Source organism: Ferrimonas balearica, from assembly GCF_019802055.1.
GTDB classification, from domain to species: Bacteria; Pseudomonadota; Gammaproteobacteria; order Enterobacterales; family Shewanellaceae; genus Ferrimonas; species Ferrimonas balearica_A.
The window spans coordinates 114,733-172,403 of sequence record NZ_JAHVHW010000004.1 but is presented as its reverse complement, the minus strand read 5'-3'; the positions used below and the strand labels follow the sequence as shown (position 1 = coordinate 172,403).

Genomic DNA, 57,671 nt, shown 5'->3' with positions numbered 1-57,671 from the left:
ACAGGCGGTATCGATCAGTTGATCCCGGGTGCGGGTGCCGCGCTGGCCATGGTCGAGGGCGATGGCGGCCTGAATGGTGAGGCTTTTGGCATCGCACAACACAAAATCGAAGGTGACCTCCTTCAACTCCGCATACTGGGCCAGCCAGTGCTGGCGCTGACGGCCCCGGCCGGGCGCCAGCACATCGGCGATCTTCACCTTGGCAAAGGGGCGCAACGGCAGCGACAGAGTATCCAGGGCGGTTTGCAGTGCAGCCTGAAAGGTGCGCTCCTGATGGGTCAGCCCCGCCTGAGGGTGGGCTGACTGCCGCTGGCGCCACCAGAGTGCAGCGCCCAGCGCCAGGCAGAGAAACAGCAGAATCAACAGGTAGCTGGTCATATCGTTGTTGCGAGCAGGGCCAAAGGGGTCAATGGATTAACCATAGACCCCCTTTGGGGCAGCGGGGGTTACTGAAGTACACTGTCCGCCACAATTCATGACACAACGCGTTGAGTGGTATGGAATTACGCAAGATTGAGGCGAGTCATTACCGTCGCCAGGTGAACCAGGTTACGTTGGGGTTTGTGATGGCGCTGGCGGTGCTGTCGGTGGCGTTCGGCTCATTGCTGATCGCTTTGTTTGGCCAGGGGGCGGTGACGCCTGGCGAGAGCACCGGCAACTTTCATCTGAACCTGATGGGGGTGGTGTTGGCACTGGCGCTCTGCTCGGCGCTGCTGGCGGGCCTGAAGGATAAGCCCTTTATGGCGGATGTGGTGTACGTCTGGCAGTTGAAGCAGATGCACAATCGCATCTACCGAAAGCTCAAGGCGGTGGAAGCGGCGGCAGAGCAGGGCGACGTGAACGCCATGAGCGTGCTGGACTTCTACCATCGCAGCCGGGAGTTGGTTTATCGGCTGGACAACAACACTCTGACGCTCTCCGCTGTGGCGCGCGATCAGGAGAAGCTGGCCGCGTTGGTGGCACAGCATCAGGCGACCCTGCCGCCTTTCGATGCGGCGATGCTGGATCGCTTCTGACGTTGGCTTAACTCTGTTTGGCGGGGGTTTCGTTAAGGGACTGAATCGCCTCAAACAGGCTGTCACGCTCATCATCGGTCAGGTGACCGTGGGGCGTGACACTGGCTTGCTGGCTGGGGGGCAACAGGGTGCTGAGCAGCGCAGTATCGATGCCCTGGCGGGCGTTCAACAGCGGCAGTTTGGCTTCCCGACAGAGGCGCTTCAATCTGGAGCTGTCCTGCAGGGTCACGGCCACCAGAGGCTGATGGGTCGCGCTGTGGCTGATAAGAAAGTCGAGAGTGCGGGTGCGGGCACAGTGGCGGTGAGGCAACAGACAGGCCAGATGCACTTTACTGTGGAGCGTGACTCCGTCCCCCATCAGGGTGCGGAGGTCCTGTTCGCACTGGCGTTCCTCGGGCGTCATCAGGGGCCGGGCAACGTGGCGAGCGTTACTTCGTTGCCAACACCAGATTGCTACTGCTACCGCGATTGCCAGAATCAGCCACTCCACCATCATCACTCCACTCAAACCATTGCTGTCTCACTCTACCCTCTGATCTCTCCCGAGAAAACCGGCTTCATCGCAAATGCGACATGATCCGGTTCACAGCCTGACGTTGTCCCCAAGCATTTTCTCTTCGAGGCGGCATTCTAATGCGCCGTTGTCCTCCAGATAGTGAGCGTATGAGATGGAACGGCTTTTTGGTTTGGCCGCCCTGATGGGGTTCTGGTTGGTGGGGGAGGGGATCAGTCACGCCTTTGCCCTGCCGGTACCGGGCTCGGTGATCGGTTTATTGATGTTGTTCGGCCTGCTCTGTGTATTGGGGCGGGTGCCCGAGAGTCTGGCCCAGGCCAGCGATGGCCTGCTTGGCTACCTGGCGCTGCTGTTTGTGCCCGCCGGTGTGGGTGTGATGGTGTACGGAGACCAGCTGTTGGCTTCCTGGCTGCCGGTCACCATTGCGGTGTTGGTGGCCACCTTGCTGACGCTGGCGGTTAGCGCCGGGGTGATGGCCGCCATGATGCGCTTGAAGGAGCGACGCGGATGATGGCCTACATTCTTGCTCAACCCGCATTCTGTCTGATGCTGACCCTGCTGGTGTTTGCCTGTGGCCAATGGCTGTTTGAGCGCAGTGGGCAGAACCCTCTGCTGAACCCGGTGGCGTTTGCCATTCTGACGCTGATCGCCCTGCTGGGGTTTCTCGATATTTCCTACACCCAATACTTCGAAGGGGCACAGGTGATCCACCTTCTGCTCGGGCCGGCGACGGTGGCTCTGGCGGTGCCGCTGTATCGTCAACGGGCGCACGTGAAACGGCTGTGGTGGCCCATCGGTCTGGCGATTCTCGCTTCGGTGCTGATCAGCTATCTGTCGGCGGTGCAGATCGCCCGGGTGTTGTCGATGCCTGGTGAAGTGGGGCAGTCGCTGGCGTTGAAGTCGGTCACTGTGCCAGTTGCGATGGGGATCAGCGAGCGGATCGAAGCGGTGGTGTCTCTGACCATCGTGTTTGTGGTGATCACCGGTAATTTGGGCAGCATCATCGGCAGCGGCCTATTGAGCCGACTGGGAGTACGAGACCCCAAAGTGATGGGGCTGGCGCTGGGGGCGACCTCTCACGGTCAGGGAGCGGCAAGAGCATTCCAGCTGCACCCGGAATCCGGGGCCTTTGCAGGGCTGGCGATGGCCCTGACCGCGATCACCGCATCGCTGGTCATGCCATTGATCCACGCGTGGTCAAGCCATTAATCCGAGTTGACCAATTTGTTTGAAATGCACTCGGTGTAATTTCCGTGGTACAGAACAAATATTTCCGAAATGGCCCATAAATACTCTAAAAAACAATGAATTGAGTTAAATGTGAACGAAATGAAACGAGCGGGCAACATTGGTGAGACCTTTTGATCTCGCTCAACTGAGGGCCATTCATGCGAGCATGTATTACAGTCCGGGTGATCTGCATCACAGAAATACATGGGGGTGACTGGAAGAATCCTCTCGCCCAGGCCCGTGTATGGAGCTCCTGCCTGCCGATCGCGTCTTTTTGAAACGATCTCGCTCCATTCTGCTATCGGGAATGGGAAACGAACATAAAATAAACACGCGAGTGACTATAAAGAGGACAAGGTTGTGACCCTCATTCAAACTCTGGCGACGCTGACGCCGGTAATCTCGGTGCTGGTGTTCCTGGTGCTGATGCGGATGCCCGCATCCCGTGCCATGCCCATCTCCGCCGTGCTGACCGGCCTGGTGGCCTTCTTCGTATGGAAGATGGACAGCACCATGCTGATGGCTTCTGTCGTGGAAGGCTTTCTCTCCGCGCTGACGCCCCTCTCCATCATCTTCGGCGCGATTTTCCTGCTGAACACCCTGAAGAATTCCGGAGCGATGGACACCATCCGCGCCGGTTTCACCAACATCAGTGCGGACGCGCGGGTTCAGGTGATCATCATCTGCTGGCTGTTCGGCTCCTTCATTGAAGGTTCCGCTGGCTTCGGCACCCCGGCCGCCATTGGCGCTCCCCTGCTGGTGCTGCTGGGTGTTCCGCCGGTAGCCGCAGCCGTTGTTGCGCTGATCGCCGACTCCACTTCCGTATCCTTCGGTGCCATCGGTCTGCCGGTGCTGTTCGGTATGGAGCAGGGCCTGATGGAGGGTGGGGTTTCCATGGCAGCGGCTCAGATCGCCGAGCACGGTGGCAGCTTCGCTGACTACGCTCGCTTTATCGCCATGCACATGATCACCATCGATCTGGTGACCGGTACCCTGATCCCTCTGGTACTGGTAGCGGTATTGACCGGCTTCTTCGGTCGCAACAAGTCCTTCGCCGAAGGTCTGGCCATCTGGAAATTTGCGCTGTTCGCCGGTCTGGCGTTCACCATCCCGGCCTGGACCATCAACTTCATCGCGGGTCCGGAATTCCCCTCTGTGATCGGTGCGCTGATTGGCATGGCCATTGTGATTCCGGCTGCCAAGAAAGGCTTCCTGCTGCCGAGCCAGCCCTGGCATGACTTTGCTGACAACGACGCCAAGAGCGACGACAAGCCTGTGGGTGAGCCCCAGTCTGTTGGCGCGGCGGCCACCAAGAACGAGATCTCCCAGATCGCGGCCTGGACCCCCTACCTGGTGATGGCGGCTCTGCTGGTGCTGTCCCGTACTGTGGCTCCGCTGAAATCCTTCCTGCTGAGCTTCAACATCGGCTGGACCGAACTGCTGGGCACCAATCTCAAGGCGGGCTTCCAGACGCTGTACGCGCCGGGCGCCTTCTTCGTGACCGTGTGTATCCTGGGCTACTTCATCTTCAAGATGAAACCCCACGCCTTTAAGCACAGCTTCACCAGTTCCTGCAAATCCATGGTCCCCACCATCATCTCCCTGGGTGCGTCTGTTCCCATGGTGAAGATCTTCCTGAACTCCGGCACCAACGCCGCAGGTCTGGAATCCATGCCGAACCAGCTGGCGGAACTGCTGGCGGGTTCCATGGGCGCAGTATGGGCCTGGATGGCGCCGGTTGTGGGCATCTTCGGTGCCTTCCTGTCCGGCTCTGCCACCTTCTCCAACATGATGTTCTCCGGCCTGCAGTATGGTGTGGCGGACAACATCGGCATGAACCACGCGCTGGTACTGGCCCTGCAGGGCATTGGTGCCAACGCCGGTAACATGATGTGTGTGATGAATGTTGTGGCGGCAGCGACCGTTGTGGGCATGGCCGGACGTGAGTCCGAGATCATCCGTAAGACCCTGCCGGTTGCGCTGGGCTACGCCATGGTCGCCGGTACCATCGCCTTCATTTGGGGTGGCTTCTGAGGAATCAGTAAGCCAAACAATAGCCGGGTTCGCGCCCGGCTTTGTTGTCTTTTGTGAGCAGAAAAACAAAGGAAGATCACATGTTGCAGTCAAACATGAGTGTCCTGGCCGACAAATTGTCGCAGATCCTTGAGCAAGATCGCATCTACACCGATAACCTGCGCCGCGTGGCGTGGGGAACGGACGCCTCCTTCTATCAGAAGCGCCCCCAGATGGTTCTCCATCCCAAAACCGAAGCGGAAGTGGCTGCGGCCCTGGCGGAGTGCCATCTGGCCAAAACGCCGGTGACCTTCCGCGCCGCCGGTACCGCCCTGTGCGGTCAGGCCCTGTCCGATTCCGTGCTGATGGTGGCCGGTGCCCACTGGACCCAGCATCAGGTGCTGGACGACGGTGCCCGCATCAAGCTTCAGCCGGGCGTGATTGGCGCCAAGGTGAACCAGATCCTGGCCCCCCTGGGCTGGAAGTTTGGTCCGGACCCGGCCACCATCGCCTCCGCCATGGTGGGTGGCATTGTGGCCAACAACGCCTCCGGCATGAACTGCGGTACCCACCAAAATGCCTATCGTCTGATCGACGCCGCCCGCATTGTGCTGGCGGATGGCACCGTGCTGGACACCGGCTGTGACAAGAGCCGCGCTGAGTTCTCCCTGAAGCACCCTGAGGTGCTGGAGGGGCTGGCGGAGATCCGTGACACCATCATGGCGGACGAAGCCCTGGTGGAGCGCATCAAGCGCAAGTACTCCATCAAGAACGTGACCGGCTACGGCATGAATGCCTTTGTCGATTACAGCGACCCGTTCGACATCCTGCTGCACCTGATGGTGGGCTCTGAAGGCACCCTGGGCTTTATGTCCGAAGTGACCATGAAGAGCGTGCCCAAAGCCACCCACTCCGCTTCCGCCATGGTCTACTTCGACTCCCTGAAGGGCGCCTGTGAAGCGATTGTGGAGCTGCGTCGCGATGCCTTTGATGAGACCAACGCCGCCGAGCTGCTGGACAACTTTGCACTGAAGGCCGTAGCGGCCTCCAAGTACCAGACGCCGGAGTTCCTGAACGAGATCCATAAGGACGTTACGGCGGTACTGTTCGAAACCTTCGGCATGAGCCAGGAGCAGATCGACGCCAACATTGCCAAGATGGGCGCCATCATGGCCAAGCATGGTCTCTATCGTCCGGTTGAGTTCACCCAGGATGCAGCTGAGATTGCCAACATGTGGGCGATCCGTAAGGCGGTCTTCCCGCTGGCGGGCTCCATGCGTCCGGCAGGCACCTCCTGTGTGATTGAGGACATCGCCTTCCCCATCGAGGTGCTGCCCCAGGCCACCCTGGACCTGCAGGCGCTCTCCTTCGAGCACGGCTACAACGATGCGGTGATCTACGGCCACGCGCTGGAAGGCAACTACCACGTCATCTTCTCTCAGGACTTCAGCACCCAGGCGGAGATCGACCGCTTCGACCGCTTTATGCAGGAGATGGTTGACCTGGTGGCGGTGAAGTACGATGGCTCTCTGAAAGCGGAGCACGGCACCGGCTTCGGCATGGCCTCCTTCGTTGAGAAGGAGTGGGGCAGCGAGATCTACGCCCTGATGGCCCGGGTCAAGCAAGTGATGGACCCGGCGGGCATTCTGAACCCCGGCGTGATCATCAACGACGACCCGGATTGCCACGCCAAGGGCTTTAAGCCGCTGCCGACCGTGCACGATATCGTGGATAAGTGCATCGAGTGTGGTTTCTGCGAGGCGCACTGTGTGGCTCACGGTCTGACTCTGTCGCCCCGTCAGCGCACTGCGGTAGCCCGTGTGATGAAGACGCTGGAAACCACCGGTGCTGAGCCGGAAGTGCTGGCAGACCTGAAGAAGCAGTATCCCTACTTTGCGCTGGATACCTGTGCGGCGGATGGTCTGTGTAAGACCGGCTGTCCGATGGGCATCGACACCGGCAAGTTCGTGAAAGTGCTGCGTGCAGAAGCGGCGACCGAAGGCGATAAGAAGATCTCTGACTTCACCGCCAACAAGTTCGGCTCACTGGAGTCGGTAGCCCGCTTTGCGCTGGGCGCCACCGATGTGACCCGTGCCGTCATTGGCGACAAGGCGATCAGCGGCATCACCAAGGGGCTGCGTAAGACCGGCCTGCCGATTCCGCAGTGGTCTGAAGGGATGCCCAAGCGCGGTAAGGCGCTGCCGGAGCTGAAGACCAAGGGTGACGTGAAGGCGGTGTACTTCCCGGCCTGTCTCAACCGCATGATGGGCACTTCGCCCAAACATGAGGACCAGCGCTCCATTCCGGAAACCATCAAGGGCCTGTTTGAAAAAGCCGGTCTGGAGATGGTGAGCGGTCACAAACCCAAGGGGCTGTGCTGTGGCCAGCCGTGGGAATCCTACGGCCACAATGAGCAGGCGGACCGCAAGTCCGACGAACTCTCCACCTGGCTGCTGGAGGTTTCCAACAACGGCGAATACCCGATTCTGGTGGAGACCACCGCCTGTCTGGAGCGGATGCGTCGCGCTTGCGACAAGCGTCTGAAGCTGTTGGGCCCGGAGGAGTTTGCCATGCAGTTCCTGGTGGAGCGTCTCGAAATCACCAAGATCGAAGAGAAGATCGCCGTGCACCCCACCTGCACCTGCCGCAAGCTGGGCATTGTGGGCGACCTGGTGGGTCTGGCGGAACTCTGCGCCACCGAAGTGGTGGTGCCTGAGAAGGTGGGCTGCTGTGGTATGGCGGGCAACCGGGGCATGAACTTCCCCGAGTTGAACGAGCACGGCCTGCGTCACCTGAAAGAGGAAACCAAGGACAAGGGTTGCACCAGCGGTTACTCCGTTTCTGCCACCTGTGAAGTGGGTTTGACCACCCACTCCGGCATTCCCTACAAAAACATCCTCACTCTGCTGGACCGTGCCTCCAAACCGAAAGCGCGCCATTAAGGCAGATTGAGCAGCAAAAAGGGGCCCAAGCGGGCCCCTTTTTTATTGGGGTTCGAACACCATTATCACCATGTTAACGACGGTTTCTCCGAATCGGCCGGGACAATCTGACTCGATCAAAAGTCACCGCCACGTTCAACAAAAGCGTGTCTTATCGAAACCTTCCGAAAAAGCGTGATGCGCCCCGCACAAATGAACAAAAATCGCACGGCCCATGTTAACGATGGGTTATCGCGCTACATACATCCTAGAAACATCTGGGCCCGAATTGGTCTGACCGGATTGCGCTAGTGTTAATGGGTGGATCTCCGGCGGTTATCCGGGAGGTTGCACGGATGTTGCGAGTGGGCTGCGCATAGGCGGGTTTTACAAATTGGTAACCCGCGCTAAGGCTGGGGGAAAGGGGTAAATTATCCCTCGTGCGCGGGCAAGGATCGAGGCTTCTCGCGCGAATGATGCATTAGCGGAGATGATGATGAAAATCGCCCTGTTTGTACCCTGCCTGGTGAACCATATGGTTCCGCAAGTGGGCATTGCCACCGTGGAGCTGCTGGAGAAGCTGGGACACGAGGTGATCCTGCCGAAAGGGCAAACCTGCTGTGGTCAGCCGATGACCAACTCAGGTTGCTACGAAGACGCCAAGAAGACCACCCTGAAGCTGCTGAACGCCTTTAAAGGCGTGGACTGTGACTACATCGTTTGTCCGGCAGCCTCCTGTCTGGTGGCGGCCAAGGAGAACTTCCACGAGTTCGATTGCAGCCCGGAAGCCACTGCGGTGATCGGCAAGCTCAAGGAGCTGACCGAATTCCTGCATGACATCCACGGCCTGGAGCGTTTCAACAAGCCCTTCAACCACAAGATCAGCCTGCAGATGTCCTGCCACGGCATTCGCATGCTGGACCTGGCCACCCCGTCCGAAACCAAGGGCAAGAGCTACAACAAGGTGGAAGCCCTGCTGTCCCGCATTGAGGGCATCGACATCGTCTATCCCGACCGCAAAGACGAGTGCTGCGGCTTTGGCGGCACCTTCGCCCTGGATGAGGGCGCGGTCTCCGGCAAGATGGGCAAAGACAAGGCGCAGGCGCACGCGGATACCGGCGCCACCTACGTGGTGGGTTTTGACCCCTCCTGTCTGATGCATCTGGACGGCGTGATCCGCAAGCAGCTGCATCCCATCAAGACTCTGCACATCGCAGAGCTCATTAACCTGGCGCTGTAAGGAGGCTATCCCATGGCACTGATTGGTGAGATTGAGAGCCACGCCAGCGCGGCGGAGAAGTTCAACCGTGATGAAGACCGGGTGAACTGGCACGACAAAGCACTGTGGACCTTGCGCCACAAGCGTGACCTGGCCGCCGACAGCATCGGTGGTGATGAGTGGGAGCGCGTTAAGCAGCTCGGTTCCGAAATCAAATACCACACTCTGGCAAACCTGGCGGACTACCTGCAGGAGTTTGAAGCCAACTGTCGGAACAACGGCATCGTGGTGCACTGGGCGAAAGACGCGCGGGAGCACAACGAGATCGTTCATGGCCTGCTGGCCAAGCACCAGGTGAAGAAACTGGTGAAGTCCAAATCGATGCTGACCGAGGAGTGTCACCTCAACCCCTACCTGATTGAGCGGGGCATTGAGGTGATCGACACCGACCTGGGTGAGCGCATCATTCAGCTGAACGAGCAGCCGCCGAGCCACATCGTAGTGCCGGCCATCCACCTCAAGAAAGAGGAGGTGGGGGAGCTGTTCCACCGCAAGATTGGGTCTGAGAAGGGCGCGTCCTGCCCCACCTACCTGACCAAGCAGGCCCGTTACCACCTGCGTGAGCACTTCCTGACAGCCGATGCCGCCCTGACCGGGGTGAACATGGCCATCGCCAGCGAAGGCGCAGTGGTGGTGTGCACCAACGAAGGCAACGCCGACATGGGTGTGAACCTGCCGAAACTGCAGATCCACTGCATGGGCATCGACAAGATCGTGCCGAACCTGGACGCGGTTGGCGTACTGACCCGCACCCTGGCCCGTAACGCCACCGGCCAGCCCAGCACCACCTACAACACCATCTACAAAGGCCCGAAAGCCGGCGGCGAGATGCACATTGTGATGGTGGACAACGGCCGTACCAAACTGTTCAAGGACAAGCTGCTGGCGGAAGCCTACAAGTGCATCCGTTGTGGCGGCTGCCTCAACACCTGCCCGGTATACCGTCGTTCCAGCGGTTACAGCTACAACGCTCTGATCCCCGGCCCCATCGGCATCGCTGTCTCTGCCGGCGACGATGAGACCCACTCCATGGCCTGGGCCTGCACCCTGTGTGGCTCCTGCACCAAGGTGTGCCCCACCAAGGTACCGCTGGACCAGATCATCCATCACTGGCGCAAGATCCACGCCAAGCAGGGCACTCTGCCCTATGGCAAGGGCAGCTACATGCCGTTTGTCGGCAAGTTTATGGGCAGTGAAACCATGCTGAATGCGGGGATGGGCATGGCCCGTGGTGCCCTGCGGATTCTGCCCGGTTCACTGATGAAGCCTTTTGGTGGTGCCTGGACCAAGCACCGTGAACTGCCTGAAGCCCCCACCACCGGCTCCTTTGAGCAGTGGTTCAAAAAGAACCGGGAGAACAAGTAATGTCCAGCCGTGAGCAAATTCTGGAAGCCCTGGGTCACATCACTCTGCCTAAGCAACCGCTGCCGGTGATCGACGTCGAGCCCAATACCGAGGATCTGGTCGGCCAATACGAAGCCAACCTGGCCAAAGTGGGTGGCACTCTGGTTAAGGTTGATAGCCTGGAGGCGATTCAGACCTACCTGAATGACCGCATCGAAGAGGGCAATGAGGTGATGAGTCTGGTTGAGGGGATCAGCGGCAACCGCGAGTTGAACGCCAATGCCCATGACCTGCGCGATGTGGACCACACCCTTGTCAGCGCTGAGTTCGCGGTGGCGGAGAATGGCGCCGTGTTCGTAAAGGACACCGTGACCGGTCACCGCGTGGCCCCCTACATCACCGAGCACCTGGCGGCGGTAGTGAAGGCGGACGCCATCTACCCGACCATGCATCAGGCGGTGCCGGCCATTGATCTGGCCCCCGGCAGCCATGGTGCCTTTATTGCCGGTCCGTCCAAAACCGCGGACATCGAACAGGCTTTGGTGATTGGCGCCCACGGTGCCAGCTCCATGACCGTTTTCCTGCTCAGTTAACAGCGATGCAGACCTTTTGCCCGTGCGGGGAGACCCCACGGGCTTTTTTGTGCCGGTTTTCCGTGCCCTAACGCCTTCTCTTTCCTCAATATTCCCTTCTGCTTATCACCCGGAACTGCGAGCGGGATCGCGCCTCTGCCATTCAGTTGCATCGATGACCGGGTCTACAATACGAGCCATTGCACTCAAAGGTCTGCGCTTGGGTTTGGGCTCGCTGTACCAGAACGAGGGTTATGCAAAGCCGTCGTGTGTATCAGCGACAAGCCCCACTCAAAGTGCGCGCCGCTATAAGGAAACCGTTCGATGGCAACACTCACCGTTTTGGGCAGCATCAATGTGGACCACGTGGCTCAGGTGGATCACTTCCCCCGGCCCGGCGAAACCCTGACGGCCAGGCAGTACGATATCGTGGCGGGCGGAAAGGGCGCCAACCAGGCGGTTGCGGCGGCTCGCCTTGGCGCGCGCACCACGCTGGTTGGCTGTGTGGGGGAGGACGCGATTGGGGCCGAGATGGTGGCGCAGTTCCAAGCGGATGGCATCGATACCACCGCCATCGATGAGGTGGTGGGCCACAACACCGGCCTGGCGATGATCTACGTGGACAGCCAGGGGGAGAACACCATTGGCATCTGGCCCGGCGCGAACGCCGCGCTGAGTCCGGAACGGGTGCTGGCGCACCACCACTGCATCACCGACGCGGACCTGCTACTGCTGCAACTGGAAACGCCGGTTGAAAGTCTGGAACGGGCCGCTGAACTGGCCCGGGAGGCGGGCACGACCGTGGTGCTGAACCCGGCCCCGGCGCGAGCGCTGCCCGACAGTCTGCTGCGGCATGTGGACATCCTGACCCCCAATGAAACCGAAGCGGAGCAGCTGAGCGGCATCGCCATCAACACCCTGGAGGACGCGGATCGTGCTGCACAGGCACTGCATGAGCGCTTCGGCATCAAGACGGTGATCATCACCCTGGGTAAGCGAGGCGTCTGGTTGAGCGAAAGTGGCACAGGGAAGTCGATCCCCGGTTTTGTGGTGGAAGCGGTGGATACCACGGGGGCCGGAGACACCTTTAACGGCGCCATGGTGACCGCGCTGCTGGAGGGGGAATCGATGGATAAGGCGATCCGTTTCGGCCAGGCTGCGGCGGCCCTTTCCGTGACCCGCATGGGCGCGCAAAGCTCCATCCCCATCCGGGATGAGGTGATGGCGCTGTTGGCCCGACAGCCCTGAACGGTGGCGCAACCCCACGATTTGGATTGATCAGGCAGCAGGTCAGATGACCCACAACTGACGGATTTCAAACAGAGACTCACACCCGAAAACCCCGGACTGGCCCCTGTAATACGGCATGTAACGACCGCCGTAAAACGGGAGGAGAGTCCGGGGTTTTCTTGATCCGGATCAGAGAAAAAGCAAAAGGGCATCTCTGATGCATGTTTTGTTTTGAGAGGAGGCGTATGATGGCTCCATAAAAGATGCATATGTATTGCAACAAATGGAGTGAGACCATGTTTTGTGTTCAGTGTGAGCAAACCATTCGTACCCCGGTAAGCAACGGCTGCAGCTACAGCCTGGGGATGTGCGGTAAGACCGCCGAGATTTCTGATCTGCAGGATGTACTGGTTTACCTGCTTCAGGGCGTCAGCGCCTATGCCCATCTGGGCCGTCAGGTTGGCGTGATTGACGCGGAAGTGGACGCTTACCTGCCTCAGGCGTTTTTCTCCACACTGACCAACGTGAACTTCGATGCCGAGCGCCTGGTGGCCTACACCGAGCAGGCGATGGCCGCACGTAACCGTCTCAAGGCCGCCTACGAGGCCGCCTGTGCTGAGCAGGGTGTTGAGGTTCAACAGCCTGTTGGTGCCGGCCAGTTTGAACTGACCGTCGACAAAGCCGCCATGCTGGCTGCCGCCCCCCAGACTATGGTCAACCGTGGCCAGGCAGAGGTGGGTGAAGACATCGTTGGCCTGCGCCTGCTCTGCCTGTATGGCCTGAAAGGGGTCGCGGCTTACCTGGAGCATGCGCGTGTACTGGGCCAGCAGGATGAAGAGCTGTACGGCGAACTGCACCGCATCATGGCCCGTCTGGGCGAAGACCCGTCCGAAATGGGTGAACTGCTTGAGCTGTCCATGGCCATTGGTCACCTGAACTTCGGTGTGATGGCGATGCTGGACAAGGGTGAAACCGACGCCTTCGGTCACCCGGTGCCGGTTAAAGTGAACATGAAGCCGGTGGCGGGCAAAGCGATTCTGGTGTCCGGCCACGACCTGATCGACCTGCTGCACATCCTGGAGCAGACCAAAGACAAAGGGATCAACGTCTACACCCACGGTGAGATGCTGCCCGCCCACGCCTACCCGGAGCTGGGCCACACCTTCCCGCACCTGGTGGGTAACTACGGTACCGCCTGGCAGAACCAGCAGAAGGAGTTCGCCAACTTCCCCGGTGCCATCGTGATGACCTCCAACTGCCTGATCGACCCCAACCCGGGCCGTGGCATTGAAGGTTATGGCGACCGCCTGTTTACCCGCTCCATCGTGGGCTGGCCGGGTGTGACTCACCTGGTGGGTGACGACTTCAGCGTGGTGATTGAGAAAGCGCTGGCCTGTGAAGGCTTCAAGTACGACGAGATCCCGCACTACACCACCACCGGTTTTGCCCGTAACGCCCTGATGGCGGCGGCACCGGCGGTGATTGACCAGGTGAAGGCTGGCAACATCAAGCACTTCTTCCTGCTGGGTGGCTGTGACGGCGACAAGGCCGAGCGCAACTACTACACCGAGTTTGCCAAGCAGGCACCGAAGGACACGTTGATCCTGACCCTGGCGTGCGGCAAGTTTAAGTTCAACGATCTGGAGTTCGGCGACATCAACGGTGTACCGCGCTTCCTGGATGTGGGTCAGTGCAACGACGCTTACTCCGCCATTCAGCTGGCTCTGGCCCTGTCCGAGGCGTTTGAGTGTGGCGTAAACGAACTGCCGCTCTCCCTGGTGATCTCCTGGTTCGAGCAGAAGGCGATCGCCATCCTGCTGACCCTGCTGGCGCTGGGCATCAAGGACATCCGCGTGGGTCCGACCGTACCGGGCTTCCTCACCGACAACCTGGTGGCCGCACTGAACGAACAGTTTGGTCTGCGTCTGATCACTACCGTCGAGCAGGACATCAGCGACATCCTGGCTGCCTGAGCCGACTGATAACGGGGGCGGGAAACCGCCCCCTTTTCCTTAGTTTCAACCGCTGGAATCACCATGCTTTTGACCTGTCATGAGGTGCGTCCGGAAACCGCAGACGTCACCAGCTTCCTATTCAACAGCGATCAGGCTGTGGACTTTATCCCCGGGCAGTTTCTGACTCTGTTGGTGCCCATTGAGGAGCGCACCAGTGCCCGGGCTTACAGCCTCAGCTCCATTCCCGGCGATGAGCGTCTTAAGCTCACCATCAAACGGGTGCCCGGAGGCCGGGTATCCAACCACCTGCTGGATGCCCTGAAACCGGGTGACCAGTTGGAAGCGATGGCCCCGGCGGGCGAGTTTCACCGGGACATCGCGGGCAGCGGTGCCTGGCTGCTGCTCTCTGCCGGTTGTGGCATCACTCCGGTGTTCTCCATGCTGCGGGAGCGTCTGCAGCGGGAGCCCGATGCGGACATCGTGTTTGTGCACAGCGCCCGCAGCGAAGCGGATAAGATCTTCCCGCAGGAGCTGGAAGCCCTGGCGGCAGAACACCCCAACCTGAAACTGCACTGGGTACTGGGTGACAACACGGATCCGGACCCGTTTAAAGGGCGCCTGGATCTGCCTCAGCTGCAGGCCCGGGTTCCGGATATGCGCCAACGCACCGCGATGATCTGTGGCCCCCAGGGGTATATGGATGCGGTGAAGGAGATGCTGCGTACCGAAGGGCTGGCGGAGGAGCGGATCCACAGCGAAGCCTTTGTGGCACCGGAACCTGCGTCCGTGGCCAGCAGCGATGCGGCGGGTCATAACCTGTCAGTGGACGGCATTGAGCTGCCCATTCTGCCGGGCCAGACGGTACTGGACAGCCTGGAAAAGGGGGGGCTGCCGATCTTTGCCGCCTGTCGCACCGGCGTCTGCGGCTCCTGCAAATGCAAGGGCGAAAAGGAGAAGCTGGAAAGCACGTCAGTGATGGGGTTGACCCCGGAAGAGATCGAGGAAGGCTACTTCCTGGCCTGCTCCAGCACCGTAACCGGTGATATGGCGCTGGAACTGAATGACTGAAAGCAACAGACCATAAAAAAACGCCGCTCGTTTGAGCGGCGTTTTTTTGCGCAATGTCCCTGGCCACCCGTAGCGTGCGCCTGTGGCGCACCAACCGTACTGGATTGGAGATGGCGCCGCGTATTTCGTGGGCGATAAGCCTACGCCACACCGATTTGTGCTTGGGGGGGCAACCGTAGCGTGCGCCTTTGGCGCACGAACCGCACTGGATTAGAAATGGCGTCGCGCATTCCGTGGGCTATGAGCCCACGCTACACCCTATTGTGGTCGTAACCGACGATAAGCAATCCAAAAAAAAGCCGCTCATTTGAGCGGCTTTTTTTGTTACTCGGTCACCAGTTCCGGCTCGGGCTCGGCGCGGCTGGCGGAGTTGGCCCAGTAGGCGCCGAACAGAACCACCATGGCGCTGGCGCCGATGGTCAGGCCGGTGACCGGCAGGGCGATGCTGGCGAAGGCGGCGACCAGAGCGCTGGCACCAAAGCTGATGGTGATCTGCAGGCTGTTCTGCAAACCCGCAGCGGTGGCGGCGCACTCCGGTGCGCTGGAGAGCGCGCGGTTTACCACGATGGGGTAGAGCGCCCCGTTGGTGACGGCCAGGAAGCAGAAGGGCGCCAGCAGCGGCCAGATGGTGGTGATGGTCATCTGACTGGCCACCACGATCACCGCGGAAGCCACAGTGAACAGCATCAGCAGGCCCTTCAGCACCGCGCCATCACCGTAACGGCTCACCATACGTTTGCCGAAGTAGCCACCGGCCATAAAGGCGATGGTTTGCGGCACAAAGGAGAGGCCGATCTGGCTGGCGTCGTAGCCCAGGCTCGCCATGATCTCCGGCATGCCGGTGAGGTAGGCGAAGAAGGCGGCGGAGGCGGAGCCGAAGATCACCACATTGCCCAGGTAAACCCGGGAGCGGAACAGACCGGCAATGTCACCACGAACGGAGCGTTGGCTTGCGGTCGGCTTCAGCTTGGGCAGACGCAGGGTCAGGCCCAGCCAGACGATGCCGATGGCGGTCAGCGCCAGGAAGATGCTTTGCCAGCCGAACATCAGGGTCAGACCCACACCCAACTGTGGCGCCAGCGCCGGGGAGAGGGCCACCAGCGGCATAATGGTGGCGAACACCTGCTGGGCGCGCTCACCGGGATAGCGGTCGATCACCAGGGCCTGCCAGATCACGGCAGGAGCACATACACCGATGGCCTGGATAAAGCGCAAGGACAGCAACTGCCAGATGGCGTCGCTGAAGGTCAGGCCCAGAGAGGCCAGGGTGTAGAGTGCCAGACCGGCCAGCAGGGTGTTGCGGCGGCCATAACGGTCTGAGGCCAGGCCCCACAGCAGCTGACCACCGGCCAGACCCGCCAGGAACACGGACAGGGAGAGGGCAATGGACTCCGGCCCGGTGCCGTAGTAGGTCTCCATCGCTTTGAATGCCGGCAGGTACATGTCGGTGGCGACGAACGCCAGCATGGAGAGACCCGCCAGGTAGAACAGCTCAATAAAGGGGATTTTCTGAGACATCGTATCAATCAATTTGTCGCCAATTCATTTTGAAACTGGCTGATTTCAGTCGGCCGCGCAGTCTACTGGGTGATCGAGTCGCTGTTAAACGGTATATTTTGCACTTTCCTATCAAAAAAATTGAAAGCACTATGTTTGCCCAAAGTACGCTGCAGATGCTCGACCTCGTCGCCCGCCACGGCAGCTTCAGTGCCGCAGCGGCCCAGTTGCATAAAGTGCCCTCTGCGGTCAGCTACGCGGTGCGTCAGGTGGAGGAGCAGCTGGGCGCCACCCTGTTTGAGCGTCAGCACCGCAAGGTGGTGCTGACCGCCGCCGGGGAGCACTTTCTGGTGCAGGTCCGGCAGTGGCTGCGGGAGATGGAGCAGGTTCGACTGCAGACTCAGCGGGTGGCCAACGGTTGGCAGCGCAGCCTGCGGGTGGCACTGGATAACGTGGTCAAAGCGGATCGGATCACCGCCTTGGTGCGGGACTTCTACGCCGATTTTGATGATGCGGAGTTGATCCTCAGTATGGAGGTGTTTAACGGGGTGTGGGACGCCCTCGCTGAGGGTCGGGCCGACATCGCCATTGGCGCCACCACGGCGGTGCCGGTGGGCGGGGACTTCGGTTACCGGGAGATGGGCATCCTCGACTGGGCGCTGGTGATGACGCCCGACCACCCCGCTGCGGCGATGCCCACCCTGACGCCGGACAACATCCGCCAGTTTCCCCTTATCTGCCTTGAGGACACCTCCCGGACTCTGCCCAAGCGCACCACCTGGCTGCAGGACAACCAGCGTCGCATCATGGTGCCGGACTGGCCCAATGCCGTGGCCTGTGTGCAGGCGGGACTGGGGCTGAACTACATGCCCCGGCACCTGGCCAGACCCTTGCTGGCGGGCGGCAGTCTGGTGGAGCGCACCATGTCTGCCGGCCAGCGCCCCAGCCCCTGCTGTCTGGCCTGGCGTAAAGAGAGTGACTCGACGCTGATGCAGTGGTTGCTGGATTACCTGGGCGATGAGCATCAACTCCATCGTGAGTGGTTGGCCTGAGCCGGGCGGCGGCAGCGGGGAATCGAGGTTAGGCTTAGCGTGAAATAGCGCTGTGCCGTTGAGTTGGGCGGACGACAGGGTAAAATGGCCGCCCCTTAAGAGGAGAGTGCGGTGGAACAACATCAGAAGTGGATGGCCTATGCCATGTCGCTGGCGGAAAAAGCGGAAGCCCTGGGCGAAGTGCCTGTAGGGGCGGTGCTGGTGCGCGACGGCGAAGTGCTGGCCGAAGGGTTCAACCAGTCGATCACTCTGAACGATCCCAGCGCGCACGCGGAGATGCTCTGTATGCGAGCCGCCGGAGAGGTGGTGGGCAACTACCGTCTGCTGGACACCACACTCTATGTCACGCTCGAACCTTGCCCCATGTGCGCTGGCGCCATGGTGCATGCCCGAATCGGCACTCTGGTGTATGGGGCGTCCGATCCGAAAACCGGCGCGGCGGGCAGCGTGATGGATCTGGTGCGTCATGACGCACTGAACCATCAGCTTGAGGTGGTTGCGGGGGTGCTTTCCGAGCCCTGCGCTAATCAGCTCAGTGCATTTTTTAAACGGCGCAGGGCGGAAAAGAAAGCCTTAAAACAGGCTCAGAGAGCGGAGTTGGACTCCAGTGACTCCGCCTGAGTGGCGGTGAAGAGTTTGACGCGATGGACAACGCGAAGGTGAGTGCGCTTGCGGCACTGACGACGACGCTCCATCAAACTGCTCAAGGCCTTGCGACGGCGGAGCTGTTTTCTCGCCATAACCGGTTCCTCCTATTGTTGCTTTAATACCCATCGTTGTCGCAACGATGACCTACCCGGATGACGGTGAGTTGTCACTTCAGTGACAGCCCCGTGACTGCGGGCTTTCCCCTTATTTCTAAGCGACATCCAGACTTTAATCCTTAACCCAGGGGTGAAGAACCGTCAAGTTTGCCACTCCCAAATAAGCATCTGATTGTGGTGCGGATCACGCTGGCGCCAAATCGGGCGTGATCACTGCTGGATTGTGGTGGGCAAGCGGGACTGACTGTCGAGCCAGACCAGGGTGTCGTAGTAGCGGCGGATGTTGTCGACGTAGTGCGCGGCTTCATCCCCTCGGGCAAAACCGTAGCGGGTGTTCTGGTAATACTTGCGCTGACGCAGCAGCGGCAGGTACTCCTTTACGTCTTTCCAGCTGTTGGGATCTTTGCCATGCCGCTCGGTGATCACCCGGGCGTCCTCTAGATGGCCCAAGCCGATGTTGTAAGCCGCCATGGCGAACCAGATCGCTTCCTCCTCCGGAATGCGGGGAGGAAGGCGGGTGAGCAGCTGTTGCAGGTACTCGCTGCCGCCCCGGATGCTCTGCTCCGCATCCAGTCGGTTGTGGATCCCCATCCGCTTGGCGGTGGGCAGGGTCAGCATCATCATGCCGCGCACCCCGGTGGGGGAGCGGGCATTGGGGTTCCAGTGGGACTCCTGGTAGCTGACGGCGGCGATCTTGCGCCAGTCCAGATCCCCCGAGTAGCGCTCAAACAGGGGTTGATAGCGAGGCAGTTTGGTTTTGGCCGCGCGGATAAAGGCGCGGGTATCGACATAATCAAACCCCTGCACATGGCCGAAGTAGCGCTCCTCCAATCGGGCCAACCGCTCACCCCGTACCTGACTGTCCCAGAAATCGAGCAGATCACTGAACAGTGGGTTGTCGGCGGAGCGGGGCAGGGCCCAGGCCACGGACATGGTATCTCCGACGTTAAAGGCCACCCGCAGTTCCGGGTAGAAACGCTGGGTCACCGAAACCGCTGAGGAGTCCGCCAGGGTGTAATCCAGCTCCCCTTCCGCCACCATTCCCAGCAGTTCCTGCGCATCGTAATCGCTGGTTTCCTCCCAGCTCAGGGTGGGGATGTCGGCCTGGGCGGCGTGCAGCAGCTCCACATGGCTGCTGCCCTTGGCCACCATCAGTGTGCCATCGAGATCGCCAAGGCCACGGGGCCGGGGAACGCCATTGCGGTAGACGAGCTGGTTGCTGATCTCATAGAGGGGCGGGCCAAAGCGCCAGAACATCTGGCGGGCCGGGGTGCTGGTCAGGGCAGCGGCCATTAGATCGACCCGACCGTCCTCCATCGCAGCAAACAGCGCCTGGTGGCTGTGGTAGGCGTGCACCTTGAGGGGCACATCCAGGAACTCGGCAAACTCGGTGGCCAGATCGTAGTCGAAGCCGCTCGCCCCCTGACCACCCACCACGTAGGTGGTCGGGCCATAGAGGGTTCCGACGTCCAGAGTGGTGCGCTCCACCGGTGGACGAGCCTGAGTTTTCTGTGGTGCCAGCTCCAGGCAGCCACTGAGAAAGAGGCTCAGCAGCAGCGGGAACAGCGTCGTGGCAAAAGGCCTTACAGTTTGGGTCATCTTCCTGATTGACTGAGGGTGTTTTAGGCAGGGCTTTTCTCTATAATACGCCCACCTCAACCATACCCTGCATCATAACAAAACTATAAGGTGAACCGACGTGATTGAGATCCTTCGCGGTGCTCCGGCATTATCCGCGTTTCGGGTCAACAAGCTAATGCAAGCTTGCCGAGACGCCAAACTGCCCGTCACAGACCTCTACGCTGAATACACGCACTTCGCCCATCTAACCGCTCCTCTGTCCGAGCAACACTCCCAGCAACTGGCCCAGATCCTGACCTATGGTCCCCGGATGGAGGAACACTCTCCTGAAGGAACGCTGTTGCTGGTGGTTCCCCGCCCGGGCACCATCTCTCCCTGGTCCTCAAAAGCCTCTGACATCGCCCACAACTGCGGGCTGTCGGAAGTGAAGCGCCTGGAGCGCGGTCTGGCCTGGTACATCAAGCTGGAACGCGACCTGACCGAGGTCGAGCAGAAAGCGCTGTTGGGCCTGATCCACGACCGCATGGTGGAAGCGGTACTGCCCAGCTTCGACGACGCCAAAGTGTTGTTCGAAGCGGCGGAACCCAAGCCGTTCACCAGTGTGGACATTCTCGGCGGTGGCCGGGATGCCCTGTCCCAGGCCAACGTAACCCTGGGTCTGGCGCTGGCGGAGGATGAGATCGACTACCTGGTGGAGAACTTCCAGAAGCTCGGTCGCAACCCCAACGACATTGAACTCTACATGTTTGCCCAGGCCAACTCTGAGCACTGTCGTCACAAGATCTTTAACGCCGACTGGACCATCGACGGCGTTGAGCAGCCCAAGTCGCTGTTCAAGATGATCAAGAACACCTTTGAAGTGACCCCGGAAGAGACGTTGTCCGCCTACAAGGACAACGCCGCAGTGATGACCGGCTCCAACGCTGGCCGCTTCTTCCCCGATGCCGATGGCACTTACCGCTACCATCAGGAGCCGGTCCACATCCTGATGAAGGTGGAAACCCACAACCACCCCACCGCCATCTCTCCCTACCCGGGCGCGGCCACCGGTTCCGGTGGTGAGATCCGCGACGAGGGCGCGACCGGCCGTGGCTCCAAGCCCAAGGCGGGTCTGACTGGCTTCACCGTTTCCAACCTGAAGATCCCTGGCTTTGAACAGCCCTGGGAGAAGGAGTACGGCAAGCCGGATCGCATCGTGACCGCGCTGGACATCATGATTGAAGGCCCGCTGGGTGGCGCGGCGTTCAACAACGAATTTGGCCGTCCGGCTCTGAACGGCTACTTCCGTACTTACGAGCAGGAAGTGCAGAGCTTCAACGGCACCGAGGTGCGTGGTTACCACAAGCCGATCATGCTGGCGGGTGGCTTCGGCAACATTCGCGAGGAGCACGTCCAGAAGGGCGAGATCCCGGTTGGCGCCAAGCTGATTGTGCTGGGTGGCCCGGCCATGAACATTGGCCTGGGTGGCGGCGCGGCCTCCTCCATGGCCTCCGGCCAATCCTCCGAAGACCTCGACTTTGCCTCCGTGCAGCGGGATAACCCGGAGATTGAGCGCCGCTGTCAGGAAGTGATCGACCGCTGCTGGCAGATGGGCGACGCCAACCCCATCGCCTTTATCCACGATGTGGGCGCGGGTGGTCTCTCCAACGCCATGCCTGAACTGGTGGATGACGGTGGCCGTGGTGGCCGCTTCCAGCTGCGCGATGTGCCCTGCGATGAGCCTGGCATGAGCCCGCTGGAGCTGTGGTGTAACGAATCCCAGGAGCGTTACGTGATGGCGGTTGCGGCAGAGGACCTCGAGGTGTTCGACGCCATCTGTCGCCGTGAGCGTGCGCCCTACGCGGTTATCGGTGAAGCCACCGAAGAGCTGCAACTGGTGGTGGAAGACAGCCACTTTGACAACAGCCCCATCGACATGCCGATGGAAGTGCTGCTGGGCAAAGCGCCGAAGATGCACCGCGATGTGGCTTCCAGCCAGTGCACCGCACCGGCCCTGGACACCTCCGGCATCGAACTGAAAGACGCCATCCGCCGGGTGCTGCGTCTGCCTGCCGTGGCGGAGAAAACCTTCCTGATCACCATCGGTGACCGCTCCGTAACCGGCCTGGTGGCCCGTGACCAGATGGTCGGCCCCTGGCAGATCCCGGTCGCCAACTGTGCGGTGACCACCGCCACTCTGGATACCTACCACGGTGAAGCGATGGCGATGGGTGAGCGCACCCCGCTGGCGTTGATCAACTACGGCGCGTCTGCCCGTATGGCCGTGGGTGAAGCGCTGACCAACCTGGCTTCTGCCCATGTCGGTGCCCTCAAGCACGTTAAACTGTCCGCCAACTGGATGGCCGCCGCTGGCCACCCGGGTGAGGACGCCGGTCTGTACGAAGCGGTGAAAGCCGTGGGTGAAGAGCTGTGTCCGGCCCTGGGCCTGACCATCCCGGTGGGCAAAGACTCCATGTCGATGAAGACCGCCTGGGAAGATCAGGGTGAAGCGAAGAGCGTGACCGCACCGCTGTCTCTGGTGATTACCGCCTTTGGCCGTGTCGAAGACGCCCGCAACACCGTGACCCCGCAGCTGCGCAGTGATCTGGGTGACAGCACCCTGATCTACCTGGATCTGGGCGCCGGTCAGCAACGTCTGGGCGGCTCTGCCCTGGCGCAGGTGTATAACCAGCTGGGCAACGAGGCTCCGGATGTGGATGACGCCATCCGCCTGAAAGGGTTCTGGCTGGCCGTACAGCAACTGATCGCCGAGCAGAAGCTGATCGCCTACCACGATAAGGGTGACGGTGGTCTGTTTGTGACTCTGGCCGAGATGGCGTTTGCCGGTAAGCTGGGTCTGAATGTGGACCTGGCCGGTCTGGGCGACGACGCGCTGGCCCTGCTGTTCAACGAAGAGCTGGGTGCAGTGGTTCAGGTTCGCAACGACGACCTGGCCGCCGTTGAAGCGATTCTGGCGCAGCATGGTCTGGCCGCGTGCAGCCACACCATCGGTGGCCTCTCCGGCGATGACCGCATCGTTATCCGTCAGGGCGAGCAGGTGTTGGTGGATGAAAGCCGCACCGAACTGCGCACCCTGTGGGGCGAAACCACCTTCCGCATGCAGTCTCTGCGTGACAACCCTGAGTGCGCGGAAGAGGAGTTCAAAGCCAAGCAGGATGCGGAAGATCCGGGTCTGTTTGCCAAGCTCAGCTTCGATCCCGCCGAGGACATTGCCGCGCCCTACATCGCCAAGGGCACCGCGCCCAAGGTGGCGGTACTGCGTGAGCAGGGCGTGAACTCCCACGTTGAGATGGCCGCCGCGTTTGACCGCGCCGGTTTCGAAGCGATTGACGTGCACATGAGCGACATCCTCGAAGGGCGTCTGACCCTGGAGCAGTTTCAGGCTCTGGTGGCCTGTGGTGGCTTCTCCTACGGTGACGTGCTGGGTGCCGGTGAGGGTTGGGCCAAGTCCATCCTGTTCAACGACCGTGCCCGCGAGCAGTTCCAGAACTTCTTCGAGCGTCCGGACACCCTCTCTCTGGGGGTCTGTAACGGCTGTCAGATGCTCTCCAACCTGAAGAGCATCATCCCGGGCTCCGAGCACTGGCCGCACTTTGTGCGCAACCGCTCCGAGCGCTTTGAGGCCCGCTTCTCTCTGGTTGAGGTGCAGAACAGCCCGTCCGCCTTCCTGGGTGGCATGGCTGGCTCCATCATGCCGATTGCGGTCTCTCACGGTGAAGGTCGTGCCGAGTTCGCCAACCTGGACGCGTTCCAGGCAGCGGACAACTCCGGCACCGTGGCACTGCGCTATCTGAACCATCGTGGTCAGATCGCCACTACCTACCCGGCCAACCCGAACGGTTCTCCGGCGGGCATCACCGGCCTGACCACCACTGACGGTCGCACCACCATCATGATGCCGCACCCTGAGCGTGTGTTCCGTTCCGTGGCCAACTCCTGGCACCCGGATGGCTGGGGCGAAGACAGCCCCTGGATGCGGATGTTCCGCAGCGCCCGGGTGACCCTGGGTTAAGCGCAAAGCACCGCCACAAAACACCGCCTTCGGGCGGTGTTTTTTTTGGGGGGGGAGGGAGTCTGTGACGCTCAGGCAGCTGCCGGTTAGGCGAAGCAGAGGGCAACAGTCGGAATTACAGCAGCGCCATCTGGGCGGTGCCCTGAGCCCAGAGTGGGCCTGTCGGGGCGCTGGGGCGGGTCAGCAGTTCAGTGATGCCGGGTAGGGCACTCAGTTGGTTGCGCAGGGCGGTGTGTTGCGCCTCTTCGCTACAGGCGCCGCAGAAGCGGCGTCCCTCCAGCAGGGCGGTTTCCGGGATCTGGCTGTCGGTGCAGAAGGGGTCGATCACCAACTGCCCACTCTGGCTGCTCTGAGTCATCAGCAGAGAGAGCAGCTCCCGTGGTTTGCTACTGCCGTTGGTCGGGAAGCTGAGCAGTTCACTCTGGCTGGGGTCGCTGAGCGGGCGCTGCCCCTTTTCAAACAGGCAGATCCAACCCACCTGGCTGCGGTAGGTTCGGCCAGCCCGGGTGCGCTGTTGATCCCATACCAGCACCGTCTGAAAGCGAAATCCCGCCGCTTCCGCCAACGGCTTCACCACAAACAGCGACTCCTGGCCGCAGAACAGGTAGAAGTGGGTGTTGGGTTTGAGCACCCGAAACAGCTGCTCAAACAGGCCGGGGTAGGGATCATTGGGGAAGATGGCGAACCACTGGTTTCGCGCCGAGCGGGCGTTCTTCAGCTGGGTGGCGATGGCGGGAGCCCGACGCGGGGTGGGCAGTTCCGTTACCACAAGATCGACCGAATGGCGGCCAAGGGTTTTTAGCCAGGCGACCGCCTGCGAGTTGCTCAGTTGAAAGGTGCTCATACCGATATCTGTATAAAATAACAGTGCTGGTTATATATACAGCCTTTTGCGGTGTTACGTCAAGATCGCTCTCATTTTGACCGCTACGTGAGTGAATCGGGGTGACACACCCGTTTGCTCGGGTGGCTGGTGACGGTGTGCTCTTAGGCTTGCCTTTCATGCATGGGTCCATTCACCGGATGGCTCATTGGAGATACTGACTTCTTTTGTGCTGATTAAGAGTTCAAAACGTCGTGTTGGCCGGAAAATAAGTGGAAACGACACGCTTATGCGGTCCGTCCGCCAACAGGTTTATGCAAGGAACTGCTATGAAACCGACGTTACTTTCCATTGCTCTGGGCGGCGCATTGATGGCCGCTTCCCCTGCCTGGGCGGTTGAGCGCCCGGCAGCGGCTCAGGCTCCGGCCCAGGGTGCAGCCCAATCCGGTCCGGCTACCCGTTTTATTGTTCATTATCAGGAGTCCGCCCTGGTCAGCAGCCCGGCTCAGTGGGGGCTGATGAGTGCCCAGCAGCGGGGCGAGGCGATGAAGGCGCGCACCGAAGCGCTGAGTCGAAACCTCGGCCAGTCGCTGCGCTATCTGCGTGCCATGGGACTGCCCCAGCGCCACGTAATGGCGGCGGGGCGGGCGCTCTCCGCTCAGGATGCCGAGGCGATGATGGACCAGATGCGGGCCAACGATCCCAACATCCTCTCCATCGAAGTGGACCAACTGTTGCGCCCGATGGCCACGCCCACCGATCCCCGTTACGGCGACCAGTGGCACTACTTCGAGTCCACGGCGGGCATGAATCTGCCTGCGGCCTGGGATAACGCCACCGGCGCGGGCACCGTGGTGGCGGTGCTGGACACCGGTTACCGGCCCCATGCGGACCTCACTGCTAACCTGCTGCCCGGCTATGACATGATCGACGACACCTTTGTCTCCGTTGATGGCGACGGGCGGGACAGCGATGCCCAGGATCCCGGCGATGCCATGACCCGGGGCGAGTGTGGTGGCGGCTACCCGCCCTCCGATTACGACAGCAGCTGGCACGGTACCCATGTGGCGGGCACCGTTGCGGCAACCGCCAATAACGGCCTGGGCGTGGTCGGTGTGGCCTACGATGCCAAAGTGGTACCGGTTCGGGTGCTGGGGAAATGCGGCGGTTACACCTCTGACATTGCCGACGGCATCGTTTGGGCCTCCGGCGGCAGTGTCTCCGGTGTGCCGGGCAACGCCAATCCGGCGGACGTGATCAATATGAGCCTCGGGGGCAGTGGCAGTTGCAGCAGCACCACCCAGGCGGCCATCGACACCGCCCGTGCCAACGGAACTGCGGTGGTTGTGGCGGCGGGCAACAGCGATGCGGATGCCAGTGGCTTCAACCCGGCCAACTGCAACGGCGTGATCACCGTGGCCGCACTGGGCCGGGATGGCGCGCGGGCCTACTACTCCAACTACGGCGCGACGGTGGACATCTCCGCTCCCGGCGGGGCCCAGAGCTTTGCCGGTGATCCCAACGGCGTGCTCTCTACCCATAACAGCGGCGTCACCACTCCCGGCAGCGACAGCTATGAGTTTATGCAGGGCACCTCCATGGCGGCGCCTCATGTGGCTGGTCTGGTGGCGATGATGTACGAGGCGGACCCCACCATGACCCCGGATCGCGCTGAAAGCCTGCTGAAGTCCACTTCCCGGGCGGACAACTGCAGCAACTGCGGAGCGGGCCTGGTGGATTCCGATGCCGCGGTGACGGCCGCCATCAATGGCGACACCGGTGGGGGTGGTGAGGGCACCACCGAGACCTATGAGAACCTGGATGGTGCCCGTCGCAGCTGGCAATACTTCAGCGTGGATGTGCCCGCTGGAGCGGGCAGCCTGACGGTCTCCCTGTCCGGTGGCAGTGGTGATGCGGATCTGTATGTGCGCTACGGCAGCAACCCGACCCGCAACAGCTACGATTGTCGCCCCTACCTCAACGGCAACAATGAGACCTGCAGTGGCGCCAACCCCACTGCCGGTACTTGGTACATCGGGATCTACGGCTACCGGGCGTACTCAGGTGCAACCCTGACCGTTACCGTAGACTGAGGTGTCGTGATACAGAAAAGCGCCCCGGAAGGGGCGCTTTTTTATGGCCTGACGATGGGCGCTTCACTTAGATCAGGTCGTGCTTCAGGCAGTGCAGCAACGCCTTCAGATTGGCGGGGGCGAAGGCGGCGGCCCGCTCGGGGCTCCATCCCACCACCGGATTCGGCAGCGCCGCATTGTCCTTAAACGGCATCTCCAGGGTCATGGAGAGGCAATCGAAGTGCTGGGCGATAAAGTTGCTGCCGATATCCAGGTTGGCCTCACCGGGCTTATCCACCTCATAGCCGAACTCGGTCTGGAACTCGGGACTGGCGGCGGTCAGCGCCAGTTTGAAGGTGTCCAACTGGGTCTGCTTCTGCAGGGACCAGCCGGGGATCCCTTCGGCACCGGCAATAAAGTTGTAGGGCAGGCCTTCGTCGCCATGAACGTCGAAGAAGAAGTCAACGCCGGTCTGCTCCATCATCTGGCGAACATGGTAGACCTCCGGGCTGGTCTCCAGGCTGGGCTGGCGCCAGGCCCGATTGAGATCGGTTCCGTTAGCGTTGTGGCGCAGATGGCCGCGACGGCTGCCGTCCGGATTCATATTGGGCACAAGGTAGAACACACACTGATCCAGCAGGGCGTGGCTGACCGCGTCGGTGTCGTCCAGCAGGGCAGCCAGACAGCCTTCCATCCACCATTCGGCCATGGTTTCGCCCGGGTGCTGGCGGGCGATGATCCAGCACGCTTTTTTGCCCTCATCCGCCGTGCCGATCTGGAGCATATCGAGGCTCTGGCCATCCGGTGTCAGCCCCAGACAGTGGTACTGAACTCGGTCATCATCCTGGCAGCTGGCGATCAGGTCGCGGTGGCGTTCGGCCGGGTAGGGGGCAAAGTAGGCAAAGTAGACCAGATCGCGCTCCGGGGTGTGGACCAGGGTCAGGGTCTCGCCATCAAACTCGGTCTCAACCCGGAACCAGGTGTCGCGGTCATAACTGGCCACCGCCTGATAGCCCTTCCAGCCATCCTGGTAGGCGGCCTTGCCAGCATTGGTCAGATTGAGACGGCAATCCTGTCCGGCTGCACCGTGCAGGGCAAAGTGGAACCACTGGAACTTTTCGGTGTTGTGGTCTGGGCGGATGGTCAGACGGATATCCTGAGCATCCTGGCAGGACACCACTTCAATGTTTCCGCTGTCAAAAGCGCTGGTGATATGCACGCTGGCTCTCCTTGTCCTTTGTTTGGGGGGAAAGCGTCATGGTGGCGAGGGGCTGGATTCAGATCAAGCGATAAAAAATATCCGGATAGAATGAGCGGTGAGTCGACACACAGCAGAGTGTTTTTTAGCACCCTCCAGTTCTTGTCAGACCCTATTCGACGGTGTTTTTTAAGCCTGAGGTCTTATCCGGACTTGGCATCGTACGATCACGGCGGAAGCCGTCCACCCAGGCCGACTCGCGGCGCCGAGCGGGAACGACTGAGAGTGAAGCCGAGGGCCAGGGAGGGCCCGAGTGGCCAGCCGAGCAAGGGTGAACGCCGATAGGCGTGAACGCGGAGCCATGGAGGGCGAAGCTGGCTTTTTAGAAAGGGCATGGATAGCCCTTTCCAAAAACGAGTCTGGCCAGAGCTGAAATGGGAAGGAGTGGTAGAGAGGGGATTTCGCCGCGCCGGAGGCATAGGGGAGTCCAGAGGGGCGATAGCCCTTCTGGCGGCCGCCGGGCCGACCCGGCAATGGTTCGGGAGTTAAGACAGTGCGGAGCAGCCAAAGGCTCACCGCCAACCTCAAATAAACAAACAAAAAAAAGCCCCCCCGAAACGGGAGGGCGATTGCCAAGACGATCCGGTTTGCAGGGAACCGCAATCGAGTGTGATGGAGACGGTGGATCGCGTCCGGCACGAATTCGGAAGAACAAGCAAGGGACGGAACCTTGGCTTATTTGGAGATCCGATATGGCTGTTAAATTACTGCCAGAGCGCAATGGCGAACATACCTCGAACGGGATAGATACGGGGGCGCGTTGACTTGGATCAATATCGACTGGACAAGAAAAGCCCCCTGGAGCGGGGGCTTGATTAAAGGTCAGCCGGTGAAGGCCGACTATTTGGACGCCGGTTGTGCTGACGAGGAGGAGAGGGCGCTCGACAGCGCATCGTTGCCCTGATAGTTGTCCGGCAGACGGTGGGCGATGCCCTTGTGGCAATCGATACAGGTTTTGCCTTCTGCACTGGCGCGGGCATGAAGCTGACCCGCCACCCCTTTCTGCTCGGTGAAGTCCATAAACTCGAAGTTGTGGCAGTTGCGGCACTCCTGAGAGTCGGTACGCTTCATCCGCGCCCACTCCCGCTCCGCCATCTGCAACCGGTGTTCATCAAACTTCATCGGTGTATCGACGATGCCGGTGATCTTGCCCAGCACCTCCTTGGACGCCTGGATCTTGCGAACCATCTTATGAGTCCAGTCCTTGGGCACATGACAATCCGGGCAGGTGGCACGAACGCCGCTGCGATTGTTGTAGTGCACCGTAGAGACATACTCCTCGTAGACGTTCTCCTGCATCTCATGACAGCCGATGCAGAACGCTTCCTGGTTGGTCATCTCCATTCCGGTGTTGAACGCTCCCCAGAACAGAATGCCACCGACAAAACCGATGATCAGCAGAGTGCCCAGAGCCATCCGACTGGGTTGGCGTAAGCCGCGCCAGAGGCGCTTCAGACCATTGTTGATAGACATGGTGCCTCCCTCAGTCGTTGGCAAACTGGCCCAGGCCACTGAACGTGTTCTCGACCGGCGGCTTCACATCCGCCTGGGTGACGTGGCACTGCAGGCAGAGATAACGTCGGGGGGCCACCTGGGGCTGAACCACACCGTCACGGTCAGTAAAGTGGGTGGGGCTGACCCGCGGGGCACCGGTGGTCAGGTAGTTGTCCACGTCATGGCACTGCAGGCAGCGGTTGGTGGATTGGGTGATCTGATACCCCTGCACCTTGTGGGGGATGAGAGGCGGCTGGTTAACATAGTTCAGCGCCTGACGTCCGGTTTCTTTCAGCACCGGCTTCAGGGCGGGGGCGGGGCTGGTCTGTTCCAGAGGAACGTCGGCGCGCAGCCCGAAGTGTTGGGTGTCCGCGGCGCCGGCAAACAGGGGCACCAATGCGGCGAGGGCAATCAGCGGTCGTAGAGTCATAACGTGCTCCAAAAAATTCGGTGGTCGGGGGCGGTCCTCCGCCCCCTTTGCGACATCAGGCCTTGCGCACCTTGACGGCACACTTCTTGTAATCGGTCTCCTTGGAGAGCGGGTCGGTGGCGTCCAGGGTGAGCTTGTTCACCAGGGTGCTGGCGTCGAAGAAGGGCATAAACACCAGCCCGCGCGGCGGCTTGTTACGGCCACGGGTCTCCACCACGGTTTCCACTTCGCCCCGACGGGAGGTGACCAGCACCTTGTCGCCACGGCGCATACCGCGCTCCTTGGCGTCCAGCGGATGCATAAAGACCACGGCATCCGGGAAGGCCCGGTACAACTCGGGAACCCGCTGAGTCATGGTGCCGGTGTGCCAGTGCTCCAGTACCCGCCCGGTGGAGAGCCACAGGTCGTATTCGGTATCTGGGGACTCCGCCGCCGGCTCGTAGGGCAGGGCGAAGATCACCGCTTTGCCGTCCGGCTTGCCGTAGAACTGGAAGTCACTGCCCGCTTTGACGTACGGGTCGGAGCCCTCTTTGAAGCGCCACAGGGTTTCCTGGCCATCCACCACCGGCCAGCGCAGGCCACGCACCTGGTGGTAGGTGTCGAAGGACGCCAGATCATGGGCTTTGCCACGGCCAAACCGGGCGTACTCCTCAAACAGCCCCTTCTGGACATAGAACCCCATGTCGCGGGCATCGTCGTTGAGGCGCTGCTCCGGGATCTCATCCAGGGAGTACTTGTTCACTTCACCGTTGGCAAAGAGGATGTCGAACAGGGTTTTGCCCTGGTATTCCGGCTTCTGGGCGATCAGCTCCTGGGGCCACACCTCCTCCACCTTGAAGCGCTTGGAGAACTCCATCAGCTGCCACAGATCGGACTTGGCCTGACCCGGCGCTTTCACCTGCTGGTACCAGAACTGGGTACGACGCTCGGCGTTACCGTACGCCCCCTCTTTCTCCACCCACATGGCGGTGGGGAGGATCAGGTCTGACGCCATGGCGGTGACCGTGGGGTAGGGGTCGGAGCAGACAATAAAGTTGGCCGGGTCACGGTAACCGGGCAGACGCTCGGTGTTGATGTTGGGGCCCGCCTGCATGTTGTTGTTGCACATCACCCAGTAGGCGTTGATCTTGCGGTCCTTCAGCATCCGATCCTGCAGCACCGCGTGGTAACCGGGCTTGGCGGGAATGGTGCCTTCCGGCAGTTGCCAGATCCCTTCGGAGAAGGCTCGATGCTTGGGGTTCTTAACCACCATGTCCGCAGGCAGACGGTGGGCAAAGGTGCCCACTTCCCGAGCGGTGCCACAGGCGGAGGGTTGACCGGTGAGGGAGAAGGGGCCGTTACCGGGCTGGGAGATCTTCCCGGTCAGCAGGTGGATGTTGTAGACCAGGTTGTTGGCCCAGACGCCACGGGTGTGCTGGTTGAAGCCCATGGTCCAGTAGGACACCACCTTGCGGTTGGGGTCAGCGTACAGCTCTGCCAGAGCCACCAGCTTGTCCGGTTCAACGCCGGAGAGCTTGGACACGGATTCCAGGTCATAGTCGGCCACGTAGGCTTTGAACTGCTCGAAGTCGATCGCTTCTGAGCTGCCGTTACCCGGGTTCTTGGCAGCCTTCTCCAGCGGGTGATCCGGACGCAGGCCGTAACCGATGTCGGTGGTGCCGCGGCGGAAGTTCACGTGCTTACCGACAAAGTCCTGATTCACCTTGTCGTTCTGGATGATGTAGTTGGCGATGAAGTTGAGGATCGCCAGGTCGGTCTGCGGCGTGAAAACGATGGGGTTGTCAGCCAGCTCAAAACTGCGGTGACGGAAGGTGGAGAGTACCGCCACCTTAACGTGGTCTGCCGACAATTTGCGGGCACTCAGGCGGGACCAGAGAATGGGGTGCATCTCCGCCATATTGGAGCCCCAGAGCACAAAGGCGTCCGCCTGCTCCAGGTCGTCGTAACAGCCCATCGGCTCATCGATGCCAAAGGTGCGCATAAAGCCGCCTACCGCAGAGGCCATGCAGTGACGGGCATTGGGATCGATGTTGTTGGAGCGGAAGCCCGCCTTGTAAAGCTTGGCGGCGGCGTAGCCTTCCCACACAGTCCATTGACCGGAACCGAACATGCCGACGGCGGTGGGGCCTTTCTCCTTGAGCGCGTCCTTAAACTTCTCCGCCATCACATCGAACGCTTCGTCCCAGGAGACCGGGGTGAACTCACCGTTCTTATCGTATTGGCCATTGAGCTTTCTCAGCATCGGCTGAGTGAGGCGATCCTGTCCGTACAGGATCTTCGGCAGGAAGTAGCCCTTGATGCAGGTCAGGCCGCGGTTTACCGGGGCTTGCGGGTCGCCTTGAACCGCGACGACTTTGCCCTGGTTGGTTCCAACCAGTACGGAACAGCCGGTGCCACAGAAGCGGCATGGGGCTTTGTCCCATTCGATTTTATCGGTATTGCTGGTAGCGATGATGCCCTGGGCGCTGGCTGGCACGGCCAACCCGGCAGCCACGGCACCGGCGGCGATGGCCTGGGCCTTAACGAATTCGCGACGGGTGAGTTTCATGGTGCATCCCTACGTTTTTTATTGGTCAGTGTTTCGGAAATCAGTGTTCGGAAAGTTGCTGGTGGTAGATCAGGGTGGTGGCGGCGACGCCGGGCAGCCCTTTGATCTGGTCGATGCAGTCCACCTGGACCTTCTGGTTGGGGTGCTCAAGCAGCACCACCATCTTGCCGCTGGGGTCGGACAGCGCGACGCTGGCACCCGCCAGTGCCTCGATGTTCGCTTCAACACCGAGCCGGGCGTTTGGCGCGGCGTTGACCACCAGAGAGCAGATCTGCTCGCTCATGCGATGTCTCCTTGTGGAGTTGGGGTAAGAGGGGTCAGAGAGAGTGCCTGGCCGGGACAGCGTGGCAGGCAGGCGCCGCAGCCGGTGCAGTCATCCGTGAGGGTCGGATAAGCCGCACCGGCAGCGGGCCTGAAACGGATGGCCATCTCGTCGCAGGCGTCAGCGCAGCTGCGACACTCCACACCTGAGAGCGGCAAGCAGCCTTTGCTCAGTGTTGCCCGATAGGGCCAGGGCGCGTCGGCAGGTGCCAGAAACAGGGGTTTGGGACAGGCGCGGGCACAGGCGCTGCAGAAAGTGCACTCGGCTCGTTGAAAATCCAGCTCGGGGAAGCCGCCGTCACCAACCACAATCACACCGGTTTCGCACGCGTCGACGCAGGCCTGGCAGCGGCTGCAGCGGTCGACAAAGTGAGATTCGTCCACCAGATGAGGCATGCGTATTGGTGCAGAGTCTGAACGGCGGATGCGACGCCAAAGGCGAGATGGATTCATTGCGATTCCCTGAATGCCCGAACCGTTATCTCAAAAAGAGCCAAAAGGTGATCCGGGAAATAAATTTAATTCAGGGGCAATGTAAATTTGTTGTTATTGGCTTGATATACCCCGATGGATATAGATGCAGGGGCGCATTGATATGGATCAAATTCCTGGATTCAGGGCAAAAAAACACCGCCCAGGTGGGCGGTGAAATAAGCACTAGCAGTAACGCAAGATAAAAAGCACTAACAAGTAACGCAAGAAGGGAACTGGTTTGGCGAAATCTTATTTCGCCTGCTGACGGTAAAGTTCAACGAAAGAACGCTGATACTTGGCCACCAGGGTATCTACAAACTTTTTCATCACAGCCTCCACACAGAAGTTCATACACAAACCGTGCGCAGAGACGGGGCAGATGCGGACTCACTTCGCCGCCTGAATGCCTGTCTCAATGTCGCAGCGCTAGTGTAGTGATGGGGGAGATGGGCAACAACCGAGAAAAATTGAATTTGAGATAAGAAAAACTAATTGAGCAAAAGGCGGTGCCATTTGAGCGCTGATTTTAATTCATTTAAAAACAGCATCTTATGACCACCCGTGAATGGTTATTCACATTTTGCGATAAAAATAAGTCTGGCAGAAATGTGACATAATCGAAATTATTGGGATTGGGTTGGCGATTCTGTCGGGAGGCAACTTGTACCACTGGTGATTGTAACAATCCGGAAACAAGGCAAACTTTTTCGCCTATAAAACGCGTTCTGAGGGGTGGGTCACAAAACAGGATCTCGCGCTCTGGCAGGGATTGAGAGCGTTCTGCTGCCGATGCTATAAACAGCAGGAAAAGTGTGGTCTCCATCATATTCGGTTTTCACGCTTTTTTCCCGTTTCATTGGTTGGGTGATTTTTCCATCTGATGTTAATTGGATGTAATTTGCGCGGAGCCGCGACATGGAAGAGTACTTTTCTGACCCAGGTTGGACTGTCCCCCCCCTTGACGCCCTTCAGTCGTGTCTTTGCGCGCCCCTTTTTCGAGCTGTGGATGGTAGCCAGGAGGCTGCCGTCCATAAGCTGTATTTGTTGAACTAGGCGTTGCCTTCGTGGCCTACCTTTAAGTGGGCGCGTTGGTGTTGAGGAGAACGCAATGATTATCGATGAAGTCGTCGATCTATCGAGGTTGCAGTTCGCGTTAACCGCGATGTACCACTTCCTGTTCGTGCCCCTGACCCTGGGTCTGGCTTTCCTGTTGGCCATCATGGAGTCGCTCTATGTGATGACCAACAAGCAGGTCTATAAGGACATGTGTAAGTTTTGGGGTAAGTTGTTTGCTATCAACTTCGCCCTGGGTGTTACCACCGGTATCACCATGGAGTTCCAGTTCGGTACCAACTGGGCTTACTACTCCCACTATGTGGGCGACATCTTCGGTGCCCCCCTCGCTATCGAGGGCCTGATGGCCTTCTTCCTTGAATCTACCCTGGTGGGTCTGATGTTCTTTGGTTGGGATCGCCTCTCCAAGCGTCAGCACTTGGCGGTAACCTGGCTGGTGGCCATCGGTTCCAACATGTCTGCCCTGTGGATTCTGATCGCCAACGGCTGGATGCAGCACCCGATCGGCGCCGAGTTCAACTACGAAACCATGCGAATGGAGATGGTCTCCTTTGCCGAAGTACTGTTTAACCCGGTAGCCCAGGTTAAGTTCGTACACACCGTAGCTGCTGGCTACGTGACCGGCTCCGTCTTTGTTCTGGCCATCAGCTCCTACTACCTGCTGAAGAAGCGCGACCTGCCGTTTGCCCGTCGCTCCTTCTCCGTTGCCGCCGCCTTCGGTATGGCTTCCATCCTGTCCGTACTGGTACTGGGTGACGAGTCCGGTTACGAGGTAGGTGACGTTCAGAAAGTGAAGCTGGCTGCCATTGAAGCCGAATGGGAAACCCACCCGGCTCCCGCTGCCTTTACCGCCTTCGGTATCCCGGACAGCGAGAACATGGAAACCCACTACGCCGTACGTATCCCGTACGTGATGGGCATCATCGCGACCCGTTCTCTGGATGAGCAGGTAACCGGCATCATCGACCTGAAAGCGGAGCACGAAGTGCGTATCCGTAACGGCATGATCGCTTTCGGTCTGTTGGAGAAACTGCGTGCTGGTGAACTGACCGCTGAAGAGCGTGAAGTGTACGAAGCCCACAAGAACGACATCGGTTACGGCATGCTGCTGAAGCGCTACACCGACGACATCCCGAACGCTTCTGAAGCGATGATCGCCAAAGCGGTGGACGACTCCATCCCGGCGGTTGGCCCGCTGTTCTGGAACTTCCGCGTTATGGTGGGTCTGGGCTTCCTGATGCTGGCCGGTATCGGTCTGGCGTTCTACCAGAGCTGCAAGCAGAAGGTGGATGAGAAGCCGTGGCTGCTGAAGGGTCTGATCGTGATGCTGCCAGCGCCCTGGATCGCCATTCTGTGTGGCTGGTTCGTGGCTGAGTATGGCCGTCAACCCTGGACCATTGCGGAAGTGCTGCCGACCTACATGTCTGCGTCCAGCCTCTCCGTCAGCGAACTGTGGTTCTCCATCATTCTGATCTGTGGCTTCTACACCGTGGCCCTGGTGGTGGAAATGTTCCTGATGTTCCGCTTTGCCCGTTTGGGTCCGAGCAGCCTGAAAACCGGCCGCTACCACTTCGAGCAAGGTGACAAGGAACAGAAAGAAGCGGCATTTGATGCAGCCGTGAATGCCCCGGCCAAGGAGACTCCGAGCAATGCTTGATTATGAAATGCTACGCCTGATTTGGTGGGTACTGGTTGTAGTCCTGCTGATTGGCTTTGCCGTCACCGACGGATTTGATATGGGTGTGGGCGCTCTGCTGCCCATCATCGGTAAAACCGACAACGAGCGTCGGGTGATGATTAACTCCATCGCCCCGCACTGGGACGGCAACCAGGTTTGGCTGCTGACCGCCGGTGGTGCACTGTTTGCCGCCTGGCCTCTGGTGTATGCCGCGTCGTTCTCCGGCTTCTACATCGCCATGGTGCTGACGCTGTTCGCCCTGTTCTTCCGTCCGATCGGTTTCGACTACCGCTCCAAGATTGAAGATCCGCGCTGGCGTAAGAGCTGGGACTGGGGTCTGTTCATCGGTGGCTTCGTTCCGCCGGTCGTATTCGGTGTGGCCTTCGGTAACCTGTTCCAGGGCGTACCCTTCTACTACGACGAGTGGATGCGCAGCTACTACGATGGCGGCTTCTTCGGCCTGCTGAATCCGTTCGGCCTGCTGGCGGGTCTGCTCTCCTTCGCGATGCTGACTCTGCACGGTGCCACCTGGCTGCAGATGAAGACCGAAGGCGAACTGTATCAGCGTGCCCGTAAGTCCACCATGGTTCTGGCGACCGCCTCCGTGCTGCTGTTCGTGATTGCCGGTGTTTGGCAGAACAGCTTTATCGATGGTTACGTGATCACCTCTGCCATCGATACTGCTGCGGCGACCAACCCGCTGACCAAGACCGTTGAGCTGCAGGCTGGTGCCTGGTGGAACAACTTCTACAGCTACCCGGTTCTGTGGGTATTCCCGGCCCTGGCCGTGCTGATGCCGCTGCTGGTGATGGGTGCCACTAAGGCCAACAAGAACGGCTTTGCGTTCCTGTTCTCCAGCCTGAACATCGTGGGTGTGATTGTGACTGCGGTTGTGGCTCTGTTCCCGTTCGTTATGCCGTCTTCCAAGAACCCGAACCACTCTCTGACCATGTGGGATGCCACCGCCTCTGAGCTGACCCTGAAGGTGATGCTGGTTGCCGCGGTGATCTTCGTACCGATCATCCTGGCTTACACCATCTGGTGTTACGTGAAGATGTTTGGTCGTCTGAACGACGCCCACATTGAGAAGAACTCGGCCTCTCTGTACTAAGGCCTGGGAAATAAGGAGCTAGACACTATGTGGTACTTCACTTGGATCCTGGGTGTGCTGTTGGCCTGTGCCTTTGGCATCATCAATGGCCTGTGGCTGGAAGCGCAGGAAGCCCTGGATAAGGACGAAGACTGACAACTCCTCGTTAGTTCAAGTCCTGGCTCACCGCTGAAGGTGGTGGGCCAACCCAATACCGAGAACGCCGTCCCCAGGGACGGCGTTTTTTTGTGACTGGTTGTTGTCCCCTGGGAGCGATGCAGGAGCCACTGGTAGCGACAGTGAAGTGGTGCCAGGGGACGCTGTACCCTGCGCCTGGAGGCCGGGGCTCTGCGGCAGACGAAGGGCCTTCGGCCAATCGAATGGTTCCAAAGCTGGGGTGGGATGAGCGGCGCCATCGCGGTTGAGCCAGACCAAGGGATGGCTGCCAGGGTCCGGAAACAGAAACGCCGCCCGAAGGCGGCGCTTTATCTCAGAGCGAATCGAGACTCAGAGGCGGAAACGGCTCAGATGCTCCCGCAGAGAGTTGGAGAGTTGAGTCAGTTCCTGGGCGGCGTCGACGGTTTGCCCAGCATCCTGCTCGCTGCCGCGGGCCAGTTCGGTGATCTGCCCCAGGTTGGCGGCAATCTCATCGGCCACGACGCCCTGCTGCTCGGCAGCGCTGGCGATGGAAGTAGCGTTCTGAGCCAACTGCGTCATGCTCTGGGTAATTTGAGTCAGTGCCACACCCGCTTCGCCGGACTGCTCGGTGGAGCGTTGGCTCAGAGTGAGGCAGTGGGCCATCTGGTTCACCGCATCCCGGGTGCGCTGGTGCAACTGCTCAATGGTACCGCCAATCTCCGTGGTGGAGTGCTGAGTGCGCTGGGCCAGCGAGCGTACCTCATCGGCCACCACCGCAAAGCCGCGTCCCTGCTCTCCGGCACGGGCGGCCTCGATCGCCGCATTCAGCGCCAGCAGGTTGGTTTGCTCGGCAATCTCATTGATCACCTGAACCACCTTGGCAATGGCCTGGCTCTCCTCTGCCACCCGATCCATGCTGCCGGAGCCCTCTTGCAGCGACTTGGCCAGGGCTTCCATCTGATGGATCACCGCATCCACCTGCTGGTCGCCTGCCTGAGCGGCGCTGTCCACCTGATGGGATTGCTCGGCGGAGCCGGTAGCGTGGCGAGCCACTTCCCGCACTGAGCTGCTCATCTCCTCCATCGCGGTGGCGATCTGGTCGGTCTGTCGCATCAGCTCAGCGGCGCCGCTGCCGTTGCGCTGTGCTACGGATTGGAGGTCAGACGCGGCGTGCTCCAGCGCGCCAGCCGATTCGTTCAGGCTGGAGAGCAGGCTGCGCAGGCCATCGGACATCCGGTTGACGCTGGTGGTGATGCGGTGCACTTCGTTCTGAGAGCGCTCCGGCACCTCCGGCAGACGTTGGGCCAGATCCCCCTGTCCAATCGCCTCGATCTGCTGGCAAAGCGACGCCAGCGGGCGGTTGAGGGTGCGGGCCAGCATCAGGGTAAGCAGCAGGCCGATCACGGCACACCCGCCCAACGCGGACAGAATGTTGAAGGTTTTGAGGCCGGAGAGGGCTGCTTCCAGCTCCTGCTCCGGTACGGCGGCAGTCAGCAACCAGCCGGGACCGTCGATGCTGGCGGAGCTTTGCAGCCAATGTTCACCCGCGACGATCACCTCCATCGACTCGGTATTGCCCTCGGCCAGTACCCGCTGGTATTGAGGTTGGCCTGAGTCGTCGATGAAGCCCTTGGCGGAGGGGTTGTCCGCCATAAGGGGGTGGTAGATAAACTGTTCGCTGGCCCGGTCAATCAGGCTGAAGTAGCCCCGCTGCCCCAGTTGGATGGCGGCGAGGGTCTGAGCCATCTGCTCGGTGGCCAGGGTGACGTTCTGACCGATGTAGCGCACGGCGATCACCCGACCGCTGTCATCCTTAACCGGCTCATACACGGTAATGAACTGGCGACCAAACAGAGTGGCGTAGCCGACATAGCGCTTTCCGTTCAGCAGGTCAGAGTAAGCCGGATGGGATTTGCCCAACCAGGTGCCGGTGGCCCGACTGCCATCCTCTTTGCGCAGCGAGGTGGCGATGCGCAGGAAGTCATCGCCATCACGAACAAAGACCGTCGCGTTGCCCCCGGTGATGCTGGCATAGCGATCGACCTGGGCCAGGGTGGTGTTGACCAGTCGGTTGCCGCTGCGCAGCTCCGGTGCTTCGATGCTGCCCACGGTGAGGCGTTTGCCGGTCAGGTAGAACTCGCCGGGAAACAGATCAGAAAACAGTCCTGAGTTTCGCTCGGCCAGATCCCGCTGTGACTGGTATTGAATCCCCACCAAAGCCGCCATCGCATTGAGCTGGCTCTGAACCCCCTCCATGGCGGTCTGCCTGAGTGCCTGTGCAGAGAGTTGGTAACCTAAAATGCCCAATGCCGTTAAAACGGTCATCGAGATGACGATGGATAAAGTGCCAATCTGACGCCCAAAACGCCACCGGTAGAAATTCATAACCGCCTCTAATTACGCACATTTAATTAATTTTATAAACGACCGGATTATCTCAGTGGTGCAGAGGATCTGCTTGAGGCGGATCAATAAAACCGCATTCATTTTTGTTGCATAACTGTGTGCCGTTGGTGTCATTAGGCACTCTGTACAAAAGATGTGCAGCAGGATGTCGCCATCACGGACCCCGCTTGTTGGCCTGACTCGTTTGGGGGCTCCGCGTGCTACCATTGCGGCAGGATTTTTCTTGGTATCTGACTGCAATGCGCCAACTGGCTTATCTCCTGTTTCTGTCCCTTCTGTTTCCCCTTTCCGCTTTTGGTCAAAGCCCCGCCAGTGGTGAATTCCTGGCCGGGGAAAACTGCCCCGCCTTTCAGTCCATCCGCAAGCAAACCAACCCCGGCGAACTGTCGGTTCAGCCCGGTCAGAGCTATCGCGTCCTGGCGGAGAACAAGCCCGGCGGTGACTGGTTCCTGCTGGAAGTGGAGGAGCAGCGGCGCTGGGTGGAGAAGCGGTGTGGTCAGCATCAGGGGCAACCGGCTCTGCCTGCCGCACGGGCTGACAGCGCGACGGCGGATTTTGACTTCTACACCCTGGCGATGAGCTGGCACAGTGGATTCTGCAATGGCCGAAGCCGTCCGGACTGTCGCGGTGCCCGTGGCGACCTGGTGCTGCATGGCCTCTGGCCCTCCAGCGCCCGCGGCGCCCACCCGGCGTTCTGCGATGGCAGCGAGAAGCAACGCTTTTGCGGCTATGGCCAGTTGACCCTGAATTCGGATACCCGTGAGCAACTGGATGGGGTGATGCCGGGCAGCAAGGTGTGTCTGGACCGGTACCAGTGGCATAAGCACGGCAGTTGCTCCGGATTGGATGAGCAGGCGTACTTTGAGCAGTCGGTGGCGTACAGTCAGTGGCTGCGTCAGTCTCCTCCGGCCAACAAGATGCGAGTGAATTCAGGGGGTTCCGTCAGTCGAGCGGCGGTGCTGGATTGGTTCTCGGATTGGGGCTTTGCCGGAGCGGTCAGCCTGCACTGTAAAAACGGCTATCTGGAGGAGGTGCGCGTCTACCTGCAACCCGACCTGCCAGCCTCACCGGAACAGGCAAAACCCCGCAAATTTGGCGGGCAGCAACGCTGTCCTGCGCGCTTCGATCTGTTACCCTAAGCGCCACTTTATGGCGAGTTAAGGAGCGAGTGGATGAAACCGCGGATGATGGGCGCCCTGGCGGTTCTGCTGCTGGCGGGCTGCAGCAAGGTTACCCAAGAGAACTACGATAAAATTGAAATGGGTATGAGCAAGGTGGAAGTGGAAGGGATCCTTGGCGGTGCGGACCATTGTGAGCAGGCGATGGGAACCGAAAGCTGCGTCTGGGGTAACGATAAGAAACAGATCAAAGTGGGCTTTGCCGGCGACAACGCGGTGCTGTTTACCAGCAAAGGGTTGAACTGACTCGGCGCTCCACCAGAAAAGGCGGCCCATTGGCCGCCTTTTTTGCGTCTATACACCCGGTGGGATCAGGAGAGACCGTGCTTCTCCGCCCGATAGAGAAACGCTTTATAGCCCAATCCCAATAAGCGCGCGGCTTCAGAACGATTGCCCTCAGCGCGATCCAGAGCCGCTTTCAGATAGCGTTGCTCCAGCACCTCCCACTGAATCCCCTCACTGGGTAGCAGCGGGGTCTGCTCCTTGCCGGGCGTCAGGGGGTTCAGCTCAAGCTCATCCAGCAGCACCAACCGCTCCATGGCGTTGGCCAACTCCCGGACATTGCCCGGCCAGGGGTAATCCATCAGGGTTTTCAGTGCCGCCTGTGAGAGGGGTTGAACCTCGATGCCATGACGTTTGGCGCTGCGCTCCATCAGGCAGCGGGCCAGCGAAGGGATATCCTCCGGACGGGCTCTGAGTGGCGGCATCTGCAGCGGGATGACGTTCAGGCGGTAGTAGAGATCCTCGCGGAACCGTCCCTGTGTCACCGCCTGAGCCAGGTCCTGGTGAGTGGCGGCGATCACCCGAAGGTCCACGTTGCGCTCCTGGGTGCTGCCAAGCCGGGTGATGGTGCCCTCCTGCAGCACCCGCAGCAGCCGGGTTTGCAGCTCCAACGGCAGTTCGCCGATCTCATCCAGAAACAGGGTGCCGCCGCTGGCAGCTTCAATCTTGCCGATGATGGTCTGGTGGGCGCCGGTATAGGCCCCCTTTTCCGCACCGAACAGTTCGGACTCCGCCAGGCTTTCCGGGATGGCGCCACAGTTTACGGCGATAAAGGGGCCACCCCGGGGGGAGAGTTTGTGAAGCGCCCGGGCGGCCAGCTCCTTACCGGTGCCGCTCTCCCCCTGAATCAGCACGGTGGCGCTGGCCTGGCTGATGCGCTGGATCCGCTGATATACCCGCTGCATCGGGGCCGAATGGCCCACCAGATCCACCAGTCGCTCCTGCTCTGACAGCTGGGCGGAGAGGGCGGCATTGTCCTCTCTGAGGCGACGGGCCCGGCTCACTTTGTCGATGGCCAGCATCAACTCCTGACGTTGAAACGGCTTGGCCAGGTAGTCGTCCGCTCCCAACTGGATAGCGTTGACCGCATGGGCGATGGAGCCATAAGCAGTGGCCACGATGATCCCCAGAGTGGGGTAGCGCTGGCGGGCAGACTGAATCAGCTCCGCCGCGTCGCCTTCGGCCAGCTTCCAGTCCGACAGCAGCAGTTGCCAGCGGCCGCTTTGCAATGCGGTTTCCGCTTCTGCCGCCGTGGCGACGCCCTCCACCGGATGGCCCGCCTCGGCGAGAATGTCACACAGCAGGGCGCGCTGGTCCGGATCATCTTCCAGCAGCAGGATGGGGCATTGGCTCATAACTGGGGTCCTTGTTGCAGTGTCAGGGTGGCCCGGCAGCCTGGCCCCGACTCTCGGTTACTCAGGTTGACGTCGCCACCGTACCAGAGGCGCGCCAGACGGCGGGCCAGGTAGAGGCCCATTCCGGAGCCGTCGGCCTTGGTGGTTTGATGAGGTTCGAACAGGCGCTCTGCCACCGAGGCCGCGATGCCGGGACCGGCGTCGCTGACCACGATGGCAACCCGCGCCCCAGCCCCCTCTCTGAGCCTTCTTGCTTCGATCAGCACAGGCTCTTCGCCGGTTTGCTCCTGCATCGCTTCCATGGCATTCACCATCAGGGTATGGACCATGGTGCGCAGTTCAGAGTGGGCGCCGATCAGCGTGAGATCCTCGGGCACCCGGTTATCAAAGCGGATGGTGGTGCCCCCGGCCATCGACAGCTCCAGAATGATGTCGTCCACCAGCGCGCGGGCGCTGTGTCCGGTGCTTCGGTCGATGCCGTTGGCCGCCAGAGTGAGCAGCGCCGTCAGGGTACGATCCATATGGCGCAGTTTGCCCCGGATCTGCTCCCGCCATCGGGTTCGCTCCTCGGGAGCGGCGCGATCCAGCCGCTCCAGCGCCAGGCCGATGGTGTGCAGAGGATTGCGCAGGGCATGGGCCAGCCCCCGGGCGATTTCGCCAATCTCCGCCAGGTGCTGACGGCTTTGCAGGGTTTTCTGCTCCTCGGTCATCCGGGCAAGGGACTGGCTCATATGGTTGAAGGCGTCGATGGCGTGACGCACCTCTGAACTGCCCTGCGAGGGGAGGGTATGGCCGAGTTCGCCCTCACTCAAGCGCTGGCACCCTTCGTCCAACGCCTCCAGAGGACGGGATAAGCGCTGCGCCAGCCAGTACACCAGAACAAGGCCGACCAGACCGGAGCCCCCCAGCAGCCACAACAGGGTGTGCTTAAACTCGTTGAGCAGTCGCTGCTCAGGGGGTTGAACCAGGTGCATCTCCAACGGTACGGCCAACCCCTGAACCCTGACCCGATCACCGTTTTTCTCAAACTCCACCTTGATGCGGCTGGCTTGCTCCAGAGCCTGAGCCCGCGCCTCCGCCAGTTCGGCTTTGATTCGCGCCTGCTCCTCCCGGCTCAGATAGGGCAGTTCGGAGAGGGAGTGCAGTTGCTGAGAGATGATGATCTCGTGCTCCTTGAGCGCTTCCATCTCCTGCTGAAGAGCGTGCTGGCGATGCTGCTCCGCCTCCAGACTCTGCTGTAACGCCTCCCGGTTCTGTTCAATCTGTTCCCGCTGTTCGGGGGAGAGGCCGGGTGGCAATACCGGCTCGGGCACCTCAATACGGAATGCGCCTTCATCAAACAGGGATTCCACCGTCACCTCCGCCACACGACGGGCCACTTCACCGGACTGTTCCCCCAGAGTTTGGTGGAAGTCATCGGCCAGGATGGTCAACAGCAGCAGTTGCACTGCAATAAACAGCAGCATCAATGAGCCAAAGGCGAGAAAAAGATAACGCTTCAGGGACATGACTAACCGGACTCCAATCTGTCTTGGAATGGGTAATTCAGCTTTCGTGCCAACCAATAAACCCAGCTTGTCAGGGCGTTAGGTCGGGTGCAAGGGCAGGGCGCTCCCCAAAGCAGGAGCACGACGCTGCCCATTTGGGGAGATGGCGCTGGCTGATTCGGGAAAAAGCCCGGTCTGGCTTGGGTTTGCAGAGTTGGTACGGAATTTTCTTTGTGGTCTGCGCTTGGGGGATAAGCCCCGCGACTTTTGCAGACAAAGGAGAAACAGGATGAATCGACTGACACGTTGGTTGGTGATTGGACTGCTTGGCATGGTGTCTACGGTGGCGCTGGCCAACAGCATTCGGGTGGAGCGGGACGATGAGGGCCCGGTAACGGTGGTGGTGAACCGGGAGAATGAGCGGGCAGAGCTGGAACTGGACCCGGATAACCCGGATTGGCAGGCCCTGGACTCCGCGCTGGAGGGGCTGCCGGAAGCCGCGCGTTGGCGCAGCATGATTGAGTCGGTGTTGACTGGGGAGGGGCCATTGACGCTGGCGTTGCACGATCATAAGGGGGTTCACAAAGGCGTTCGTATCGTGCGAATGCCGGATTTTGAGCTGGAGATTGAGACCGAAGCACTCAGTGCCGAGATGGCCGAACTCCACGCTCATATGGCGGAGCAGAGTGCGCGACTGGAGGAGGAAGCGGCCCGCATTGAAGCTCATGTAGCGAAAGTGGTGATCCCGAAAATCGTGATGCAGCACCGGGATAAGGCGGCTGAGGCGATCGCGGAGATGATTCGGCAGGGCGAGTTTAGCGCTGAAGAGTTGAGCGCCATTCAGGAAGCGCTGTCAGCCAAGTCGGCGTCAAACTGATTCCGTTGGCTCATCCACAGAGCGTGGGCGTAGTGACTCGGCTATGTTTAGCAGAACCACCACCGTGAAAGGAGCCGAGCCATGCTTGGGGAGAACCATGCCCTTATCTTTGAGTTTCCGGAGTACCGTGATGCCATTCATCACCTGAAAGAGACGGACGAAGAGTTCGCCCGGCTGGCGAAGGAGTACCACGAACTGGACCACAAAATCCGGGGACTTGAAGTGAATGCGGTGCCCACAACGGACGACAACTTTATGACCCTGAAGTCCCGCCGGGTGACGCTGAAAGATGAGCTGCACAAGCGTCTGCTTAACGGGAAGGGGTGATTAGAGCAACGCCAACAGGAAAAGAAAACGGGCCAATTAGCCCGTTTTTTTATGCACCGCTGTCCATCAGGCGGCAATGGCGATCGGCTCCGGGCGCGCTATCGGGCTGCGCCAGCGCCGCACCACCCGGTAAGCGGCGGGGACAAAGATAAAGGAGAGCAGGGTGGTCAGCGCGGTGCCCCCGGCGATGGCGATGGCAAACGGTGGCCAGAAGCCGCCACCGGCCAGGATCAGCGGCATAAAGCCCCCGATGGTGGTGATGGTGGTGGAGCCGATATGGCGTCCGCAACTGGTGACCGCCCGGATCATCGGGCCCACTTCACCGGCGCGGGCCTCCGGTGAGTCCTCCAGCTCCGCCAGAATCACAATGGCGGCGTTGATCGCCAGCCCCATCAGGCCCATCAGGGCGATGATCACGTTAAAGCCAAAGGCATAGCCCGCCAGATAGACCGACAGCAACCCCAGTCCAACGGACTGAAACGCGCTGGCGAGGATCACCGCGGTTAACCGGAAGGAGTTGAAGGAGAGCACTACGATGGCCACCAGCAGCACGCTGATGATGGCAACGCTGGACATCAGCTTGCCGACCGCCTCGTTACGCTCGGCGCTTTCGCCGCCCACCTCCAGACGGTAGCCCTCGGGCAGTGCCAGCCCCTCGCTCTCCAACTGGGCCAGAGTGCGATTGAGCACCTGGGCAGGCAGCACACCGGCCACGATAAAGGCTTCAATGGTGTTGAGGCGCTCACCGTTGCGGTGGGGGATCTGGCTGCGGCTGGCGATGACGGTACGCTCGCCCAGGGCCGACAGCGGCAGGATCTGCCCATCGGCGGTGGTCAGTTGCAGGTTGCCGAGGTCGCTGCTTTGGCGGCGTACATCGGAGTTCAGACGGACCCGCACCGGAATCGACTCCGGGCCCTCCTGAACTGTGCCACCCAAACTGCCGTCGAGGTTGCCCCGGATCTGAGTGGTGACGTCGGCCAGGGTCAGCCCGGCAGCGGTGACCGCGGGTTCATCCAGAGCCAGTTTGATGCGGGGCAGTCCACTTCCCAGCGCGGCGCGGGTGTGGGTGACTTCCGGTTGCTGCTGCAAAACCGCCCGCAGCTGTTCGCCGATGCGATCCAACTCGGCCAGATCCGGGCCGTAGAGGCGGAACTCCACCGGCGCATTAAAGGGCGGGCCCTGCTCCAGTTTTCGCACCAGAATCTGCATATCCGGGAAGCGGGGACCCAGCTCCCGCTGCAGCGACTCAATCAGGGCATTGGCCCGCTCAAACCCATCGGTGCTGATCATCCCCTGGGCATAGCGAGGTACGCCCTGCTCACGCTGCAGCAGGTTGTAGTAGAAGGAGGGGGCGTTGCGCCCGATGCTCCAGACCGTCTGGGTGATGCCCGGCTGCTGGCGCAGATAGGCGTCCAGCTCTGCCACACGGGCCTGAGTGGCTGGCAGGCTGGCGGCTTCACCAAGCCGAACCTCTATCTGGAACATGTCCCGATCCGACGGCGGGAAGAACTGCTCGGTCATCTGTCCCGCAGCAAAAAAACCGGCCAGCGGCAGCAGCGTCATCGCCAGCATAGCGAGAATTGGACGCTTCAGGGCTAGAGCCAGCGAGCGCTCCAGACCCCGGGCCAGTGGCGCGATGGTCAGCCCCTGCTGCCACCAGGCGCCATCGGAGCGGGGCGGAATAAAGCGGCCGCCCAACCCGGCAATCAGGGTGTGGGACAGAACGTAGGAGGTCAGCAGGGCAAAACTCACCGACAGGGCGATGCCGCCGACAAACTCGCCAGCCGGACCCGGCATCAGCCAGATGGGGGCAAAGGCAAGCACGGTGGTCAGGGTGGAGGCCAGAAGCGGCAGCCAGAAGTGTCGCAAGGTCTGGCGCACCGCTTCCACCGGTCCCATCCCCTGGCCCCGGCGCTGGGCAATGGCATCCACAATCACAATGGCGTTGTCCACCATGATCCCCAGCGCCACCACCAGTCCGGTGACCGACATCTGATGAATCGGCAGGCCGTAGAACTGCATGCAGGCGAGGGTGATCAGGGCGGTCAGGGGCAGGGCGGTGGCCACCAGCAGGGCGGAGCGCAGCCCGAGAGTGACCAGCAATACCACCAGAATGATGGCGAAACCCTGGCCCAGATTGGTCAACAGCTCCGACAATCGGGTTTCGGTGTAATCCCGCTGGGAGAACAGGGTTTCAAGGTGGACGTTGCTGGGCAATTGGCTTTGCAGGGCGGCCAGTTGCGCCTCCACCTGATCGTCCCAGCGGTCCACCCGGACATCCGGCAGCATCCGTACCGCCACCAGCACCGCTGGGTCGCCCTGCACAATGGCACGGTCATCCCCCGGCTCCAGCTGGCTGCGCTCCACCATGGCGATGTCGCCAACCCGGATCCCCGCCAAATCCTGGCCGAGGCGCAGCGGGATCTGACGGATGCGGTTAAGGGAATCGAGCTCCCCCGCCACCTCTACCTGGGCCCGCACCGTGGCACTTTCCAGTGTCCCGGCAGAACCTTTGGCGTCCGCGCTGGCGATAAGGCTAGCCAGGGCATCGGTGGTCAGCCCAAGCGCCTGCATCTGGTTGTCGTCCACCCGCACCAGGATCTCCTCCTGAGGGCGGCCCTGCACCTTAACGAAGTCGGTGCCTGCGAGCACCCGAAGTCGGCTGGCCAGTGCTTCTCCATAGCGGCCAAGTACCGTCAGGTCCGGTTCGCCGGGGCCCTGCCAGCGCAGGGAAAAGATGCGGGTAAAGGCGTAGCCCAGTTGGTCATCCAGATTTGGGCGTGCCGCACCGGCGGGCAGATCCACCACCGCGTCGGCCAGCAGATCCCGCGCCCGGGACCAGACCGGATCGGTTTCAAAGACGTTGTCCTTCAGCTCCAGGGTGATGGCGGATATCCCCGGGCGGGAGTTGGAGGTGATCAGAGAAAGCTCATCCAACTGGCGCAGGCGGGACTCCAGCACTTCGGTTACCAGCAGTTCCACCCGCTCTGCCGAAGCGCCGGGGTAGGCGGTGATCACGGCGGCAAAGCGGTTGGTGATATGGGGGTCTTCCGTCCGGGCCAGCTGGTTCAGAGCGCCAAGCCCGACCACCAGGATCAGCGCAATCATCAGCAGCATCAGGCGCGGATTGCGTACCAGAGCGTTAACCATGGTTTACTCCTCGACGCTCGGCGTCACCCGCTGCCCGGCAACCAGAGATTGCAGGCCGGTGATCACCACTTGCTCATCGTTCTCTATCGCTCCGCTGACGAAAGCGTACTGGTCATCGCTGTGCAGGATGGTGACATCGCGGCGCTGCAACACATAGCTATCGCCAGAGGGGGTGGCAATCATCAGGTTCCAGCGTCCCCGCAACCCACTGGTCAGGGCGGAAACCGGCACCCGGGCAGCGGTATGGGGAATGCGCTCCTCCACCGAGAGGTAGACCAGATCCCCATTCACCAGATTGTCCAGTGGCGGCAATGCAAAGCGCAGTTCCACGGTGCGGGTTACCGGGTTTACCTCGGCGCTGCGGCCCACCAGGGTGGCAGGTTGAGGCTGGCCTTGAACCAGCACCGTGTAGCCGTCTTGCGCGTTAAGGCGGGAGAGCAAACGCACAGGCACACCGATGCGGGCTTCTCCCTGCGCTTCCGGCACCAGGGTCAGAACCGGTTGTCCCGGTGAAACTACCTGACCCGGCGCCAGTTGGCGGTGTGAAACGACGCCATCAAAGGGGGCGATAAGCCGACTTTTCTGACGACGGATGGTGTTGGCATTCAGGCTGGCGCTGAGCTGTTGTGCCAGTGCGGCCAGCTCATTCTTCTGACTCAGCAACTCGTCAATCTGCTGTTGAGACTGATAGCCCTGGGATTCCAGAGTGCGCTGTCGCTTCAGCGTAGCGTCCACCAGAGATTGCTGGGCCTCAATCTGGTCCAGATTGGCGCTCAGTTGAGCCGCTTCGCTTTGCAGCAGGGCATCATCCAGGGTGGCCAGCACCTGGCCCTGTGTCACCCGCTTGCCGGTGTCCACGACTATGCTCTCCACCACGCCCGCCAACTCGAACCCCACCTGACTGGTGGTGGAGGAGTACAGGCGTCCGACAAATCGGTGGGTGATGGGGTACTCATCCTGAGTCACCAGGGGCTGAGTGACCACGGGGTAGGGGGCTTTCTCGATGGTGAGGGCGGTTTCGGCGGGCTGGCAGCCGGCTAACAGCAGCACCATCAAAGCGGTAAGATATCTGGCCATAACGATAACAATCGGTCCATAATTGAACTGCACAGTCCAGTCTAGTTTTGCTGAACTGGACTGTCTAGTTTGAATGTGAGCGAACGGTTAATTAACGTGGTGAACAATGCCTCAAACCCTCAGCACCCGCAGTGAGAGAAAGCGCCAGCAGATCATGGAAGCGGCGGGACAGTTGTTTGTCCATCAGGGCTTCATCACCACCAGCATGGATGAGATTGCTCAGCATGCCGGGGTGTCCAAGCAAACGGTGTACGCGCACTTTGGCAGTAAGGATGAGCTCTTTACCCATTGCGTCGAGCAGAAGTGCGCCACCAATGACCTGCTGCCCACTGGCCTGAGCGGCGATAATCCGCGACAGGTTCTGCTGGAGTTCATGCTCCGCTTTGCCGAGATGATCAACAGCGACGAAGCGATCTACGTCTATCGTTTGTGTGTCAGTCAGGCGGAAACCCACTCGGACCTGTCCCAGCGCTATTACGAGGCGGGGCCCGCCAAAGTGATCGGCGCGGTCGGTGACTATCTGGCGACGCTGGCGGCCAAGGGCATTTTGCAGATGGATGACCCAATGCTGGCGGCGGAACAGCTGCTGCTGATGGGACGGGGGGCTGGCAATATGCGCCGGGCGCTGGGGTTGCCTGTCGACGAGACGGAGGCCGAATGCCGTCATCGCATTGCACAAACCGTGGATCTCTTTCTGCGGGGTTATGGGTTCCGGGAGTGATCCCGGAAGGCGTTAGGCTCGTTTAATCGAAGCATCAGATATTCAAGGAAGAATGCATGAAGTTTCCTCTGCTTTCCCTCACTCTGCTGGCTGTTGCCAGTGCACCCACCCTGGCTCGTCCTCAGATGGAGCGCTCGCCCTGGGAGCTGAATCTCTACGGCATTCAGATGGCGGACACCGATCTGGCCCGCGACGGGGCGATGGGGGACGCCGCCTATGGGGCTGAAATCAAGTACGGCACCCGTCTGGGCCCCAAGTGGATGGTGGCCTCCAGTGTCAGCCTCAATCGGCGTTACACCGACTTTGATGCCAATGCGCTGTTTGGCGGCTCGCTGGCGCGTTTTGACCATCGTGACCGCATCGGGCTGGGCTTTAACGCCATCCACTTCCTCAATCCGCAGTGGCGGATCATCCTGTCACCCCGCTTCCAGTGGGCGGCGGCGGAGAACGCCAGCCTGTCCGATGGCTTCAGCTATGGCGTGCTGGCGGGAGGGATGTATCAGGTCAATCAGGACCTGCAGTTGGGGCTTGGGCTCTCCTACCTGAATGATGTGAAGGAGACCAAGAGCTTCCCGATTCTGCTGGTGAAGTGGCAGATCACCGATAAGCTCAAGCTGGACAACCCCTTTGATCCGGGTTTTGCTGGCCGGGCGGGGCTGGAACTCAGCTACCGCTGGAACCCCCACTTTGAACTGGGGCTGGGAGGAGCTTACCGGAGTGATCGGTTTACCGCTGAGCGGGGCGCTGTGGAGTTTGAGGAGCCTCTGTTTTTTGGCCGCCTCTCCTATTTTCCCTCCAACGACTGGACTCTGACCGCTGCCATTGGCTACCGCACCGAAGGCGAAATGAAGTGGGAGCCGGACGGCTTTGCCAACCAGAAGCAGGACATCGATGGGCGCGTGGGATTCGGCATCAACTTTGGCTGGAAGTTTTGATGTGACGCTTGCGGGAGCGTTTATGGATGTGTCCGTGGGCTGAAGCCCACGTTACAGGGCTCATCGGCAAACAAAAACGGCGCCATCAGGCGCCGTTGGTTTAACCGGGACAGGGGGCGTTACTCACCCAGCATCGCCGTTTTCAGCTTCTTATCGGCGGGCTTGTTACCCAGCCAGATGGCAAACAGCGCCTGACGGAAATCGTCGCCTTCCACCAAAGTCAGCAGTTGACCATTCTTGTAAGCTTCCAGGCCAACACCGGGGATGGAGACCATGGTGAACTGGTCGCCCACTTCCACCGGAGAGTCGAACACCGCCATAAACTTGTCCAGACGGTCACGCAGCGGGGCCACATTGCCATTGGTGGAGGTCTCGAAGCCCTCTTCGATGGTGTCGATCATCCGCTCGGAGGTGATCATGCCGGAGAGGATGTTCAGGCGCACAGCGGTCAGTTCGTCGCTGTTCAGGATGCCTTCGGCGTCCAGCCCGGCCTGCTGGGCGTACAGAGAGCCGACATAGAGCTTCATAAAGTACTTGGAGCGGATCCCGGCGCCGTAATAGTCCAGAGCTTCACCCTGAACGGTGATCTTGGCGTCGAGGTCAACACCGGCAACGGAGGCGGCGTGGGCGGGAGTCAGCACCGACAGGGTCAGCGCCAGCAGGGCGATCAGGTTTTTCATTTGCGATACAACAGGCCAGAAAAAAGTGGCGTATTGATAGCACGGCCCCTGATCCCCCTCAAGGTGAAACAGCGCCGACCAGTGGCGAACGTGCGTGTATTTTCTGTTAACAACACCCAGCTAGAGGCGTTCTGGCAGGAACCGGTCACTTAAATGACCCCACTCGCCCAAGGCAGCGCGAGTGGGGCTCAGGCTGACGTCGGGGCCGGTCAGCCGGTTTTCAGGGTGCTCAATTGCTGGCTGAGCTGATCCATCTGGGTTTGCAGTTCATCACTGAAGTGGTGGTTCTGGGCGGTCAGTTCCGCCAGGGCCCGGGCGGCATCGCCAATGGCGGTCAGGTTTTCGCTGATCTCGTCGGTCACCACGCTTTGCTCCTCGGCGGCGGTGGCCACCTGAGCGATGTGATCGGCGATGGACTGGAACCCATCAGAGACCGCCGTCAGGGATTGATGGCTGCTCTGGGTATGGGTGCGGGCGCTTTCCGCTTTGCCGCTGCCGCTCTGAATCACGCTGACCGCTTGATCAACAACGGAGGTCAGCCCCTCAATCATGGTGTGGATCTCCTCGGTGCTGGCCTGAGTCTTGGAGGCCAGAGAGCGCACCTCATCTGCCACTACCGCAAAGCCGCGCCCCTGCTCACCCGCGCGGGCCGCTTCAATGGCGGCATTCAGGGCCAGCAGGTTGGTTTGTTCCGCAATGGCGCGGATCACATCCAGGATCCGGTTGATGTGGCCGGTGTGTTCCACCACTTCCGATATCGACGCGCTGGCCTGATTCATATCAGCCGCCAGACTCTCCACCATACCGAGGGAGTCGGAGAGGTAACGCTGAGAGGTGGCGACCTCGCTATTGGCAGACTGGATATGATCCGCCACGGCCGCTGCCCGTTGGGACACCTCGGACGCGGCTGTCGACATCTGGTGACTGGCGGCAACAACACTTTGAACCTCATGTTGCTGCTTATCCGTTGCCTGGCGGGCCTGGTTGTTCAGTTCGCTGCTCTTCACCGCGTTTTCCCGGGCCGCTTCTCCTATTCCCTTGGCCTCAATCACCAGCGTACGCAACTTGGCGATAAAGCGGGTCATACCCTGGCCCAGGGCGATCAGTTCCGCGTGGGTGTCGAGTCGGATTTCGTGGGTGAGATCCCCCTCGCTGCTGGCCAGGTCGTCGATGTTGCCCTGCAGTTGCTTGATGGGACGAACCACAGAGCGAACCAGCAGCACCACGCTGATGGAGAGCAGCAGAATCAACGCCAGAGCGGTGACCTGCATCGACAGGGTGATATCGAACACGCTGTCATCAATCTTTGCAGCCAAAGACTCCGCCGTGGCCAGAACCACCGCCTCAGGCAGCTCAATCAGAACTGACCAGCCACTGTCGATGCCGGTGATGGCGATGGGGTAAGCCAGGTAGTACACCCCCTCATGCAGCCAGAGTGGCTCGGCGGTTTGGTACAACTGGGTGAGTTTGCCATCAAAGGTCGGGCGGGCGTTGTCCAGCGGGGTTGCCAGCTTGTCGGCATAATGGGTTGAGGCAACAAGCAGTCCCTGAGCACTCAGGATGCTGATGCGGCTCTGGCCGCCGTAGAGCGACTCACTCAATTTGGATACGGTCTTCTGCAACTCCGGCAGGCTGACATCGACGCCCACCACACCACGGAAGCGCCCATCGGCGATCACCGGGGTGACCAGGCTGGTCATCAGTTCATATTCACCGCTGCCGGTCACCACTTCATAGCTGTAGGGCTCCAGCAGGCAGGGGCGTCCTGTGTCGCGAGGGCAGAGATACCACTCCGCTTCCCGCTGACCGTAATCGTTGAGGGTGGTGTCGTATTTTTCTGCAGGATCTTCCACCTGTTCCAGCACCACCTCGCCGTTGTCCTCGCGGAAGAGGTAGATCTCCAGGCTGCCGGTACCCGGAACGCTATGGTCGAATTCGCCACTGGCGTAGTTGGCGTCCAGACCATCGAAACCGTTGGCCTCGAACTGGGCGTAGATGGTGCTTAACTGCTCATTCTGGCGAAGTGTGCTTTCCACCAGACGGGTGACCTGATCCCGGCTCAGTCGCTCACCCTTGCTGGTCAGATTGTCGGAGAGCATCGCATCCAGGGTCAGCGGCAGTCGCAACAGCCCACCAAACACCAGCCCGACCTGGTCACTCAGGGTGCGGGACTCGCTCTTCAATCGGGCCAGCACCTCCTGCTCAGACGCCGACTGGGTTTGATCCACCAATGTCTGTCGCAGGTCCTTGAGGCCGAAGTGAAGCCGGGCGCTGAAAGCGATGATAAGCACCAGACCGGAGAGGAGAAAAGCGAGGAGAATCTTTGCTTTGAGAGAGGTTTGCTTAAAGCCCATACCAAATAACCAAATCCTGAGTAGCGTGGTATTGAGAGCCTGTTGGGCAGCTGCTGGCGCTTCCAAAGTCCCTTTGAGTGCGGTTCCAAACCGGGTTCGGTCAGAAGCGCACACCCACTGTAACGGCTGTGGACAGTGAAACAATCGGATTATTTACAAATGGGATACCGAATGGCTACTTCATCACCAGGGGTGAAAAAGTTTACTCATCAGCGATTTGGAAATGTGTTAGGGCAGTATATTGGCGAATTTTCGAACGAACTCGGAATCTGGCCAACTCTGGTGCTGGCGCTTGTCCGCCTTGCTTTGCCGCTGCAACGAACCGATTTGGCCTCAGGGCACGGTATGGCTGCTCCTGATTCTGCGTATCGTCGGCAGTGCACTGCCTGTGGCGGGGTGGGCGGCCTGGCATTGACGAGCGCCGGATTAGCGCAGTGAGCCGGGCTAGTCCGGGCGCAAAGTGGCGCTTAGGGGATTGGTCTACACTCCTTTTTGCGTTTAAAGGCTTAAGGAGTGGTTATGAGCATTAAACCTCTGCTGTGTGGTATTGCGCTGGCGTCCGTTCTTATCGGCTGTTCGTCGAAGCCAGAGCCCGAAGGACCGGTTCAGAACTTCCTGACCAAAGATGGGCAGGTGACCATTCTTTGGAAAGATCCGGCAAAGTATGCCGACATCGAATCCACCTCGATGCTCCAATCCACTTTTGAGAAATACCTGTTCAGCGAACTGACTGAAGAGTTGGGGAAGGTGGCCAATCCTAAGCTCGGCGATGCCTACCAACTGGAGCTGGAAGTCACCAATGTGGACCTGCCCGGCGACGTCAAACCCTCCTTCGACACGGGCGCAGACGACATCCGCGTGGTGTCAGACCTTTACCCGCCCAAGATGGCGTTTACCTACGAACTGAAGCGGGATGGCCAGGTCGTCAAACAGGGCACGGAAAAGCTCAGCGATATGAGCTTCTTGTTTGGCATCGAGCCCATCGGCAACGACCCGTTCCCCTATATGGGACGAATGATGGAAGAGTGGTTCCGCAAAGCGATTGAGCCGGAATTGAACTGACCCGCGCTCACACCTAGACCTACCTCCGCCGTTATCCTGGGTTAGTGAATCGAGGATGACGGTGGGTCTAAGGCGTTTGATGCTTCCTATTGAACTACGAGCCTCTACCTACGACTTAGGAGAAGCTGATAGGGCTTGCAGTAAGGCTGGATTATTAACCCAGATTAAAAGTGGGTGTCTTGTTAAGTTGCTCCTGACCGAAGGGAGGGGGTACGGGGGGGTATTTTCTTAACTCGGTTTACTAAATGTTCACACAGAATTTTGAGCCATTTTGCGTCGGGCACTCGCTTAACCTAGCGGCAAGAAAACGCCCATAATTACAATGTGACCGACCTAGAAGACGTATATGAACCCGATGCCGACTTCGGCCTCATAATTGCTGCGTGCGATTGGACTGTCCTGAATGTCGCTGCTGTAATGCTCGTAAACCACCTCGCCAAATATTTGCCATTTTTCAGCAATATACTGGCGGTAGTGGTAGTTGAGACCTATCGAGCGAAACCCTCCACCAAGATTGGTCTCATCCAGACCTGATGCCGCCGACTGCTCTGCATTGATACCAAAATCCTTATTGGCATAATCGCTGTCATGAAATACCGCTGCGATTGCAATTTCATGGCCTGTCCCGTCAGTCTGGTCACCGAATCGACGCCCCACAGCCAAGAGGCCCAGAGTCCCATTTTCACCGGCTACAACGCGACCATCCAGCCAATAACGCCAATCGACATCAAATGCACGACGCGCTTGCAGTACGAACTCAACACCTTCGTCACCATCACCTAGGCCATCCAGGTGACCGTCATCGGAATCACTTTCTTCACGACCCTCATCGAAGCCCACAGCGGCGTCAAGCAGCCAAATTTCAGAACGAAGACCCCGCCACCCGAGCGTTTCACCGGCCCAGTAGAAGATATTGTCACCCCTTCGCCATTGAACAGCACCAGCGAGATCGACTTCGAAGTCGTACTCATCCGATCCCTCGTACGCGGCCTCGTATTCAACACCCAAGCCCAGCCCGAGGGCCCAGCCATTTTCTCCTCTGGTGAAATCGTCAACAGAAGGCAGGGGGACTAAGGCGGCTTTTCGGTCTTGGGCTTTAGCAGAGTCCACGAGGGCGCTGTGCATGAGCATGACTAACAATATACCCGTGATGGTCTTCATCTGATGTCCGTACTTGAAATGTTGGGGCTGAATGCTGCCACAGGGTTAGCCGGTACAAATTTGAGTATAAGTAAGGATGGTAGCAATGCGACAAAACAGGGCTGGGCACCTACCGGACCGCGGCGTAAGTGCACAACCTCAAAAGGCTTGCATAGAGCCTGTCTTCAGTAATCGTCGAGGCTGGAAGCCGTCAACCGTAGACCCAGTTAGCGACTTTCCCCGTCGCTCTTCACGGTGGTACACTCGCTGCGACAATTCGGACTATTCAGGTCTCCACGGCAACATGTCGATCGGTGTGACCTCCGGTCCTCTCGCAATGCTAAATCGTTGACCTGGTCAGGCCCGGAAGGGAGCAGCCAAGGTGGTGGACGCATGTGCCGGGATGCGGCTGGGGTGCCGCATCCTTTTTCCTCCTGCCTGATGTCGTTTTACCCATAAGTTGAATCGCCCCCTTAAGCCGTTTGTTCGAAGATGCGGCCTTCAATGAAGGCTTCGACGTCGTTCAGGCGGTACATTACCCGACGACCGACTTTTACGAAGGGCAGCGGATATCGGCCTGTACAGCGCCAGACGACCAGGGTGCCAATGATCACGCCGAGTAACTCGGTGACTTTGGTGGGGCTTAACAGTGGGGTAGTCATCGCAATCATCCCGATTGGTAGTGAATTCGGGATCGACATTAATTGAGCGATGCGATGGTGTATCTGCGTTTATCTAGTAGCCGCATGCGTTTGCCGGTAAAGGCATGCGTTCACCGGGTAGGCGCATATCGCGAACTGTCTTGGCGTGAGCGTAAAGCCAAGCTCGGTCTCGAACACCTAGTCCAGCTCGTTGGTGTGTTCAAGATTCGGCCATTGTGTCTTTTGACTCTAAGGTGTTATCGATTCCTGAGGATATATCGGCCATGGCCTCACTTAGGCCCGAAGCGATTGAATCTTGTCGTATGTACCTGTTGAACACTACATCTAGCTTCTGTGCTTCCGAGCTTCTAACAATTATGCTGAGGTATTCTATCAGCCGCTCTGGCTTTGTAGTTGGCCGCTGAAGCTCTTTCTTTAGCTTCTCTTGGAACTTGATGATGTCGTCTTCATCATCCAAGTCATTCAATTCCGTGTACAGGTATCTAGCTAACTGATTCTGGGTCCATCCTAGCCGAGCTATCAGGTCCTTT

General features: G+C 60.1%; 47 protein-coding genes and 1 other RNA gene (2 of these 48 only partly in view). 26 read left to right on the top strand and 22 right to left on the bottom strand.

Annotated features, from left to right (window positions below):
- Positions 1–378, bottom strand: partial view of a DUF2726 domain-containing protein gene (locus tag KUV52_RS01725; protein WP_222524210.1) — the 5' end (the start) only. 411 nt of this gene lie to the left of the window's left edge; the window shows 378 of its 789 coding nt (coding positions 1–378); it begins with the start codon at positions 376–378; its stop codon lies beyond the left edge, outside the window.
- Between the two features lie 119 nt (positions 379–497).
- Between KUV52_RS01725 and KUV52_RS01720 the strand changes: the two genes are divergently transcribed.
- Positions 498–1,016: a DUF3087 family protein gene (locus tag KUV52_RS01720; protein WP_222524209.1), complete on the top strand. Its 519-nt coding sequence runs from the start codon at positions 498–500 to the stop codon at positions 1,014–1,016.
- Between the two features lie 7 nt (positions 1,017–1,023).
- Here KUV52_RS01720 and KUV52_RS01715 read toward each other — a convergent pair whose 3' ends face one another.
- Complete coding sequence (locus KUV52_RS01715; RefSeq protein ID WP_222524208.1) at positions 1,024–1,509, bottom strand: hypothetical protein; 486 nt, start codon at positions 1,507–1,509, stop codon at positions 1,024–1,026.
- A gap of 175 nt (positions 1,510–1,684) precedes the next feature.
- Between KUV52_RS01715 and KUV52_RS01710 the strand changes: the two genes are divergently transcribed.
- The 10 genes from KUV52_RS01710 (at position 1,685) to KUV52_RS01665 (ending at position 15,142) form a co-directional block, all read left to right on the top strand.
- On the top strand, positions 1,685–2,041 hold the full coding sequence (locus tag KUV52_RS01710; protein ID WP_222524207.1) for a CidA/LrgA family protein: 357 nt from the start codon (positions 1,685–1,687) through the stop codon (positions 2,039–2,041).
- Positions 2,038–2,739, top strand: a complete 702-nt coding sequence (locus tag KUV52_RS01705; protein ID WP_222524206.1) for an LrgB family protein — start codon at positions 2,038–2,040, stop codon at positions 2,737–2,739. Before KUV52_RS01710 ends, KUV52_RS01705 begins: the two co-directional genes overlap by 4 nt.
- A 381-nt stretch (positions 2,740–3,120) precedes the next feature.
- Positions 3,121–4,794, top strand: a complete 1,674-nt coding sequence (locus KUV52_RS01700; protein WP_222524205.1) for an L-lactate permease — start codon at positions 3,121–3,123, stop codon at positions 4,792–4,794.
- Between the two features lie 80 nt (positions 4,795–4,874).
- A complete protein-coding gene (locus tag KUV52_RS01695) occupies positions 4,875–7,715 on the top strand; it encodes an FAD-binding and (Fe-S)-binding domain-containing protein (RefSeq protein WP_222524204.1) in 2,841 nt (946 codons plus the stop codon).
- A 475-nt stretch (positions 7,716–8,190) separates the two neighbouring features.
- Positions 8,191–8,934 (top strand): (Fe-S)-binding protein, encoded by a 744-nt coding sequence (locus KUV52_RS01690; RefSeq protein WP_222524203.1) that lies wholly within the window; start codon positions 8,191–8,193, stop codon positions 8,932–8,934.
- A 12-nt stretch (positions 8,935–8,946) separates the two neighbouring features.
- A complete protein-coding gene (locus KUV52_RS01685) occupies positions 8,947–10,338 on the top strand; it encodes a lactate utilization protein B (RefSeq protein WP_222524202.1) in 1,392 nt (463 codons plus the stop codon).
- Positions 10,338–10,910, top strand: coding sequence for a lactate utilization protein C (locus KUV52_RS01680; RefSeq protein ID WP_222524201.1), 573 nt, complete (start codon positions 10,338–10,340; stop codon positions 10,908–10,910). The genes KUV52_RS01685 and KUV52_RS01680 overlap by 1 nt, the downstream gene beginning before the upstream one ends.
- A 303-nt stretch (positions 10,911–11,213) precedes the next feature.
- Positions 11,214–12,137 carry a ribokinase gene (gene rbsK, locus KUV52_RS01675; RefSeq protein WP_222524200.1) on the top strand — a complete coding sequence of 308 codons (924 nt, stop codon included), beginning with the start codon at positions 11,214–11,216 and terminating at the stop codon, positions 12,135–12,137.
- Positions 12,138–12,415: 278 nt separating this feature from the next.
- Positions 12,416–14,092, top strand: coding sequence for a hydroxylamine reductase (gene hcp / locus KUV52_RS01670; protein WP_222524199.1), 1,677 nt, complete (start codon positions 12,416–12,418; stop codon positions 14,090–14,092).
- 63 nt (positions 14,093–14,155) lie between these two features.
- Positions 14,156–15,142, top strand: a complete 987-nt coding sequence (locus KUV52_RS01665) for a hybrid-cluster NAD(P)-dependent oxidoreductase (RefSeq protein WP_222524198.1) — start codon at positions 14,156–14,158, stop codon at positions 15,140–15,142.
- A 324-nt stretch (positions 15,143–15,466) separates the two neighbouring features.
- On the opposite strand, the gene punC is transcribed toward KUV52_RS01665, so the two are convergent.
- The gene (gene punC / locus KUV52_RS01660) at positions 15,467–16,660 is read right to left on the bottom strand and encodes a purine nucleoside transporter PunC (RefSeq protein WP_222524197.1); all 1,194 of its coding nucleotides are present in this window, start codon (positions 16,658–16,660) and stop codon (positions 15,467–15,469) included.
- Between the two features lie 131 nt (positions 16,661–16,791).
- Here punC and punR point away from each other — a divergent pair, with 131 nt between their 5' ends.
- On the top strand, positions 16,792–17,691 hold the full coding sequence (gene punR, locus KUV52_RS01655; RefSeq protein WP_222524196.1) for a DNA-binding transcriptional activator PunR: 900 nt from the start codon (positions 16,792–16,794) through the stop codon (positions 17,689–17,691).
- Positions 17,692–17,802: 111 nt separating this feature from the next.
- The gene (gene tadA / locus KUV52_RS01650) at positions 17,803–18,312 is read left to right on the top strand and encodes a tRNA adenosine(34) deaminase TadA (protein WP_222524195.1); all 510 of its coding nucleotides are present in this window, start codon (positions 17,803–17,805) and stop codon (positions 18,310–18,312) included.
- On the opposite strand, the gene KUV52_RS01645 is transcribed toward tadA, so the two are convergent.
- Together KUV52_RS01645 and mltF are read right to left on the bottom strand one after the other, a co-directional pair.
- Complete coding sequence (locus tag KUV52_RS01645; protein WP_222524194.1) at positions 18,276–18,431, bottom strand: hypothetical protein; 156 nt, start codon at positions 18,429–18,431, stop codon at positions 18,276–18,278. The genes tadA and KUV52_RS01645 overlap by 37 nt on opposite strands.
- Before the next feature lie 234 nt (positions 18,432–18,665).
- Positions 18,666–20,054 carry a membrane-bound lytic murein transglycosylase MltF gene (mltF, locus tag KUV52_RS01640; RefSeq protein WP_222524193.1) on the bottom strand — a complete coding sequence of 463 codons (1,389 nt, stop codon included), beginning with the start codon at positions 20,052–20,054 and terminating at the stop codon, positions 18,666–18,668.
- A gap of 103 nt (positions 20,055–20,157) precedes the next feature.
- On the opposite strand from mltF, the gene purL reads away from it, so the two are divergent.
- A complete protein-coding gene (purL, locus tag KUV52_RS01635; protein ID WP_222524753.1) occupies positions 20,158–24,048 on the top strand; it encodes a phosphoribosylformylglycinamidine synthase in 3,891 nt (1,296 codons plus the stop codon).
- A gap of 115 nt (positions 24,049–24,163) precedes the next feature.
- Here the strand turns inward: purL and KUV52_RS01630 are convergent, their stop codons facing one another.
- On the bottom strand, positions 24,164–24,892 hold the full coding sequence (locus tag KUV52_RS01630) for a site-specific DNA-methyltransferase (protein ID WP_222524192.1): 729 nt from the start codon (positions 24,890–24,892) through the stop codon (positions 24,164–24,166).
- Between the two features lie 308 nt (positions 24,893–25,200).
- On the opposite strand from KUV52_RS01630, the gene KUV52_RS01625 reads away from it, so the two are divergent.
- Complete coding sequence (locus KUV52_RS01625) at positions 25,201–26,964, top strand: S8 family peptidase (RefSeq protein WP_222524191.1); 1,764 nt, start codon at positions 25,201–25,203, stop codon at positions 26,962–26,964.
- A gap of 67 nt (positions 26,965–27,031) precedes the next feature.
- Here KUV52_RS01625 and KUV52_RS01620 read toward each other — a convergent pair whose 3' ends face one another.
- From KUV52_RS01620 to napF, 6 genes are all read right to left on the bottom strand, one after another.
- Complete coding sequence (locus tag KUV52_RS01620; protein WP_222524190.1) at positions 27,032–28,162, bottom strand: M14-type cytosolic carboxypeptidase; 1,131 nt, start codon at positions 28,160–28,162, stop codon at positions 27,032–27,034.
- A gap of 879 nt (positions 28,163–29,041) precedes the next feature.
- On the bottom strand, positions 29,042–29,668 hold the full coding sequence (locus KUV52_RS01615; protein WP_222524752.1) for a cytochrome c3 family protein: 627 nt from the start codon (positions 29,666–29,668) through the stop codon (positions 29,042–29,044).
- Between the two features lie 16 nt (positions 29,669–29,684).
- Positions 29,685–30,125 carry a nitrate reductase cytochrome c-type subunit gene (locus KUV52_RS01610; protein ID WP_222524189.1) on the bottom strand — a complete coding sequence of 147 codons (441 nt, stop codon included), beginning with the start codon at positions 30,123–30,125 and terminating at the stop codon, positions 29,685–29,687.
- Between the two features lie 55 nt (positions 30,126–30,180).
- Positions 30,181–32,673 carry a nitrate reductase catalytic subunit NapA gene (napA, locus tag KUV52_RS01605; RefSeq protein ID WP_222524188.1) on the bottom strand — a complete coding sequence of 831 codons (2,493 nt, stop codon included), beginning with the start codon at positions 32,671–32,673 and terminating at the stop codon, positions 30,181–30,183.
- Positions 32,674–32,713: 40 nt separating this feature from the next.
- Positions 32,714–32,956 carry a chaperone NapD gene (locus KUV52_RS01600; protein ID WP_222524187.1) on the bottom strand — a complete coding sequence of 81 codons (243 nt, stop codon included), beginning with the start codon at positions 32,954–32,956 and terminating at the stop codon, positions 32,714–32,716.
- Positions 32,953–33,447: a ferredoxin-type protein NapF gene (gene napF, locus KUV52_RS01595; protein ID WP_222524186.1), complete on the bottom strand. Its 495-nt coding sequence runs from the start codon at positions 33,445–33,447 to the stop codon at positions 32,953–32,955. Before napF ends, KUV52_RS01600 begins: the two co-directional genes overlap by 4 nt.
- Before the next feature lie 1,129 nt (positions 33,448–34,576).
- Here napF and KUV52_RS01590 point away from each other — a divergent pair.
- From KUV52_RS01590 to cydX, 3 genes are read left to right on the top strand one after another with little or no spacing between them, the layout of a single operon-like run.
- Positions 34,577–36,199: a cytochrome ubiquinol oxidase subunit I gene (locus KUV52_RS01590; protein ID WP_222524185.1), complete on the top strand. Its 1,623-nt coding sequence runs from the start codon at positions 34,577–34,579 to the stop codon at positions 36,197–36,199.
- Entirely contained in the window at positions 36,192–37,331 is a 1,140-nt protein-coding gene (gene cydB / locus KUV52_RS01585) for a cytochrome d ubiquinol oxidase subunit II (protein ID WP_222524184.1), read from the top strand. Before KUV52_RS01590 ends, cydB begins: the two co-directional genes overlap by 8 nt.
- Positions 37,332–37,358: 27 nt before the next feature.
- A complete protein-coding gene (gene cydX / locus KUV52_RS01580) occupies positions 37,359–37,466 on the top strand; it encodes a cytochrome bd-I oxidase subunit CydX (RefSeq protein ID WP_067659034.1) in 108 nt (35 codons plus the stop codon).
- A gap of 351 nt (positions 37,467–37,817) precedes the next feature.
- Here cydX and KUV52_RS01575 read toward each other — a convergent pair whose 3' ends face one another.
- Entirely contained in the window at positions 37,818–39,833 is a 2,016-nt protein-coding gene (locus KUV52_RS01575) for a methyl-accepting chemotaxis protein (protein WP_222524183.1), read from the bottom strand.
- A gap of 260 nt (positions 39,834–40,093) precedes the next feature.
- On the opposite strand from KUV52_RS01575, the gene KUV52_RS01570 reads away from it, so the two are divergent.
- Both KUV52_RS01570 and KUV52_RS01565 read left to right on the top strand, forming a co-directional pair.
- Positions 40,094–40,993 (top strand): ribonuclease T2 family protein, encoded by a 900-nt coding sequence (locus tag KUV52_RS01570; RefSeq protein ID WP_222524182.1) that lies wholly within the window; start codon positions 40,094–40,096, stop codon positions 40,991–40,993.
- Positions 40,994–41,026: 33 nt separating this feature from the next.
- Positions 41,027–41,278 (top strand): outer membrane protein assembly factor BamE, encoded by a 252-nt coding sequence (locus tag KUV52_RS01565; RefSeq protein ID WP_222524181.1) that lies wholly within the window; start codon positions 41,027–41,029, stop codon positions 41,276–41,278.
- A 65-nt stretch (positions 41,279–41,343) separates the two neighbouring features.
- Here KUV52_RS01565 and KUV52_RS01560 read toward each other — a convergent pair whose 3' ends face one another.
- On the bottom strand, positions 41,344–42,669 hold the full coding sequence (locus KUV52_RS01560; RefSeq protein WP_222524180.1) for a sigma-54-dependent transcriptional regulator: 1,326 nt from the start codon (positions 42,667–42,669) through the stop codon (positions 41,344–41,346).
- On the bottom strand, positions 42,666–44,177 hold the full coding sequence (locus KUV52_RS01555; RefSeq protein ID WP_222524179.1) for a sensor histidine kinase: 1,512 nt from the start codon (positions 44,175–44,177) through the stop codon (positions 42,666–42,668). Before KUV52_RS01555 ends, KUV52_RS01560 begins: the two co-directional genes overlap by 4 nt.
- A gap of 268 nt (positions 44,178–44,445) precedes the next feature.
- On the opposite strand from KUV52_RS01555, the gene KUV52_RS01550 reads away from it, so the two are divergent.
- On the top strand, positions 44,446–45,033 hold the full coding sequence (locus KUV52_RS01550) for a hypothetical protein (RefSeq protein ID WP_222524178.1): 588 nt from the start codon (positions 44,446–44,448) through the stop codon (positions 45,031–45,033).
- Between the two features lie 81 nt (positions 45,034–45,114).
- Positions 45,115–45,360, top strand: a complete 246-nt coding sequence (locus KUV52_RS01545; RefSeq protein ID WP_222524177.1) for a YdcH family protein — start codon at positions 45,115–45,117, stop codon at positions 45,358–45,360.
- A 66-nt stretch (positions 45,361–45,426) separates the two neighbouring features.
- On the opposite strand, the gene KUV52_RS01540 is transcribed toward KUV52_RS01545, so the two are convergent.
- Both KUV52_RS01540 and KUV52_RS01535 read right to left on the bottom strand, forming a co-directional pair.
- Positions 45,427–48,510, bottom strand: a complete 3,084-nt coding sequence (locus KUV52_RS01540) for an efflux RND transporter permease subunit (protein ID WP_222524176.1) — start codon at positions 48,508–48,510, stop codon at positions 45,427–45,429.
- Between the two features lie 3 nt (positions 48,511–48,513).
- Positions 48,514–49,587: an efflux RND transporter periplasmic adaptor subunit gene (locus KUV52_RS01535; RefSeq protein WP_222524175.1), complete on the bottom strand. Its 1,074-nt coding sequence runs from the start codon at positions 49,585–49,587 to the stop codon at positions 48,514–48,516.
- A gap of 106 nt (positions 49,588–49,693) precedes the next feature.
- Here KUV52_RS01535 and KUV52_RS01530 point away from each other — a divergent pair, with 106 nt between their 5' ends.
- Positions 49,694–50,308 carry a TetR/AcrR family transcriptional regulator gene (locus tag KUV52_RS01530; RefSeq protein WP_222524174.1) on the top strand — a complete coding sequence of 205 codons (615 nt, stop codon included), beginning with the start codon at positions 49,694–49,696 and terminating at the stop codon, positions 50,306–50,308.
- 56 nt (positions 50,309–50,364) lie between these two features.
- The gene (locus KUV52_RS01525; RefSeq protein ID WP_222524173.1) at positions 50,365–51,243 is read left to right on the top strand and encodes a DUF6268 family outer membrane beta-barrel protein; all 879 of its coding nucleotides are present in this window, start codon (positions 50,365–50,367) and stop codon (positions 51,241–51,243) included.
- 119 nt (positions 51,244–51,362) lie between these two features.
- Here KUV52_RS01525 and KUV52_RS01520 read toward each other — a convergent pair whose 3' ends face one another.
- Together KUV52_RS01520 and KUV52_RS01515 are read right to left on the bottom strand one after the other, a co-directional pair.
- Positions 51,363–51,923 carry a chalcone isomerase family protein gene (locus KUV52_RS01520; protein WP_222524172.1) on the bottom strand — a complete coding sequence of 187 codons (561 nt, stop codon included), beginning with the start codon at positions 51,921–51,923 and terminating at the stop codon, positions 51,363–51,365.
- Between the two features lie 209 nt (positions 51,924–52,132).
- On the bottom strand, positions 52,133–54,277 hold the full coding sequence (locus KUV52_RS01515; RefSeq protein WP_222524171.1) for a methyl-accepting chemotaxis protein: 2,145 nt from the start codon (positions 54,275–54,277) through the stop codon (positions 52,133–52,135).
- A 519-nt stretch (positions 54,278–54,796) separates the two neighbouring features.
- Between KUV52_RS01515 and KUV52_RS01510 the strand changes: the two genes are divergently transcribed.
- A complete protein-coding gene (locus KUV52_RS01510) occupies positions 54,797–55,339 on the top strand; it encodes a DUF3016 domain-containing protein (RefSeq protein ID WP_222524170.1) in 543 nt (180 codons plus the stop codon).
- A gap of 333 nt (positions 55,340–55,672) precedes the next feature.
- Here the strand turns inward: KUV52_RS01510 and KUV52_RS01505 are convergent, their stop codons facing one another.
- Complete coding sequence (locus KUV52_RS01505) at positions 55,673–56,500, bottom strand: MipA/OmpV family protein (protein WP_222524169.1); 828 nt, start codon at positions 56,498–56,500, stop codon at positions 55,673–55,675.
- 300 nt (positions 56,501–56,800) lie between these two features.
- Between KUV52_RS01505 and ffs the strand changes: the two genes are divergently transcribed.
- An RNA gene (gene ffs, locus KUV52_RS01500) (signal recognition particle sRNA small type) lies at positions 56,801–56,897 on the top strand.
- A gap of 55 nt (positions 56,898–56,952) precedes the next feature.
- On the opposite strand, the gene KUV52_RS01495 is transcribed toward ffs, so the two are convergent.
- Together KUV52_RS01495 and KUV52_RS01490 are read right to left on the bottom strand one after the other, a co-directional pair.
- Positions 56,953–57,141, bottom strand: coding sequence for a helix-turn-helix domain-containing protein (locus KUV52_RS01495; protein ID WP_222524168.1), 189 nt, complete (start codon positions 57,139–57,141; stop codon positions 56,953–56,955).
- A gap of 199 nt (positions 57,142–57,340) precedes the next feature.
- Positions 57,341–57,671: the 3' portion of a hypothetical protein gene (locus tag KUV52_RS01490; RefSeq protein WP_222524167.1), read on the bottom strand. 41 nt of this gene lie beyond the right edge of the window; the window shows 331 of its 372 coding nt (coding positions 42–372); its start codon lies beyond the right edge, outside the window — the gene reads right to left on this strand; the stop codon is at positions 57,341–57,343.

Coding starts and splice junctions, on each gene's coding strand:
- KUV52_RS01520 (WP_222524172.1), bottom strand. CDS start 51,923: ATGAAAAACCTGATCGCCCTGCTGGCGCTGACCCTGTCGGTGCTGACT.
- KUV52_RS01560 (WP_222524180.1), bottom strand. CDS start 42,669: ATGAGCCAATGCCCCATCCTGCTGCTGGAAGATGATCCGGACCAGCGC.
- KUV52_RS01545 (WP_222524177.1), top strand. CDS start 45,115: ATGCTTGGGGAGAACCATGCCCTTATCTTTGAGTTTCCGGAGTACCGT.
- KUV52_RS01720 (WP_222524209.1), top strand. CDS start 498: ATGGAATTACGCAAGATTGAGGCGAGTCATTACCGTCGCCAGGTGAAC.
- KUV52_RS01495 (WP_222524168.1), bottom strand. CDS start 57,141: ATGACTACCCCACTGTTAAGCCCCACCAAAGTCACCGAGTTACTCGGC.
- KUV52_RS01530 (WP_222524174.1), top strand. CDS start 49,694: ATGCCTCAAACCCTCAGCACCCGCAGTGAGAGAAAGCGCCAGCAGATC.
- KUV52_RS01685 (WP_222524202.1), top strand. CDS start 8,947: ATGGCACTGATTGGTGAGATTGAGAGCCACGCCAGCGCGGCGGAGAAG.
- rbsK (WP_222524200.1), top strand. CDS start 11,214: ATGGCAACACTCACCGTTTTGGGCAGCATCAATGTGGACCACGTGGCT.
- KUV52_RS01590 (WP_222524185.1), top strand. CDS start 34,577: ATGATTATCGATGAAGTCGTCGATCTATCGAGGTTGCAGTTCGCGTTA.
- KUV52_RS01525 (WP_222524173.1), top strand. CDS start 50,365: ATGAAGTTTCCTCTGCTTTCCCTCACTCTGCTGGCTGTTGCCAGTGCA.
- KUV52_RS01510 (WP_222524170.1), top strand. CDS start 54,797: ATGAGCATTAAACCTCTGCTGTGTGGTATTGCGCTGGCGTCCGTTCTT.
- KUV52_RS01705 (WP_222524206.1), top strand. CDS start 2,038: ATGATGGCCTACATTCTTGCTCAACCCGCATTCTGTCTGATGCTGACC.
- KUV52_RS01665 (WP_222524198.1), top strand. CDS start 14,156: ATGCTTTTGACCTGTCATGAGGTGCGTCCGGAAACCGCAGACGTCACC.
- KUV52_RS01505 (WP_222524169.1), bottom strand. CDS start 56,500: ATGAAGACCATCACGGGTATATTGTTAGTCATGCTCATGCACAGCGCC.
- KUV52_RS01715 (WP_222524208.1), bottom strand. CDS start 1,509: ATGGTGGAGTGGCTGATTCTGGCAATCGCGGTAGCAGTAGCAATCTGG.
- KUV52_RS01710 (WP_222524207.1), top strand. CDS start 1,685: ATGGAACGGCTTTTTGGTTTGGCCGCCCTGATGGGGTTCTGGTTGGTG.
- hcp (WP_222524199.1), top strand. CDS start 12,416: ATGTTTTGTGTTCAGTGTGAGCAAACCATTCGTACCCCGGTAAGCAAC.
- KUV52_RS01555 (WP_222524179.1), bottom strand. CDS start 44,177: ATGTCCCTGAAGCGTTATCTTTTTCTCGCCTTTGGCTCATTGATGCTG.
- KUV52_RS01535 (WP_222524175.1), bottom strand. CDS start 49,587: ATGGCCAGATATCTTACCGCTTTGATGGTGCTGCTGTTAGCCGGCTGC.
- cydX (WP_067659034.1), top strand. CDS start 37,359: ATGTGGTACTTCACTTGGATCCTGGGTGTGCTGTTGGCCTGTGCCTTT.
- KUV52_RS01630 (WP_222524192.1), bottom strand. CDS start 24,892: ATGAGCACCTTTCAACTGAGCAACTCGCAGGCGGTCGCCTGGCTAAAA.
- cydB (WP_222524184.1), top strand. CDS start 36,192: ATGCTTGATTATGAAATGCTACGCCTGATTTGGTGGGTACTGGTTGTA.
- KUV52_RS01695 (WP_222524204.1), top strand. CDS start 4,875: ATGTTGCAGTCAAACATGAGTGTCCTGGCCGACAAATTGTCGCAGATC.
- napF (WP_222524186.1), bottom strand. CDS start 33,447: ATGAATCCATCTCGCCTTTGGCGTCGCATCCGCCGTTCAGACTCTGCA.
- mltF (WP_222524193.1), bottom strand. CDS start 20,054: ATGACCCAAACTGTAAGGCCTTTTGCCACGACGCTGTTCCCGCTGCTG.
- KUV52_RS01565 (WP_222524181.1), top strand. CDS start 41,027: ATGAAACCGCGGATGATGGGCGCCCTGGCGGTTCTGCTGCTGGCGGGC.
- KUV52_RS01540 (WP_222524176.1), bottom strand. CDS start 48,510: ATGGTTAACGCTCTGGTACGCAATCCGCGCCTGATGCTGCTGATGATT.
- KUV52_RS01645 (WP_222524194.1), bottom strand. CDS start 18,431: ATGGCGAGAAAACAGCTCCGCCGTCGCAAGGCCTTGAGCAGTTTGATG.
- KUV52_RS01690 (WP_222524203.1), top strand. CDS start 8,191: ATGAAAATCGCCCTGTTTGTACCCTGCCTGGTGAACCATATGGTTCCG.
- KUV52_RS01610 (WP_222524189.1), bottom strand. CDS start 30,125: ATGACTCTACGACCGCTGATTGCCCTCGCCGCATTGGTGCCCCTGTTT.
- punC (WP_222524197.1), bottom strand. CDS start 16,660: ATGTCTCAGAAAATCCCCTTTATTGAGCTGTTCTACCTGGCGGGTCTC.
- KUV52_RS01515 (WP_222524171.1), bottom strand. CDS start 54,277: ATGGGCTTTAAGCAAACCTCTCTCAAAGCAAAGATTCTCCTCGCTTTT.
- KUV52_RS01680 (WP_222524201.1), top strand. CDS start 10,338: ATGTCCAGCCGTGAGCAAATTCTGGAAGCCCTGGGTCACATCACTCTG.
- KUV52_RS01550 (WP_222524178.1), top strand. CDS start 44,446: ATGAATCGACTGACACGTTGGTTGGTGATTGGACTGCTTGGCATGGTG.
- KUV52_RS01570 (WP_222524182.1), top strand. CDS start 40,094: ATGCGCCAACTGGCTTATCTCCTGTTTCTGTCCCTTCTGTTTCCCCTT.
- KUV52_RS01600 (WP_222524187.1), bottom strand. CDS start 32,956: ATGAGCGAGCAGATCTGCTCTCTGGTGGTCAACGCCGCGCCAAACGCC.
- KUV52_RS01575 (WP_222524183.1), bottom strand. CDS start 39,833: ATGAATTTCTACCGGTGGCGTTTTGGGCGTCAGATTGGCACTTTATCC.
- napA (WP_222524188.1), bottom strand. CDS start 32,673: ATGAAACTCACCCGTCGCGAATTCGTTAAGGCCCAGGCCATCGCCGCC.
- punR (WP_222524196.1), top strand. CDS start 16,792: ATGTTTGCCCAAAGTACGCTGCAGATGCTCGACCTCGTCGCCCGCCAC.
- KUV52_RS01625 (WP_222524191.1), top strand. CDS start 25,201: ATGAAACCGACGTTACTTTCCATTGCTCTGGGCGGCGCATTGATGGCC.